Source organism: Kitasatospora sp. NPDC101157, assembly GCF_044768255.1.
Classification (GTDB): Bacteria; Actinomycetota; Actinomycetes; order Streptomycetales; family Streptomycetaceae; genus Kitasatospora.
Window position 1 is genome coordinate 57,672 of record NZ_JBIWPL010000024.1, and the last position, 55,240, is coordinate 112,911.

The following is a 55,240-nucleotide window of genomic DNA, read 5'->3' on the forward strand; positions in this document are numbered from 1 at the left end:
CGCGAGAGGCATCCCCGGACTGGCTTCCCGCATCACCCGACCCGTCACCACCCGTTCCCCACGGGCAGTGACGGGTCAGCCGTCGCACGAGCGCCGCGCCGCCGGCCCAGACGACGGGCCACGGCACGACACCGGCGCCTGCCGGGCCGGAGGCCCCGCCCCGGGATTCAGGTTGTGGCGGGAATGGTCCAGCGCGGGCAGGCGGGCTGATGGCGGTAGATCACGAAGACCGTGCCGCCGAGGGTGACGAACCGTTCGGTGCGCACCCGGCAGCACGGCTCCTCCCGCACTCGGGCCGGGGCGGGGATGCCGGGCACGGGCGCCTGCGGTGCGGGCCGCTGCGCCGCCGGTGCGGGCAGTCGGGGAGGTGCGGGGACAGCAGGTGGGCGCTGCGTGTCCAGCGTGCCCAGTGGCGCTCCCAGGGCCTTGGCGCGGGAGAGGCGCCGGCTGCGACGGGGTCGAGGTCGTCATCGACGCCCCCGTCGCTCGCACAGCAGCTGTCGTGGGCACGGCCGCTGTCGTCGCCCACGGGGTCGGTCGCCGCAGCGACCGGCGCAAGGACCGCCGGGACGACCGGGAAGACCGGGAAGACCGGGAAGACCGCCGGGACCGGCGCTGATCCCTCGCCTCACCGCTGGCCCAGATCGCCAAGGATAGGGTGCTGAGATCACGTACAGCTGCCGGCAACGGGCCGAGCCGGTGCCGCCGTATTCGGTCCAGGACTTGAGTACAGTCGTCGGCCCGGTCCACGGATGGTCAAGCCGGAAGCCCGGAAAGGACTCGGCCGAAGTGACACCTCCTGGCGGTCAGCTTTCGGCGTCTGGCCGGTCTGGCTGTCCCGTGCGCCATGACAGCTCAATTTCCAGCTCGATCTCGCCGTCCTCCAGCTCGACCTCGATCTCGGTCCGGAGTTCCTCCGGAATCCGCAACGTCAGCTTTCCGGGCCCAAGATCCAGCTCGGCCTGGCCACCGCGCCTGAGGGCCGCCGCCAGCGCGTCGAGCTGATCGGCGGCCTCGGCCCGCGACAACATGCGCTTCTGCTCGAACTCAAGATCCTTCACAAGTGCCTCCCGCACCGGTGAGAACAGCGGAGACGACTTCCATTCTGATGCAGCTCCCTCCCATCGGCCCGGCGACAGCACAGGCCCCATGGCCGCCGCCGCCCCTCCCCATGGAGGCGATGCTTCCGCTGCGCGCATGCGGCTGGGCACCGGGAGGTACATGCCGAGGCCCCGCGCTGCACCTGCGCGGAGACGGCACTCGCCCGTCCCGCGTGCTTGTGAGCGCGGCGGGCCCGGTCGCGCTCCGGTGTGGTGACCCCGGCCGGATGCGACGAATACACCGCCTGCGGCACCGAGGCTGTGCTCGCCCTCGCGGCCCGGCTCCGGTCGCGGCTGCCAGCGCTGCGGCGGTCGCCGGGGAAGGTGCCGAAGTCGGCTGCGGGGCATAGCCTGTACACGGATTGATCAACGCGTCGAACGATTCGTGACCGCTCCCTTCGGGAGGTTCACATGCTCGCGCTCATGCTGTTCATGCCACCCGCCCTCTTGGGCGCAGTTCTCCTCCTCGGCCGATTCGAGGAACGTCTCACCGACCAACTCACCACGCCGCGGGCGAAACCCGAGTCGTCCTTGGCGGGTGAGGAGGCTTCGCCGTGAAATTCGGCGGCGAGCCGCCGGTCTTGCTCCTTTCGACCCGACCGTGACCACCGCTGCCCGGCAGGTAGAAGATGGTCAGGGCGACCAGCACTCCGGACACCACGAACACGAGCCCTGCCCACCAAGCCAGTTCATGAAGCCGACCCCTTGGGCACATCGTTGGAGGTCAGGGCCCGGAGCTCGCGAAAAAGGAAGCCGTACGCCACGGCCGGGACCGGCACGCCCAGCACCGCCGCTGACAGCACCGGTAAGGCGCGGCTCCAGTGGCGGACGAGCGCCAGCGGGTCCTGCGGGCCTCGGCGGGCCTGGCGGCCCGGGGGTGCGGGGGTACGGAGCCCGCCGGGCCTGATCGTTCCCGGCGATCCTGCTTCGCCTTGCACCTCCGCCGGACTCAGACGCTGGCGGGGTTCGGAGCTAGCCCCCGACCGGCGAGTGGTGGTGCCGAGTGCCCGAACAGCAAAAGGGGGTGGCCGCGGCTACGAGAAGTCCTGGCCGCCCCGGGGAACCGCGATACTGCCTTCGGGTACGCTCATCTGCTCTCGCAACTCGGCCCCAGCGTCCCGCCTTGTGGCGTACCAGGCGCCGTAGCGGGATCCCAGGAAGGCGGCCGAGGCACCGTGCACCAGGACGCTCATGCCCACGGTCAGGGCCACCACATGGGTCAGCAGGTCCACCTTCGGAAAGTGTTCTGCGTACACGATCAGTCCGAACACCAGGGATGCCAGCCCGCGGGGGCCGAACCAGCCGACGTACGTGACCGTGACCGGGCTCAGGCCGGTTCCGACCAGTGCGACGGCGACCGGCAGCATCCGGGCGGCGGTCAGGCTGAGCACGGCGTAGACGAGTATCTGCCAGGTCAGATCCTGCAGCGCGGGCCCCAGGATCACCGCTCCGAACACGAAGAAGCTCAGCAGGGACAGCAGGAGCCCCAGGCGTTCGGCGAACTCGGTGACAGGACTGACCTCGGTTCCGGAGGAGACCGGGGCTTCCTGGCCGGGGGGCTCGATCGGCAGGAACGCGCCGAACGTCAGGCCGGCCACCCACACGGCGATGAAGCCACTTCCCTGCGCCTCGGCGGACAGCGGGTAGGCGATGGCAGGGACCGCGATGGTCAGCAACTGCCGCCAGCCGCGGGTGTTCCATCCGCGAGCAGTCGACGAGCGCAGCACGCGGGCGCTCAGGTAGCCCGCCGTGCAGCCGATCGCGCCGCTGAGCAGGAGCGCCCGCAGGAACGTCTCCAGCGGTCCGTGCTGCTCTCCGTGGCTGCCACCCGCAGCTGCCAGGGCGAGGAGGAAGAACGGTAGGACGAGCCCGTCGTTCAGACCCGACTCCACGCTCAGGCCGTGGCGGACGAGGGCGGGGACCCGTCTGTCGGCAACCGCCTGTTGGCCCAGAGCGGCATCGGTGGGGGCCAGGATGATGCCGACCAGGGCGCATTCCCATACGGTCAGACCGGGCAGCATCGGCCAGGCCAACAGCCATCCCGCCGCTATGGTCAGCGGCAGCCCGATCGTCAGAAGCCGCAGCGTCAGGAAGCATTCGACGCGCAGTTGGCGGCTGCGGATGGCTGCGGCGTCGGTGAAGAGCACCAGCGACAGTGCGATCTCCAGCAGACCTCGCACGGTTTCCGGGTCCGCGGCCAGATCGGTGAGGTGCAGGCCGAGCGGTCCGACCGCCAAACCCCCCGCGACGAACACCAGTGGCCCGGAGAACGGCGTCGTGGACAGACGACGGGAGACCGCCGCATAGACCGCCACCACCAAGCCCGCCGTGGCCAGTGCCCACGGGTTCATCAGGGTCTCCTCGCAGCAGGAGCAGACCGATGGCTCGTCCGCCGGCGACGATGCCCCTTCGCGACCACCGAACGGGAGACCCCCATGAGGAGCTCGCGATGACGGCGATGGGGCGGTCGGCCTCTGCTCGGCCGCACCACTGCGTACTGTACGTGCGGCATCGTCAGCGACCGGCGTTTCCATCCCTCGACTCGCGCCGGTGTCTGCAACCGGGCGCACGATGGAGGCATATCGGCGCCAGTGCCACCCCGGACAGGACGGCCCGTTCCCGGCGCAAGGATCGCGGGGATGTCGAGGCCGGATGTGGTGTGCGGGAGGCGATGGGACTCCCGAGGCGGACGACTTGCCCTCGCGGGGCGGTGCAGGTGCATGGCAGCCTGGAAGCGGAGTCTCCGAGCAGGTCACCCACCGGGTGACACGGTTGTTTCGGAAGGAGTCCAGGTCATGGCTGGCAGCGCCACGGGGACTGACCGCAGGCCCCAGACCGTCGAGCGGGCCTTCGCGGGCGGGTGGACCACCTTCGCCGCGATCATGCTGCTCTTCGGCGGCATCATGGCGGTCCTGGAGGGAATCGCCGCCATCGCGAACGACGATCTGGTGGTGGTCACCCGCCACTACACGTACTCGTGGAGCACCACGGGCTGGGGCTGGATCCACCTGATCCTCGGAATAATCCTGGTTCTGGCCGGGACGGCCCTGTTCAGCGGCGCGGCGTGGGCGCGCGCCGTCGGCGTCGTCGTCGCCGGACTCGGGATGATCGCCAACTTCCTGTGGCTGCCCCACTACCCGTTCCGGGCGATCGTTCTCATCACGATCAACGCCTTCGTCATCTGGGCCTTGTGCGCGGGCACGACCAAACAGGTGGACTGAAGCGGCCCGCGTGCGGCCCGGCCTGCGTCAGGTCGCGGGCCGGGCCGTGACGTCGAGGACCTCATTCACCATCGCTCTGCCGTCGGCCACGGCGCGGTGAATGGCCCCGCTCGCCAGGACGAGGGCACTGACGAGGATCCAGCCTCCCGGCACGCTGTCCACCTGGAGGCCGACGCCGCCCGACCGATCGCCCCCCGTCTCCGCCTGCGACTTCAAGCCGCCCGAGCTATGTGTGCCGCCCCTTTCACGGTGTGGGCGGCTCCAGCCAACGCCAAGCCGGTGACGCCCATGGCAAACCACTCTGCGCGACCGGTCTCGTCCACTGTTGCGTGAGGACGATCAGCACTTGAAGAGCCCGGTGACCGCGCCGCCCAGCCCGCCTGCGAACCCGCCGACGGCTGCCCCGGGAGCACATCAGAATGACCCGCTTTTGATCCGCTGTCCGTGGTCCTCGTTTCAGGTTCTGGATCACTTTCCGTGCTGACATGACTAACCGTCGCCGACACGATGCGGCGCTTGGCTGCGAGCACTGTGGCCGACCAGGTTGCAGGTATCCACGACCGATCTGGAGCTGGGCACGTTCACCGGCGTCTGGTGTTCTCGGCGAGGGCCCCGCAGCTTCAGACACCTGGTTTCACGCACGTCCCACACGTCCCGCTACCATCGGCCGACCGCAGGTGGCGACGGGGGAGGACGACATGGGGTTCGTGCAGAAGTGGCGGGCGCGCAAGACATGGGAGCTGCACCAGGAGGCACTTCGCCTACTGAATCAGGGACGTGCGCGGGATGCCGAGCCCGTGATCGGCAAGGCGGTCGACATCCGGTCGGCCACGCTCGGCTCCGACGCCGCAGACACTCTGGAGAGCCGAGTGGTTCGGGCGAACGTGCTGCGTCGTCTCCAACGTCACGACGAGGCGGAGGCCGAGGGACGTGAGGTACTGAGGCTGGTCGGCGACGGAGCAGGCCCGCTGATGACCGCGTGCCAGGCCCGGCTGCTGATCGGCCAGGTCTGCCTGAACACCGGCCGGGCCGAGGAAGCCCAGACGGAGGCGGCCGCGGCTCTGGAACTCGCGGGCCGCCACGACGATGAGCGCCTTCGCCACGCAGCCAGGGACTTCCACGCGCGGGTGCTCAACGTCCTGGGCCGCCACTCCGAGGCGGTGGCGGAGTGGGGCGCGATCGCCGCAGACGTGGCCGCCAGTTCGGGTGGCCGCAGCATCGGCGCGCTCAAGGCTCGGTCCGATCGAGCCCAGACCCTCGTCTATCTCGGCCGGTACGAGGAAGCCGAGGAGGAATGCCGGATACTGATCGACGTCGCGTCCGCCACGCAGCACCGCGTGCCGCTGGGGCTCGCGGTGCTCAACGCCCTCGTGCTGGCACTCGTCATGAACGGCCGGGCCGTCGAGGCGGAAACTGAAGCACGTACCGCCGTCGAGTTCGCGGAGTCGGCCAAGGGCATGGACGCCCGGTTCCTCCTGACGGCCCGGCTGGGCCTGGCCCGGGCCCTGAACGCGCAGGACCGGTACGACGAAGCCCTGTCGGTGCTCCGGTCGAGCACCGACCTCCTCCCAGGAAATCTCGGCACCGAAGAGGAACTCGCGGCGGCACTTCACCTCGTCACGGCGACCGCGTTGCTCGGCCTGGGCCGGGACGCTACGGCCCCCGTCCACGAGGCCCTCGCTACCTGCGGTCGCATCCTCGGCCCTTATCACCACCGCGCGTTGGAGGTCGGCACCCTCCACGGCCGGGTCCTCGCCGCGGAGGGCCGGACCGCCGACGCACTGAAGCGGCTCACCGCCAACACCGCCGACTGGCGCGAACACTTCGGAGACGGCCACCCCGGCACCTGGGCGGCGCAGGAGGCCCTGGCCCACGTCTCGTCGGCGTCGTGAACCGACCCGGAGATCCGCGCCGGTGATGGTGTTCTTGGCGCAGTCGAGGGACCAGGAGCGCCCCGGCCCCACCCACCAACGCGGCCGACACCAGCCGGACGCCAGGAAGAAAAAGCCCAGCGCAGCGACCGGACACACCGACCAACGCCCCCACCACCCACCACAACGATTAGGCAGGGGCCCAGGACGGTAAGTCGAGGTGGGGAATTCGGCCGGGCACCCCCGGTGAGCAGCACAAACAGGCAGCAAGCGGGACGGGCGGCGGGTCGCCGAACCGAACCACGAACCGAACCCCCAGCCGAACAGCGGCGCCTGCCACGTCCGACGGCGGCGACACGCCCCAGACCGGCCGGCGCCCGGGACATCGGCAACGTCCGCGCGCACCGGCCGAACTCGAACCCGTCCACGCGTGCCCGCCCAGCCCCGAGCTACCCTGCCTGACTCCCCCGGCTCCGCTGGCAGCCCGGCTGCTGGTGCAGCCACGCCCGGGCGGCCGCCAGCACCCGGTCCCGACCGCCGCCCACGGCCGCGGTGGGCTCGTTGACCACCTCTTCGTCAGGAGGGATCGGAGCGTCGTACGTGCGGCCGGCGCGGTCGACGTCATCGGCGCTGGTAAGGACCATGACCGCTCCGTCGGACAGGTGGTAAACCATGTTCCCGGTGGGAACGCCGTAGGTCGGCTCACCGAAGAAGCGGGTGTCGGCACGGCCGCGGAAGGCGACCGCGACCGCCTCGCCGGAACTGCCGGTCCGGTGGCCGGTCAACACGGCCACAGGCGCGGCGCTGCGGGTGATCGGTTCGCTGTCCGTCCAGCCCACGGGCTCGCCGTCCGCGTAGGCGTTGCCGTGCTGGATGGACCACGTCGAGCGGTTGCCGTCGGCGTCCACCAAGCCCCCCGCCGGTCCGTCGCCCAGTACCGGCCCCACGACTGCCAGCATCGGCCGCAAGCTCCCTCCGCGGTCGTCGCGCAGGTCCACGATCCAGCCGCAGGCGCCGGCGCCGTCGGCCGTCGCAACTGCCGCCCGGCCCTGTCGCACATATGCGTCGTAGGTCTGCTGAGTGCCCTGGACCTGCGGCAGCGAGACGTAGCCGAGGCCGTCGTCCAGAGCGCGGCCCATCAGGCCCTCGAAAGATAACGTGGTGGTTCCGTACCTCGCCCCGGACTGTTGCGGATTGAGGAAGAAGCTGTGTCCGTCGCCCAGGGAGTTCAGCGCCCAGGCGATGACCCCGTACGTGTCGGACGCCGTCCGCGCTCCGTGCGCCTGGTCCAGCGCCCGCCGTCGCAGTAGGGCCCAGTCCACGTGGTGGCGCAGGACGGAGTGCTGCTCCATCAGGTCCAGCGTCATCGTCAGGTAGGTCCGGGCCGCAGGCGACATGGCGTCGTCCTGGGCCTGCGACAGTCCGCTCGCGGACCCGGCCACCGGCAACAGGACCCCCACAGCCGCCCCCAGGGCAGCCAGGCGCAGCGAACGTTTCCATGTCATGCGATTCCCCCCGGCGTCGCCCCACGGCGTCGCGGGGCATGCACCACTGTAGGACCGGGCGGGCAGCCGGGCCCAGCGCTGGACAACCGCACCGTCCCGACAGACCGAACCCCACCCGGCCTCTGCAGCGAACCACGAACCGAACCCCCGGCCGAACAGCCGGACGGCATCGGCAGCGGGTCCGTCTCCGACACCTCGGGAAACCGGTGTTCCCGGCGCAGCTCACCAAGCAACTTGCGCTCCTCGTCCGTGGGGCCCGGGTTCTCTTCCCGGGCCCATGCGGCAGACAAGACCCGCCGGTAGCGGTGGATGTCGGCCGGCCGGTGCCCCCGCCCGCGGTCGTGGGCCTCACTGCACACCGGCCACGGTTCGTTCGCCGGCCACAGCATCGGACCGCCCACCGAACTGCCCGACACCGTCGGGCTGCCCGGCCGCGGGTGCAGGCGCGTCGTCGTACCACGGTAGGCGGCCAGTTCCGGGAAGAGCACCTCGACATCGAGCGGGCGCGGGGGCGTGGTCCTCGTCATGGAACGCGACCCTAGACAACTGACGGCCTCGTCCAGCGAGCACCCCCGGCAGCAAACTCTCCATGGCGGCGCTGCTCTCGAAACCCGTGAACATTTCGAATCCCTCGCGGACGTCGGCTGCCTCCCAAACCGGTGTACATCCGCTCTCGTTCTCGCAGACAGAGCCAGCCGGGATTTCGACGCGCGAGGTAACAAGAGCGTCGGCGACGGCGTCCTGGTGGTGCTCGGCCCGCCGGCGCCGGTAGGCCTTCGAGGAACAGGCCCGGCCGCAGTCGGGGCGGTGAGGTCGCGCAGGCAGACCACTCCGGAGGCGGCAGCTCCATGCCCACCGGCCAAGACGAGCCAGGAGAGGCCGGGGAAGGGGCCTGCCAGCCTCTCGGTCGAAGTTGTCCGGCAGCGCCTGCCACCCGAGCAGGTGCTGGCCGAACCTGCGGCGCCGGAACGATGGGCGGCGCGGGGTGCGCCGAGACGGCACGGTGCAGGCGGAGCGCAGCGGGGCCGAGAGGGCGGGGCGCAGCCCCACCCCCCGAGGCCTCTCCCGAGGCGGTGTACCACCTCCTGGACGGCGGCCTGACGGCCAGCCACACCCGCACTCCGGCCCCTATGCCAGGACGGCGCCGAGGGCGGCATTGGGACGGCTTGGCGGGCGGCCGCGGCGAGGCGGCCGCCTCGGCTCCATGCCACGCGCGAGGCATCCCCCACCACAGGCCGACGGCCGGCTGGAACAACAGATGGCCTGTGTCCGTTGCCGGGCGATCCTGACTGGTGGACTCAGGGGTGGCTCGCTACAGGAGGGAGTAGGTCTGGTACTTGCCCTGTAGGGATGAGGCGGCCGCGTTGGCCACGTCGGCCCGGGGGCTGGCTGCGCACTCCTGGAGGAACTCTCGGACGCGAGGGCCCGTCCATCCCGCTGCGGCTGCCGCAGCCCAGAATCGGAGGCCGTCGTGAGGATCCAGGGGGCCAAGGAAGTCGAGGACATGGCCGATCGTGGCCGCATCCAAAGGGAGTCGCTGCATGGCGACGGCGCGCAGGGCGCCGTCGGCGAGCATCGGAGTGCCGGCGCCCAGACACCAGAGCAGTGAATCGGCTGTGCCTTCAGGCGGGCTCAGCCGGACAATGGCCTCGCCGAGCGCGACGTACACCATGGTGGCCTCGAAGGGGTGCTGGGCGAGTTCACGGAGTAGACCGAGGGCGGGCCGGTGGCCGCACATGCCGAGGGCCATGACGATCTGGTACTGGGTCTCCCATGTGCGGGCGTCACGAACCTCCCGCCGGAGGGCTTCCAGCAGCGCTGGGCCCGCAGCCGGGTCGGCAAGCCGGCGCAAGCGCGACGCGGCGGAACGCCGCTTGGGAGAGAGCCGGTGACCAAGCTGCGCCACGGCTTCATCCAACGTCAGCGCCATCCTGGCCCCCTTTCTCGGCGACTCCGTCCTTCAGCGCCAACGTATGCCCTTGCTCTGACAAGGCAGCTCGGCTCCGCACGGTGGGGCGGGGCGGGACGCAGCACGACGTCGACCAGGACGATCACCAAGGCCGGCGGGCAGGACGGCGGCGAGGCGGACACGGGACAGCCGGCTCATGGCCGGCCACCAACGACCAGGAGCAGCGACCCAAGCGACCCGCACAGCCGCCAGGACGGACGGCGGCCCGGACGTCAGCACGATGGGACGCGCGAGCCGCCCCCAGGCCAACGTCGGCACAGCCGCGAGCAGCGGGCAGTGAAAGGCCGGCGGACCGGGCCCAGGACAACGACCAGCGCGGCCAGGACCACTGGGGTGGGCGGTCCTGGCAGACCGGCTGGCAGGCCGACAGCCAGGCGGCCGGGGGATCCCCCGCGTTCCAGATTTCTGGAACACACCGCCCCACGCGGCCAGACCGGACGGCAGCGAGCAGCACGACACCGAGCAGGACGGAACCGGACCAGCGGGTGGCCCGTGACCAGGACGGCGGCGAGCAGGACGCCGACCGTCGCCCCCCGAACAAGCCGCCCACGTCGGCCGTGACAGGATCACCACCCGGTGCGCGTCACACCCCATTGCCCGTGACGCGCACCACCCCGGGGCATGGAAAACGCAGGCAGAAAAATCAGCCAAATACCCCCGGCCGAAACCCCGACGGAAACTCACCGAAATGCACGGCTAAAACGCCCCGGGGAACCCCCGGAAAAGCCCGCTCATTCCCCATCCACGACACCCACCCCCTCCAGTCGTATGGCATGCCCAGGGCGAACACCGACAGCAACCAAGACGAGCCCCGCCCCACACCCACAGAACCGCCAAGGCCCAGACCCCCCACCACGCCGCACTGGTCCAACCAGAACCCGGCAAAGCCCCCAAACCTCCCAAACAACCATCCCAAACTGCCAGCAGGTCACACCCGCCATGAGACACACCAGTACGTGCAGGCACAGGCACCGCATCAGCCCGATGCCCGCCGGGATGGTCCGCCGCGTCACTGCGAACGGTGCCTGGGCCTGGAAGCCCTCCACAGCTCGGGTGCCAGGAGCTCGCGGGGCCGGCCCCCCTTCCCTGTCACTGGAAGCCGATACCCTCCGGCGGGAACGGGCGGCTGGCGGGAGTGGACGTGGACATCGAGGAGATGCTGGACCGGCTCGGTGAGGTGATCGGGCCGCCGCCCGCGGGCGGGGTGGTCCCGGTCCCGTAGGAGCAGGGGCCCAAGGCGCTCGGTTTCCAACTGCCCGCGGACTACCGGGCGTTCATCGACCGGTACGGGATGGTCAGTATCCGAGACGAGCTGCACATCTACGCACCGTCGGCGGCGCCCAGTCCTGACACCGGGCAGCCGCTCGGCTTCGAGGGATTCCTGTACTGCACGACGGAGCCCTACGGATACTGTGCCTGGCTGGCCGAGTGCTATCGGGACGGGGACTACGACGAGTGCCCCCATCCGCTGTTCCCGGCCGAGGGCGGGCTTTTGAAGTGGGGCAACAACTCCAACTCCGACCACTTCTTCTGGCTGACGCGGGGCCCGGCCCCGGACCGGTGGCCCGTCGCCGCCAAGTTCCACTCGATGCGGGAGTGGGACCTGTTCGAGGGCGGCTTCCTGGAGTTCCTGCTGGCGGCGGTGACGGAACAGTACCCCTACCACGAGGACGTCGTGCCCGGCGGGACGAAGCAGGCCGGTGACGGCCGCTCCTATCGCTTTCGGGGAGACTGGTCGAAGCAGCCTTGGTAGTGAATCCGCGGACGCGGCCAACGGCCGGCTCCAGGCAGCTCCGGGCGGCTCCGGCTCGGTAACCCGGCCAGCCGTTGCCGTACCGACCACGATGACCGACCCGGCCAGGCGCCACCTCGGGATTGACGGCTCCCTGGCGCGCCGCGGCGCAGCGCGGTGAGCAGGGTAGATATCGAGAAGGGCAATCGCGCGGTGAGCCCCCGGGCGGCGGGGCGGGTAAGGCCGGGGGCGCAGCGGGTCGGGGACGACGGCAGAGACCGGGCCGAGGATTGGCGACAAGGCGCAGGACGTGGAGGTCAGCGATGGCAGGGCGGGCCGGGCCCGGGCCGTCCCACCCACCGTAGTCTGGTGCCGTGGTCGACGAGCCCGGGGCCGCCAGCGCTTTCAAGAACCGATGTACGAATGCGGCGCTGACGCTGGATTCCTGCGCCGGCTACTTCATCGAGCGCATCTCCTTGGACATGTCCGGCGAGGACCGCAGGGGCCACACGCTCGACGTGTGGCTGCGCGAGGGGCCTCAAAAGCCCGATGTGGTCGTCTCGCTGTCCGATCTCCACTCGGTCCGCCCGTGGGAACCCGGTCTGGACCCCGTCTTCATCGACGGGATTTCCCTGATCCACCTGCCGAGGCTTCCGCTGGCCTGGGCCGCCGAGGCCGTCGGTCGACTCGATCGCTCCGCGGACCTGCCCGAACTGGTCTGGCTGAGGATCACCGGACCGGTCGAAGTAGACGCGGTCGCCTCAATCGTGACCGTCTACCAGGCCAAGAGCGATGATGCGGCCTCCGTACTCCAGTGACAGCCTAAACCGGGTGCAGCACGCCACGGTGCCGCGGCTGCTGGTGGTCCTGGGCGGCACCGGCGCGGCCGGGGTGCGCTCGGCAGTGGCGGAGCTGCGTCTAACCACCCAGGGGGGCCGTCTCCGCGATGCTGGCCCCCGTCCCGGCCGGCGCCGCCCGGGTCGAGGACCTGGTCCAGCGCGGACGGCCGCGCCGGTCTGGCACCCGCTCGGCGCCTTGTCCTGCTTGCGCAGCCATGTGCCGGGCCTAAACGCCGGATCCGCCTCGCCGCCGGTGCGGTTCGCGGGGCCGTCCAAGGTGCCGCCGGCGGCGAGGTAGGCGAGCAGGCGGCGGTAAGAGCGGTTCCAGTCCGGCTCCAGCCGCCACAACTCGTCCAGCGCGTCCAGCTTCGCCGCCTGGTCGGCGCCGAGGTTCTCGGCCTTGCGCTGGCGGCGCATCCAGGCGCCGACCGCGTAGCCGTCCAGCTTCTCCGTCGCCGGGATCGCGAGGTGACCGTGGTGGGCGGCCCACGCGCGGGCGCAGGCGTAGCCGCGGTCCCAGGCGCCTGCGTGCTTGGACCAGACCATGCCGAGCGCGTCCAGCTCCGAGACGCGCGCAGCGTCGAGTAGTCCTTGGCCGTTCAGGTAGCGCTGCCGGTCGAGCCAGGAGATCAGCTCACCGTGCTTCTCGCGGTCGGTGGGGTCGAGGTGTCCAGCCCCAGGGTGGAGCTTCAGATGCGGTCCGGATGAGGGTGCGGTGTCGTTGCATCATTGCCTCCTGAGGCGTTGGGGCGGGATGTTCAGCTGAAGACGGGCGGGATGAACAGGCAGTCAGGCTGCTGAGCGGTGGTGGGGTCGAGGGCGTTGCGGACCAGGCGCAGGGCGATGGGGTCGTAGGAGCTGCCGATGTGGTTGCTGTGGTCGAGGGCGCAGACGTCCTGGAGGGTGATGTTGTCCACGGGGGCGTCGGGTCCGGGCTTGAGGTACTGGTGGTCGTAGGGGGTGACGACCTCGTCGTATCTGGTGACGATGGTGGTGCAGGAGACGCCCGGCATAGTGTCGCCGCCTTCGTCCAGGGCTCTGTTGACCTCGGAGTCTTCGACCTGGTCGGCGAGGGCCTGGCCGCCGAACTGCCCGATGGGGTAGAGCAAGCCGAGCGCCTTGGCGAGGTAGACCAGGCCGTCGAGGTTGGTGCCGTGGTTGCTGGGCGAGATGCCGATCAGCTGGTGGACGCGGCTGTTGGCGGGGTTGTCGCGGTCGGCGCCGCCGTCGTTCTTCAGGTACCAGCGGGGCAGCACGCCGCCGCCCTGGGAGTGGCCGACCAGGTCAACCTGGTTGGCGCCGGTGGCCGCCAGAACGCGGTCGGCGTAGGCGGCGAGTTGCGCGGAGGAGTCGGGGATGTGGGCTTTGCCCTTGAGGACTTCGCCGGGCCGGCCGCCGAGGTTGGGGGCGAAGACGCAGTAGCCGTCCGCCTGAAGCTCGGGGGCGAGCTCGTTCCAGTTGTCGAAGGCGTTCTCCCACGTGCCGTGGACGAGCACTACCGGACGGGGGTGTGCGGCGGGGGGCCTGCAGCTCCAGTCGTTCGCACCAGGCGGGTCGGCGTCCGGGTTGGCGAGGGAAGCCACGAAGGCGGTGGGGAAGGTGGAGAAGTGCGGCAGTGTGCCGGCCTGGCGCGCGGTCTGCCGGTGAACTGGGCCGGCGGCGACGGCAGGGGCCGCAAACGCGGAGGTCGCCAGGAGTGAAGCGAGCATGACGGTTGCCGGCAGCGCGCGGGGGACTCGCCTGGTGGGCGGAAGGCTGGCGCGTTGACGGTCCGTAGCGGCCGAGCGGTCCACAGGCGCGGCGGATTGGGAGTCCGGACAGGCGGAAGACGGGCGCGAAGAAGTCATGGCGGTGCCTTTTGCGACAAAGTTCCGGGACGCCAACGGCACAGCCACCAGTGATGATCACAATTCGTAGCCATCCGTAACGATTGGTGATGCTGTCGCCCCAATGGCGCATCGGCATACCGACGTCTGCCCATTAACACCCACGCGAGTGACGTAACGTCATCTTGTTCGCGGTGCTCCCGGCGGGCCTTCTTCTCCCGGGCCTTCTGGCGCTGGTTGTAGGCGGCGCGGTTGTTCGGGTTCTCCAGGGCGTCGAGCAGGGCGTGCCGTCCGGGGCGGCCGTAGCCCCACCAGACGGGGCCGAGCGGGCCGTGCTCGGCCAGCAGTCCCAGGCGGAGTACGAACGCTCAGACGTACAGGTAGCGGTCCACCAGGCGCAGCAGCGCCTGGGTGTTCAGGAGCGCGGCGAAGGCGAACGCGCTGCGGTAGGTGTCGGGGGACGCCTTGTGAGCGCTCAGATGCCGGTTGAAGGTGTCCTGGCGGTGGACACCGCCCAGAAAGCCCTTGGGGTGCGGCCAGCCGGGGAGTGCACGGCGGACAGTGCCGTCTGCTCCGCTCACATCGCCTGGACGACGGCGTCCCCGCGGTCCGGGGAGCAGCCGAGGCGGGCGACCAGGGCGTCCTTCGCCTCGACCTGGATACGCGACGGGACGCCCGTGGTCACGGCCCACGTCGGGGTGGTGAGGTCCGCGAGCAACAGATCGTCCGGGGAAGGCCCGGCGCAGCAGGGCGCCTGCCGGAACGGTCCCTGCACGGCTGTTGCGGCAGGGGAGTTCAGAAGCTCACCGAAGCCCGGTCACTTCAGGGTGACGATCTCGCGCATGCCCAGCTCGGCGTGCGGGACCCCGGTCCGCTCGTCGGGCAGCATGCACAGCAGTACGTAGCGCCCGGGCGTGAGGCCGTGCGCCTGGACCGAGGCCTGGTGGTCGCCGGACATGGCACCGAGGCCGGTGGCCGGGCCGGTGAACGGCGACTGGGCGGGGCGTCCCAGCTGGACCTTGCGCAGGTACTGGTCGATCTGGTCCTCGGTGGTGTCCGCACCGATCGGCCGCAGCTCCATCTCGTGGATCTGCGAGGACTGGTTGTGCACCAGGTAGGCCAGGTGCGCGTGGTCGACGTCCAGGGTCTGGAAGCGCTGGTCGTGCTCGATCACGATGCCGTCGTCGAAGCGGGCCTGGTTGGCGTTCTGTCCGTTGGTGCCGACCAGGTCCAGGCGCTTGGACACCGGGTGGGTCGGGTCTTCGCGCAACGCGGTGAGGTCCAGCAGGTAGACGGGGCCGGGGCCGATCTCCTCGGTGAACTGCTCGTGCACCTGCGGGGTGACCAGCGCCCCGCCCAGTAGGTCCGCCTCGTTGTTCACGGCCCGGATGCCCTCGCGTGCGGTGTGCGGGGCGGGGTTCACGGCCTTGGCGAGGTCCTGGTAGACCTGCTCGGCCGTCACGCCGTCGTGCGGGCGCAGCAGCTGGAGCTGTCGGCCGTTCGGGTCGTCGGTCTTGACCCGGAAGCTGACCAGGCCGCCCTTGGCGGTGTCCGGCGCCTGTAGGCCCGAGGCGCCGAGGCGCACCTCAATGGGGTTGTCCTCCGGCGAGGCGGCGCCGGCCACCCCGGCCGCGCCGACGCTGGTCGCCAGTGTGAGAGCCGAGACGGTCGCCATCCGTGCCAGGTTCGCGAACAGGTGCTGCAGCATGAAGATCCTTCCGACAGTTGTCACCGGCGCGAAGCATCCCCAGCCGCGCCCGGCGCAGCACCCGTGGCGCCAAGAGGCAACCGTTCGGATCATCGGTCGGGGGGACCGTCGTGCCGGCGGACCGCCGGCTCAGCAGCGCGCAGCGCCTGCTCGGTGTCGTCGTGGAAGAGGAAGCGACGGGCCAGGTGGCCAGGGTGGCGGCCCTCGGCTACCTCCTCCTCGACACCCCCGACCACCACCGCATCGACACCGTCGGCCTCTACCTCACCCGCAACCGCCTCGGCAGAGACGATCACGTCGCTCATCAGGTGTTCTTCCTTGATCGGGAGTTACACCGAAGACCGTATCCGGTGGTAATTGCGGTGACCGCCCCACGGCGGGGGGCTGTGATTGGCCTGCCACTCGAAACTACGGCTGGAGTCCTGGATCGCGGCAAAGGGAAGCAGGACCATTCCCACCAGGACAGGGTCGGTCTTGCTCTTCCTGGGGTCGGCGAAACCGGTCAGCCGTTCGACATCGCCGATGTTGTCGTGCACCGTGCTCTTCAGAGCCTCGGAGACCGCCGTGAGGGTCTCGACCGGCTCCAGCACCCACTCCTGGCTGTCGCGGTACTCCCCGGTCTCCTCACGTCAGGTGTTAACCTGATCCGGCTCCCGGCTGAAGTTGTTGGGCGTCAGGTAAAGGCCGCCGTTCTCGTTCTGCAACGCGATCGATCCGTCCCGCTCCTGGGCGATCCAGATCTGACTGGCCATCTGGCTGCTGTCAGCGCGGTAGGTGTTGACCTGGTCCGGGTTCGACGAGCCATTGTTGGGCGTGGCAAGCAGGCCGCTCGACTTCTGGGCGAGAAGGTACTTCTTGTTTCCCATCGGCATGAGCAGCCAGGTCTCCGCCGCCCTCGCGGACCCGCTCTCCTCGCGTTTCCACTGGGTCATCATCTGCGAGTTCTTATCGAGGTTCGAAGTGCACAGGTACAGGCCGCTGCTCTTGTTACGCAGCATGTAGGCCTGCGTCCGATCGATCGCCATGCCACCCTCCTCGGTTGTCCCACCTTGGTTTCCCGACGGCTCACCTCGTCTCGCGCTGTGCGTGCGTGGGTCTCAGGCAACTGGCGGAGGTGGAGTCGTGCGGCGGTTCCAGTCGGGCAAGCTGTGACCGGCGACCGCAGCAAACCCAGAACCGTCGCACACAAAGCTTTCCAACTGGGGTTGCCTGTCCGAGGCCTGACACGCCCAGGCCGAGGGGCGCACGCGGCGCAGGTCCAGATCGGCAACCGCCCGCAGCACCGCGACCTGCAACGCGAGGCGCAGCAGGTCTTCGTTGGTGCGTTGGGTGCGCAGGTCGGCGACGGCGGGGAGGTTGAGGAGGTCGCGTAGGTCTTCGTCGGTGACGACGGGGACGAGGACGCGGTAGTCGGCGAGGTAGCCGTGTTCAATGCCCTGGCCGAGCGTCCAGGTGTAGACGGTGGGGCCGTAGATGGCCTCGTCGTCCATCGAGCACAACGCGGGCAGCCGCTCCGCGCCCTCGCGGTCGGCACCGTCGGTGTCGGCGCCGAGGTCGGCCAAGCCGTCCTTGGCGCTTCGCGGAGGCGCCCAGGTCGGCGATCCGCGCGGCCTGCGTCGACACCTGGGCGCGGATCCGGCCGCCGGCTTCCGCGCTCTCCAGTGCTTCCTCCCGTGAGCAGGCTGCCACCGCCAGGCCCCGGCGCCCGCCCTTCAGCGACCAGGCTTCGGCGGTCTGCTCCAGGAGTTCGATCGTCGGGGCCAGGGGTGATGGCGCTACTTGAAGTTCGCCAGGTGGTACTGGGGGTGGGGCCAAACATGCTGGGCTGAGTTCCCCACCCTTTGGGTGATCTTGTCCGGCGTGTCTGGATAGCTGGGGTGGGCTGCGGCAAGCCTGCGTGGCCAACGGTTGGGCCTCGTCGGAGGGGCTGGTGCTCACGGTGGAAGAAGACCTCGACGCGCACGCTCTGAGCCGTCAGGGATGGACGATTTCGGCGATCGCCCGCCATCTGGGCCGGGACCGCAAGACGATCCGGGCCTACCTGAACGGCGAGCGGATCCCGCAGCAACGTCGCCAGCCCCCTGACGCCTTCGTGCCGTTCCTGGACTACTGCCGCCAACGCCTCTGTGACGCCCCGCACTTGTGGGCGTCCGCGCTGTTCGATGAAGTGGTCCAGCTCGGCTACCGGGGCGCCTACTCAACGTTCACGGAGGCGCTTCGCCGCGAGGGAGCGGTGGGCGGCGTCGGTGCTCCGGCGGGCGCGGAGGGCGGCTTCGCGGGCGCACGCGGCGACGTCCTGGCGGTGGTGCGCGCGGCGCAGCGCGTGCTGGAGGGCGGTGTCGTGGTCGGGGTCGTAGCGTTCGGCGCGGGTGGTGGCGGTGTGGTCGTGGATGCGCTGCCACTCGGCGAGGGTGGTGGCGGCGGTGGTGTAGGCGCTCTCGTGTCCGGCGTCGGCGTACCGGTCGGCGCAGCGTTCCTCGAACCGGGCTGGTTCCAGGGCGTGCTGGATGTTCTCCAGGGTCATCCCGGCGGCCCGGCGGCGGACCCGGCTGAGGAGGTCGCCGAGCAGAGCGTGCTCCTGGCTGTCGGGCTCGTCCTCGTCCTGGGTCAAGTGAGTGGGGGCTGGATGTTGGGCGAGGGCGGCGTGCAGCGTCGCGCCGGCCTCCCACGCCTCGGCGTGCACGACCGGCTCCGGCGGGCCGTCCGGGCGGACGCTGTGGACGACCCGGCCCTCCACCAGGGCCACCCAGCCGTCCAGGCCGTCGACGTCTCGCTCCGTCCAGCCGCGGGCCAGTCCGGCGCCGTGGTGGAGGGTGCGGATGCCGTCATGGCCGCTCCAGCGCAGCCACACCGAACCGCGCACCAGTGGGGAGTCGAGGATCGGGCGGCCCAGGTCCCGGTCGGCGGGAGCGGGCCGGATGCTGTTCGGGGCCAGCTCCAGCCAGTCGGTCGCGGTGGGGTTCGGGTCGGGGCGGGTGATGCCGGTCATCGCGCGGGGCCTCCGGGAGTCGGGGACGGGAAGGGGGGTCATCGGCCGGCGGAGGGCTCGTCGGGCCGCTTGGTAGGCGCCGGCATCGGGATACTCCACCGGCTCGGCACCGAAGAACTCCACAGGCCATCTACGGCAACCTCCGCACCTCGGGGGAACCTCACTCCAGGAGCCGGGCCGCCTCCACCACGGTCGGCAGGGCCTGCCGACCGAATCCCCCGTGCGGCGCCGATCCTCGCGCGTTCAGACCACTGCGCGTGCCGGCGCGCACCAGCCGCGTCAGGCTGACGCCAGATCTTGTTCAGCGGCCGGAAGGGAACGGCGATGACAGCAGCGCCGATGACGGGCGCCTTCGCGGCGCCCGTCGACCTCAACCACCCGGGTCACTACCTGCACTGGGGAGTGGTCCAGATCTCCGCGGCGAACCTGGTGGTCATGTGCCTGATGGTGACGCTCTTCGTCGCCGCACTGCTGCTGCCCTTCCCGCGGGGGCGGCGTGATGAGGAGTAGCTGGACCGGGGCGGTGCGGCGGTATGCCCTGCGGAGGCTGCCGCCCGAGAAGCTCATCCCTGAGACCCAGCCGGCCTACATGGCGTCGTGGATCTACGTCTTCGGTGTGCTCACCGTGTCGGCGCTGGTGGTGGTCCTGGTCTCCGGCGGTGTGCTCGCGCTGATGGGCCCCGGCTGGTGGCACGTCTCGGGTGTCGGTAGGTACGTCAACAGCGTCCACCTGTGGAGCGTGGAGCTGTTTATGGCCGTCATGGTGATCCACCTGTGGGGCAAGTTCTTCATGGCCGCCTGGCGCGGCCGTCGGGCCCTGACCTGGATGACCGGCGCTGTGACCTTCCTGGTCTCGCTCGCCACGGCTTTCACCGGCTACCTGGTCCAGCAGAACTTCGACTCCCAGTGGATCTCCGGGCAGGCCAAAGACGCGCTCAACGCGACCGGCATCGGCGCCTGGTTCAACGTCTTCGACTTCGGCCAGATGCTGATGTGGCACATCCTCCTGCTCCCGCTCGCGATCGGGCTGCTGTCCGTCTGGCACATCCTGCTCGTCCGCATGCGCGGCATCGTGCCGCCGATCGGTGCCACCGCACTCGGGGACGGGCGGTGAAGTCCGCCCAGGTGCCCGAGTCGGACGCCTTCCCCACCCGCCGCTACGACCTTGTCAAGGAGTTCACGATCGCGTTGGCTGTCACCGCCTTGCTCAGTGCGGGACTGGCGGGTTTGTTCTCCTCCCCGAACGTGCCACCGACCACCCTGGCGTCCTGGTCCACCGCTGCCCCGAACGACTTCACCGCGACGGCTGTGGCCGAACTCGCCGGCACCAGCACCTCCGCGCAGTACGGCCCGCCCTACAACCACACTCCGGGGGCCGGCCAGAAGATCGGTCCGCTCAGCCTGCAGCGGGCCGCCGGGGTCCGCATCCCCGTCGACCCGGCCGAGGACTTCGTGCTGCGACCCCTGCGACAGGCCCCGGAGCAGCCGGAGGTCACGGCCGCGCTCGCCCGGTGGAACGCCGCGTCCGCCGACCAGCAGCAGTCCTGGGGCTCGGCCTACGCGGACGCCCTGAACAAGGCACCCGACGGTGATCCGGCCAAGGCAGCCCCTGGCGACTACGGCCCGGTGCCGGTACTGACCGCCCGCCTGCTGACGCTCGCCCGGGCGGGCTCACTCGACGGGCAGTTGCTGTCACCGGGCCGTTTCTACCAGACTGCCTACACCAAGCCGATGCTCTTCCTCGCCGACGGCTCGTACCTGTCGGACCGGGCCACCGAACACCACCTGACCGGCGCCCAGTGGGGGATGATGAACGAGACCGGGAGCTACCCCGGGCAGGCGTGGCTGTGGCTCTACACCTTCTGGTACCAGATCGACCCGTTCAAGAGCTCGAAGAGCGCCGATGCCGAGATCGGGGCCATCATGGCCGTGCTCAGCCTCGCCCTGATCCTGGTGCCGTTCATCCCCGGCATCCGGTCCGTCCCCCGTTGGACCCGGGTCTACCGGCTCGTCTGGCGCGACTACTACCGCACGCGGCGCTGACTGAACGGGCCGGCGCCCCGCCGTGGTCCCTCCCGACCACGACCGACGCGCGCCGGGCGGCGGCCGAGGAATGGGTCCGCGCAGTGCCGCTGCCCGGGCAATCGTCCGAGCATCGGCACTCGGCCTGAGCGAGGTCAGCAGTGCTTCTGCCGCAGGACGTCGTTGATTGGTGGGCCTGGCCGAGTGTCAGCTGGTGACCGGGGGTGGAGAAGCGCTGCTGGGCCACGCCGTCCGGGTCGTTGACGCCGTTGTTGAGGGGGCGGCTGCCAATGTGGGCGGTCCACGTGCCGGGCTCGTCCTGGATGTCGGTCCTGCCGTCCAGGCGGCCGCGCTGTTCGAGGGCTTGGACGCCGGTGCGCCCATCCAGGTGAGGTGGACCAGGCCGTCGCCGAGGCCGCAGTCGCGGTCGAGCTTGCCAGGCCGCGGTCGGTGGGCGGCGTCCAGTTCCGGCGCCGGCGGACCCCACACAGCGAAGCCGCCCCATTTCGATGTTTGCGGGGCCTGCGGGCCGGGGCCGCCGGTGGCGGTCTCGGCGCCTGGGTGGAGGGCGTCCGGAAGCGCGGCCTGCCGCTCGGGGAGTGTCCCGTCGGTGAGGGCCTTGCCATGTTTGCACAGCCACGCGCCGGGCCCGAACGCCGGATCATCGCCGAAACCGGTGCGAGGTTGGCGGGGCCGCCCAGGGTTCCGCCGGCGGGGAGGTAGGCGAGCAGGCGTCGGTACGCGACCTGTTCCGATCCGTCGACGCACGGAGGAACCGAGCGACCGCCATCTGGGTGGGTATCGACGCAGGCAAGACCCGTCACCACGCCCGGCCGTTCGGGTCCCATGGCCTGCCACTCCCCGGCCACGCGCCGGGCCAGCCGTCACGACTGCGGCGGGGGGGGGGGGCCCCCCCCGGGGGGGGGGGGCCCCCCCCCCGCCGCAGACCGTGAAGGGTCAGTCCTTGAAGGCGTCCTTGACGTGTTCGCCCGCCTGCTTGATGTCGCCCTTGGCCTTGTCGGCCTTGCCCTCGGCTTGCAGGCGCTCGTTGCCGGTCACCTTGCCGACGCCTTCCTTGACCGCGCCCTTGGCCTTGTCGGCGGTGTTCTCGATCTTGTCACTGGCACTCATCGCGGCCTCCGCTTCGTCGGAACGTCATCGGTCCGCCGACTGCCCCCGTCCGGCGGGAACATTCCTGCGAATATGTGCCGTGGAGCGGGGCAACCGGTTCGCTGACGCTGACTACGGAGGTCGACATGGTTCCCCTTTTGCTGGTACTGCTGCTGGCTCTGCTCCTGTTCGGTGCCGGCTTCGCGCTGAAGGCCCTGTGGTGGGTGGCGATCGTGGTCCTGGTGGTCTGGCTGCTGGGCTTCGTGGCCCGTGGCACCGGCGCATCGGGCAACCGGAGCCGCTGGTACCGCTGGTAGGTCCCGCACGAACCCCGGGGAAACACGACGTGGCATGCACACCGCTGTGCGTGCCACGTCGGCACGCCCACCGCGTGCCGGGGGCGTGTCGCGCGGTGGATCCGCCCGACCCGCGTCGCCGCAGGAGCGGGTTCACTGTGCGCATCCCGGGTGGGACGGCCGAAGCCGTCCAGAGGTGTTGAGGCGCAGGCGGCCCGGGCCAGGGAACGAGGGGGTGCGTTCCACGCGGGCCCGGCCGGTGGGAGGCCAGCAGCGCCGACGGGAGGCGCGGCTGCTCTGCTCGGCGGCCCGGTGGTGCTGTGGTGGGGCCGCCGTGCCGGGAATGCCAAACCCGTCGATCAGCCCATGGCCAGGGCTTTGACCTGCGAGTTTTTCGGCCGCGAGCATGCCGTCCGGCAGCGCTCCAACAGCGGGCGAGCATCGCTGTCGGCGGTGTGGGAAGCGGTGCGTGGATGAGGGGCGCCGGTCCGCTGCCGCTCAGCGCACCCGCGCGGTCCACGCCGCAGACCACCTCCTCCAGGCCACTGCCGGAACACCACGCGGTCCGCCTCGACCCGCACCCGCACCGCGCCGGCGGACTTTGCGTCTGGCCCGGCACCCCCGACGAGCAGCACCAACAGCCGGGCAAGCGGGACCAGAGCCGGGCGCCGAACCGAACCCCGGACCGAATCCTGCGCCGGCCCCCGTACCGAACTATGTCCGGTGGGCCGAGCCGGGCCGCCGAGCGGGGGCAGGTCAACCACCCCGGGAACGTCGACCACGGCGGCGGCATCGCTCGTGAACGTGCCGCAGGCCGGACGCGCTCTCGGCGCCGCCGACACTCCTGGCCCGGCCAGCACGCGGAACACCAGCAACGTCCGCGCGCACTCCGCGCAGCCAAGCAAACCGGCACCCAGCTCCGGCACACCTCCACCCGGAGGAACCCGAACTCATCCATGCCCGGGTTCAACGACGCATCACCCAGCCAAACCCGGGGCCGGATGGTCACGGCGTCCAGGATGCCCGTCGCGCCGGTGCCCGCGCGGGACTTGGGAGATGTCCTTACCTGGACGGGTCGGCCCGCCCGTCCAGGCAGCCGGCCGACCCGGGCAGCGGTGCCATACCGTCCCGCTGCCGTGGGGGTACGTACCGGACGAGGCACCAGCGGAAGCACCCTGGCCAGGACGCCCACCCGGTGCTCAACGAGCGCAGCGCCCCGGCGACACAAGACGCCCCAGCCAAGGCCGGGGGTATCGAACTCACCGTTACGTGGGCCGTCCATTGCGGGCAGTCGCTCCGGCAGCGGTGGATCACCTCGGACGGAGCCGTTGACGTCGGTGCGCACTCCTCAGTCTGCGGGCGCCGCTGCGGCAAGCCGGGAGATCTCTGCGGCGACGGCTTCCGGATCGGGGGCGGCGGTGACGTGGGCGACGTCGTCCAGGCCGGGGTGGGTGCCGACGCGGACGGAGTGCTGTGCGTTGCGCAGCAGGTCAAGGTCGTTGATGTCGTTGCCGAAGGCGTTGTACTGGTCGATGCCGAGAGAGGTGAGGGCTTCCCACTTGTTGGTGATCCCCGGGGCGAGGCCGATGATCGCCTCGTCGAGGTGGTGGTTGACGGTCATCCCAAGGACGCGGGCGGATTCGGCGAGGGCTGTCATGTCGGTCACGTCGACCACGAGGAACTTCACTACGGCGGGGCTGAAGCGGTGCACCGCTCTCGCCTCACTGACCGCCATGATCGTGGCGACCAAGCAGCCCTACAGCGACGTCCTGGCCCAGACGACGCGCAGCCAGCCGATGACACTGCAGGCGGAACTGCAAGCGCCGGTGCGCTCGCTCGGGTGACGGAATCGGCAGGGCTGCGGAAGGCGCGCCGAACCAAGGACACGCCCTCGGACAGGTGACATATCCCCACGACCGGCGCGCGGGCCGGGCAGTGTCGGACCATGCCTCGTTGGCCCGTCCTCGTCGCGCTGCTGGCCCTGCTCCCGGGCTGCGCGTCCGGCGGACACCCCGGGCCGGTGGTCCCCACCGTGCTGGTCCCGTCCGGTACCGCCGGTACGCCCACCCAACTGCGCGACGGCGACTGGCCGATGTACCACCGCGACCCGCTGCACACCGGCGTCGCCCCCGGCGTACCGCCGGCCGGGCCGCTGAGCCGGGCCTGGTCGGCCCGGCTGGACGGCGCGGTCTACGGCCAGCCGCTGGTGGTCGGTGACCGGGTGCTGGCGGCCACCCAGAACAACACCGTGTACGCCCTCGCCCTGGCAACCGGCGCGGTGCTGTGGAGCCGCCACCTGGGTGAGCCCGCCCGGTCCGCCGAGCTGCCGTGCGGCAACATCGACCCGCTCGGCATCACCGGCACGCCCGTGTACGACCCGGCCACCGGCCTGCTACTCGCCGTCGCCGAGCTCACCGGCGGCCGGCACCTGCTCGCGGGGCTGGACGCGGTGACCGGCGAGCTGCGGCTCCAGCGGGAGGTCGAGCCGCCGCGCGGCGACCCGATCGCCCACCAGCAGCGCTCGGCCCTCGCGCTGTGGCAGGGCCGGGTGGTGATCGCGTACGGCGGTCTGTTCGGCGACTGCGGCAACTACGTCGGCAGCGTGCTGTCGGTCCCCGTCACGGGTGGCGGCCCGATCCTGTCCTACGCAGTGCCGACCACCCGCCAGGGCGGCAGCTGGGCCTCCGGCGGACCGGTGGTGGACCGGGAGCAGCTGTACGTCTCGGTGGGCAACGGCGCGGCCACCGGCGGCCCGTACGACGGTTCCGACTCGGTGCTCGCGCTCTCCCCGCGGCTGGAGCGCACCGACTTCTTCGCCCCCGTCGACTGGGCCGCCGACAACGCCGACGACCTCGACCTCGGCGCGCTCGCCCCGGTGCGGGTGGGCCGCTTCGTGCTCGCCGTCGGCAAGCGCGGCACGGCCTACGCCTTGGACGCCGAGCACCTCGGCGGCATCGGCGGCCGGCTCGCCGAGGCCCCGCTCTGCCCGGCGTACGGCGGCGCGGCCGTGGCCGGCAGCACGGTGTACGTCCCGTGCGACACCGCGCTCGCCCAGCTCACCGTCGCCGACGACGGCTCGCTGAACTCCGGCTGGCGGGTACCCCTGGGCGCCGCCGGCTCGCCGGTCATCGGCGGCGGCGCGGTCTGGGTCGCCGACTACGGGCGCGGGCGGCTCTACGCCCTCGATCCGGCCACCGGCCGGATCCTCCAGCAGACCGCCACCGACCCGCTCCCGCACTTCGCCTCCCCGGTGCTGACCGGCAGCCGGATCCTGCTCGGCACCACCACCGGCGTCACGGCCTTCGACGGAGCCTGACGCGCCACCGCCGGCCAGCGCGGTGGCCCCCGACCTCACCGGCGTATTCGACGAGTTCTGCCAGTAGACCCCAGCCGGCCACCGCCCAAGGGGCGGCCCGAGCGCGGCCGTATCCCCGGCACCGGCGGCCACCGGCCGACCATGCGTTCCAGCAGGGCCGGCCGGTCAGTCCGTGTCGCGGATTCTGTCGCGACCACTCACGCAGCGCGGTCCTTCACCAGGTAGAGCTTCGCCTGGAGCACGCGGTCCTCCCACCGAGATCGCCCGGGTGGAGACCAGCGCGGCCACCTGCTCGCGCCGGGTCGGGGCGGTCATCGCGCGGGGTCTGCGGGAGTCGGGTACGGGAAGCGGGTCATCAGCCGGCGGAGGGCTCGTCGGCCGCGAGGTAGGCGCCGGTCACCTCGGCCAGGTACCGGGCGAGTTCGTCCGCCTGTGCCCGGTCCGTCGCCGGATCTGCGGCCGGGCTGTGCGCGTCGACGATGCCTGCGTCGAGGTCGGCGGCGTAGCGCACCAGCGCGTCGTACAGCCGGGCGGTGGTCTCCAGGTCCATCCGTACCTGGCCGCGTACCCTCCACAGCCGAAAGGTCTCGGCGATGTGGCGCAGCAGGGCGGTCACGTGGCCGGCGGGCATCATCAGCTCGCCGCCGTCGTGCCGGTAGAGGACGAGGGGGAAGCGTTCGTCGTGCTGGTCTTCGTCCACGGGTGTCCCTTTCCGTCGTGTGTTTCGGTCAGTCGGTGGGCAGGTGCCGCACTCGGCGCGTCCGTGCCAGCCGATCTTGGGGCCGTCGCCCCTGTTCGTAGTGGTGGGTTGGCATCGACCGCGGTGTCGTCCTCGAAGAGCTCGTGGCCACCGTCGCGTCATGAACAGGTCCACTGCGCGTGCCGGGACGCCTTCGGCTCATGTGTTGGGTGGGGGTGAATCGTCTCCTCCGGGGAACGGGCGGCCTTGACCGGAGCTGGCCTGGACGGTGAGTGCGACGAGTCAGCCCGTCACGGTCGTGGCGTGCCGGGTGAGCGCGTCCAGGAGGGCGGTCTGCTGCTCGGTCAGCTTGCCGTCGGTGCGGGCCTTGTCCTGCTTGCGCAGCCACGCGCCGGGGCGGAACGCGGGGTCGTCGCCGAGGCCGGTGCGGTTGGCGGGGCCGTCCAAGGTGCCGCCGACGGCGAGGTAGGCGAGCAGGCCGCGGTAGGAGCGGTTCCAGTCCGGCTACAGCCGCCACAACTCGTCCAGCACGTCCAGCTTCGGCGCTTGGTCGGCGCCGAGGGCCTCGGCCTTGCGCTGACGGCGCATCCATGTCTTGTCGGTGGGGTCCAGGTGGCCGTGTTCCAGGTGGAACCTGGCGGCGACGGCGTGCATGCGCTGCCACTCACTCGCCCGCGGGTTGAACGCGCGCAGCTTCACCGTCTGCAGGATCCACGCCGCGTGCCGGCGGGCGTCGATCCGCAGCCAGTCGATCGGCGACTCCACCGGGGCCGGCGGCTGCTCGCCCGCCGTCTCGTCGGCGACCAGAGGCGTCGGGAGGTAGACCGGGATGATCACCCAGGACAGCTTGCCCTGCCGATAGGACTGGCGCAGCGCCCGCCCGACGGCCTGGACAATGTCGATCACCGAGCTCCTGGGATCGGCGAGGTAGCCGTGCTCGATGCCCTGGCCCAGGGTCCCAGTCAGCTCCAGCAGCGAGCCCTCCTCCCCGCCGATGGAGCCCCGGCACGTCCAGCACTGGCGCAGCGTGGCGTTCGCCGCGGTCGGCTGACCCCCCTGCTGATCGGCGGGCGCGGCGGCGGAGTACGGTCTCGGTTCATCACCCAACGACTCGAAGGACACCCATGCGCCGCGCCGCCGCAACCTGCCTGCTCGTGACCGCCGCCGCCCTGGCGGGCTGTGCGAGCAGCACCCCCGCAGGCAGCAAGGCGGTGGCCGCCCCGGCCACCGCCTCCACCTCCGCCTCCGCTCCGGCTGCTCCGGCTGCTTCGACCACGGCGAGCACCGTCGCGAGCCCCAGCGCCAGTGACAGCCCCGCGCGGGTCTGGGCGCTGAACTCCCCGCAGTACAGCGCCGTGACCAGTGCCTTCATCCCCATGGCCGCAACCATCATGAGCGCACACGGGGACACCGCGACGGTGGGCAAGGCCTGCACGACCATGGCCAAGACGGTCAACGGCCAGCAGCCGGAAGCGGGCTCTCCCGCAGAGTGGGGTCAGGCCCTCGGCGACCTGCAGAAGGCCGCCAAGCTCTGCGACGCGGTGACCGCCGGTGACGCCGATGCCTACGACCAGCTGCAGGACGACTTCTCCAGCGCCGTGAACCACCTCAAGCCGCTGACCGACCACATCTGACAGCCGACGGTCGTCGGCACGCCGAGGCGCGGCCGAACCCGGAGGCCAGGCGTCGGTGTCGGTGCCGACGGTGAGATCGGTCAGGCCGTCCTTGGCCTCAACCGCGGCGTGCAGCGTCACGCCGGCCGCCCACACCTCGGCGTGCACGACGGGCTTCGGCGCGGCGAGGCCCCGGCGAGCGCTGCGCACGATCCGGCCCTCGACCAGGGCCCCCAGCCGCCCAGTCCTTCCACCCAGCCGCGGGCAAGTCCGGCGCCGTGGTGAAGGGTGCGGATGCCGTCGTGGCCGCTCCAGCGCAGCCACACCAACCGCGCACCAGACCCCCAGCTGCTGATCGCCTCCTGCCGCCTGGCGGGCGGGCCCCGCTGCCGAGCGGCCGGGTCCGCGGCTGCCATGGCGACGCTGCGGCTCGCCACGACCACTCTCAGGGGCCCGCCCCGGCGGCGTGATCGCCGGGGCCCTGGCATTCCGGCACCACTGCATCCAGGTCTTCAAAGGCTACGCGGGCACCAGCGAGTCCGGCTTCCGCGCGGAAGTGTAGAGCGAACAGGCCCTCGCCCGCGGCGAACGCCTCATGGCCGCGATCGACGCGCACGAGCACACCGACCTCACCGGCCCCGCCGCCGAGGAAGCCGTCCGTCGGCTGGAGGCGTTCGGCGCCCACGCCCGCTTCCAGGGCAAGACCGTCCTGGACCAGAACCGCCTGCGGCGGCTGATGTCACGTCACGACCCGACGGTCTATCCCGGCGAGTACGTCACCTGCGTCCACGACCACAACAAGGCCCTCTGCGAGAGAGCCCGCCATCGCCGCAGCGAGGACCTCCCCGACCACAGCGGCTGCAAGCCCCTGGCCTGCCGAAACGTCGCTCTCACCCCAGAGAACACGGCCACCTGGCAGCGCGAGATCGACCGCATCGACCGCCGGCTCACCTCCCGCCCGCCCCTGCCGCCACTGCTGCGACACCGGCTGGACGCCCGCCGCGCGGAGACCACCGCGTTCCTCCGACGGAACAGCACCACCCGGGAGACCGCGTGACACACCCCGCCGACATCCCCGTCGAGGCCCGCGTCCGCCGGGTCATGGACCAGTACCTGAGCGAGTGCCGGGACAACGGCAACCGCCCCAGCGTCCTCGCCCTCGCTACCAAGCTCGGCCTGAGCATCACCACCTTCCGCCGGCACTTCCCCGAGCTCGCCAAGGAGATCTCCACTCTCCGCACCAGCCCGCCCGTCCCCACGAGGACCGACGCCCGGTCGAATCCCTACGACGTCCTCGTCGCAAGGAACGCCAAGCTCCGCCGGGCCAACCGGTCACTGACCGAGAACCTCCGATTCGCCGCGGCCCAGATCCAGCGCCTGGCCCTCGACAACACCCGCCTCGGCAGCGCTCTCGAAGAAGCGACCAAGGTCGCCCGCCTGCCTGAACGACGACGGTGACATCAGGCACTGGTGTTCTATCCAGACCTCACGCCCTACAGCTACTCGGCCAGCGACCGGGACACCTTCACCGACAGGACGACCGGTTACCGATTCGTCAGCTTCAAGGCCCCTTACGAGCGGATCAACATCGGCTGGCTCGACGCGAAAGAGCCCTGGACCGCCGGCCCCGTCCCGGCGGCCTTCGCCGAGAAGCTGCAGGCCATCCTTGCGGTCCAGGCCGTCAACGAGTGCCTCGGCTATCACGACTGCGACCTCTGCCCGGACAACCCCCCGGCGGACGAGCAGACCTGGCGGCGGCCCGGCCACGTCCGCGCTTGCATCGGGAACGGCGAAATCCGCGTGCCAGCACAGCAAGGGGCCGCCTTCGCCGCCCCACTCCTTGTCGGACACTACGTGCTGGACCACGGCTACCAGCCCCCGCAGGACTTCATCGACGCGGTCCTGGCCTTCGACCTGAACCGCCCCTCGGAACCCCGCTGGGCCAGCTTCCCCTAGATCCCCTCGGACGCGGAAGTTCTCGACGAGTGAGGTCGAAGCGACCTACCGGTCGCTTCCTTCCGCAGCGGCACACAGCCTCACCCGATGACGCTGGAGGTCGACCTCAGCAACCTTCACCGTGATCACCTCGCCTTCGCCGACGATCTCATCAGGGGTCTCAACTGGCTCATCGGTCAGCTCCGAGAGGTGGAGGAATCCCTCGACGCCTGCGGCAAGTTGGACGAACACGCCGAAAGGGATGACCTTGGTGATCGGCCCTTGAAGGACTTGGCCCACTTGATCAGCGAACTGGACGAGAGGGTCTTCCTGCAGGGCCTTCAGAGAGATGGCGACCTGTCCGGAGCGCGTCTCAGCGTTGATCACTTCGGCTCTGACGCGCTGGCCGGCTTGGACGACCTCAGCGGCATGGCTGATTCGGGACCACGTCAGATCCGGCACGCGAATGAACCCGGTGCACGATCCTTCGGGCTCGCCATCGAGGTGAACGAAGACCCCGAAGTTGTGAACTTCGGAGACGGTTCCGGTGACTACCTGTCCTCGTTCAATTCCGAGGACAAAGGACCGCAAGGCTGGGTCCTCGCACGCCCTGGCGGAGACATGGAGCTGGCCCTCGCCCCAACGTCCGATCTCTTCGGCATCGATCTCCTGGCCGACCTCGAAGATCTCTGACGGGTGATCCACCCGGCGCATCGACGCCTCATGCCAGGGGATCCGCCCGATCTCGCTGCCCTCCCCTTCGGCATTCCCGAGACTCACGAGGACATCCGAACCGTCGAACCCGATGACCTTCACCCTTCTCACCAGTCCTGGCTGGAGCTGGTTGATCAAGGACCGCAGGCGAGGATCAGGGGCTGACTCGGACATGAGCGGAGCCTACCGGAGAGGTCGCCGAACAGGTGGTCCTGCCCGGCGACGGTGAGCTTGTAGCGGTAGACGGGCGTGGACATGGAGGGCTCCTGATGTCGGCCGCACAGCACGGGGACGCGGTCGGCCGCCGACCGCCGCAGCCGACTGTATGTGACAGCCCGTCAAGCGCCCGTCATACGGTGCCCGCGCATGCGAGAGGACCCGGGAGCGTAGCCAGCTCCCGGGCCCCTGTTTGCCGCCCAATTGCGCACACCGACACGTTTAAGGGCCGTGGATCAGATTGAAATCGACGCGTTCTACCTTTGAACTACCGTGCCACGGAGCGGCACAGACGGGACTTGAACCCGCATTCGTCGATATTCGTCCACACCCGGTCGATCCGGTGTTCGGCGGCGAATGCTGAGACTGGAGCGAGAGTCTGAGATTAAGGGGGCTGCCTCTGCCGCTTGGGCTACCCCGGCCGGTGGTGCCGGGGGAGGGATTCGAACCCCCACTGTGACCCCTCGGTCAGCTTCACTGATCAGTGTCAGCTTTGCGCGCCGTGCAGCGCACCCGTCCGGCTCCGCGGAGGGTGACGCCCGGCGCACCCGCCCGGCTCCCCGGGCGGGCGATCGTGAGGCTACCGGAACAGGTAGCCGAAGACGGCGTCACCCACCCGCTGGTCGGTGACCTCGACCGCGTTGGCCTCCTCGCGGGCGAACTTGACGGCCTGCTGGAGCTTCTCCACGCGCTCGGCGAGTTCGTTCACCCGGCGGGCCGGCAGTGCGCCGGAGAACTTGACCGTGGTCCAGTAGCCGACCGCGATGTCCTCGTAGTAGACCTCGACCTGGGCCGGGTGCTTCTCGGTGGCCTCGGCCTTGACGTGGTTGCGCGGCACCTTCTTGGTCCGGATGGTGCGCACCGGCTCGGTCTTCCAGGAGTCCGTCGACGGGTCGAGGCTCCACGACTCGGAGGCGTCCAGCACCGGGAGCTTCTTCACGAAGGTGAAGAGGTCGGTGAGCTGCTTCTCCAGGAACAGCAGGTACGGCACCGGCACCTTGGCGAGGAGCACCTGACCGTCCACCACCACGTCGGCGCTGGCGCCGACGTTGGCCCAGTCCTTGGTGGCCGTCACGTCGAAGAGCCGGGTGAGGGTGGTCGCGGTGGACCGCAGGATGTCCTCGGCCTTCAGCTGCACCCGGGTCGACTCCGGCGGCAGCTGCTCGCCCTCCTCGTCCTTGGGCTGGTAGGTGCGGGAGATCCCGGCCAGCAACGCGGGCTTCTGCAGGTCCTGGTGGGCCTGCGTCAGGTCCTGGAAGGACTTGGACTTGACGCCCTTTTCGACGGCGATGATCTGGTTCAGCTTTGCCACGGCGAGGACGCTACCAGCCCCGAACGGACGAGCGACACCCAATTGCCGAGCGGGGCGGCCGGGCCCGAACGTCGGGCGAACGTCCGGCCGACGTCGTGGATAGAGCGTTCGTTCTAGTGCGTGCTACGGTGACCCCACTAGAGCGTTCGTTCCAGCCGAGAGCCGGGGCGGGCGACGCCCCGGCCTACCCGCCCCCGGAGCGGGCCAGGGCCCCACAGGGGAAGGGAACCCAGGAACGCATGGACGTCCAGCGCATCACCGCGAACGGCATCGACTTCGCCTACGTGGAGCAGGGGGAGGGGCCGCTGGCCCTGCTGCTGCACGGCTTTCCGGAAACCCCGGACATGTTCCGCCACCTGATGCCGGCCCTCGCCGCCGCCGGCTACCGGGCCGTCGCCCCGTACATGCGCGGCTTCGCGCCGAGCGCCGTCCCGGCGGACGGCAGCATGCGGATGGCCGACCTGATCGCCGACGCCAACGCCCTGCACGAGGCGCTGGGCGGCGACGGGAACGCCGTCCTGATCGGGCACGACTGGGGTGGGTTCACCACCTGGGGCGCCTCGGTGCACGCGCCGCAGCGCTGGTCGAAGATCGTGGTGGCCGACGTCCCGCCGCTGCGCTTCTACGAGCGCAAGGCCGCCGACCCCGTGCAGATCCACAAGAACAGCCACTTCTACTTCTTCCAGATGGGCGTCGCCGACCAGCTCGTCCCGGTCGACGACTTCGCCTACCTGGACTGGCTCTGGCAGCACTGGAGCGGCTCCGCAGACCCGGGGCTGGACACCACCGAGTTCCGCGGGGCCGGCAAGAACGCCCTGCGCGCACCGGAGAACCTGCGCTCGGGACTCGGCCTCTACCGCCAGAACTTCCCGGCCGCGACCTTCGGCACCGACCGGTGGGAGATGGGCCCGCTCCTCGCCGAACTACCGACCCAGCCCACCCTCTACCTCCACGGGAGCGAGGATCCGGTGATGGACGAGGAGTCCTTGGCGGACCTGCTCCGGACCCTGCCGGCGGGCTCGGACGGCGTCCTGCTCCCGGGCGTGGGCCACTTCCCCTTCGTCGAGGCGCCCGACGAAGTGAGCAAGCGCGTCCTCGCCTTCCTCGGCTGAGGGCGTCCCCGGGCGGCTCGCCAACCTGCGCGTTCTCTTCGGGACATGGCAGGGGCACCTGAGCACGGAACCGGTCGTCCAGTTCGACCGGTCCACGCTCGACGCCATGGGCTGAGAACCGGCTCCAGGACGCACACCCGGCGATGGCCCGGCCGGCCACATGCGGCCGGACCATCGAGTATGTCCGAGTCGGCCTACGTCGGGAACCCTCCCATCGTCGGCACGGCAGACTGCCAGCACCGCCTACTGCCCAGGAAGCGGGCCTGTGGACCCTCACCCAGCGCGATAGAGTGATCACTGCCCTCCGGCGCCACGTCTGCGGGGTGGATGAGGGGGGTTCACACATGACGACGCGGAGAATACCCACGTACCTCGCGGTGACTGCCGCCGCTGTCGTGCTGGTGACGGGCTGCACGGGCGGGGCCACAGGAGACGCTGGGGGTACGCCAGTTGGCGGGGTGTCTGCCGCATCGCCCGCCACACCGTCGATGTTGTCGCCGACGTTCAAGGGCTACGACCCGCCGACCAAGTTCTCCCAGGGCAAGGAATCAGCACCTTGCCGGACGAAGTGCACGCCACCGACGTCCTCCTCGATGGCACGGTCTACTACATCGCCGGCAACTACGGCCTTGAGGCTGACGCCCTGTATGGACACAAGATGGTTGGCATTGCGAACTCCACGCACGGCGGCAACCTGCACTCGCCGCCGGTCCTCGCGCAGGCCGGCGGCCAGCGGATGGTCCTGACCGCGGTCCGGATGGTCATCCAGGGCCAGGGCACATCCGTGGACCGCACCGCTGTCGAACTGGTCGCCCTGTCCGCCTCAAAGGGCTCGGACTCCTGGACCATCCCGATCGACCTCCCGCAGGACCACACCGGCATCAGGTCCCTCACGGTGCTCGGGGTCCGCGGCACGACCGCGGTCATCGCCGGGGCCGACGCGGACCAAGGCCTCGTCTGGGCCGTGGATCTCGCCACGAAGAAGGTCCTCTGGACCCAGAAGAACTTCACCGGCGCCCAGCTCACCGACGACCAGGTCGTCGGTCTCGTCTCGCCGGAGTACACCAAGCACCAGGTGTCGGCTTTGAAGATCGCGGACGGAAGCGCCGCCTGGACCGCTGAGCAGACCTACGACCTGCTCGACACGACCCTCACCCCGGCCGGACCCAACCGGGTAGCAATCCAGGGGCGCAGCTTCGTCGGTTTCAAGAGTTCCGCCTGGATCCTCGACAGCACGACCGGCAAGCAGATCTTTGAGTTCAGCGGCGGCTCGACGCCTTTCGGCTGCGCCTACGACGAGCGATCGGTGACCGTCTGCGCGGACAAGGACATGGCCTTCGCCTTCGACACGGCCAGCGGGAAGACCCTGTGGCGCCTGCCCGATGACGCCAAGACCCGGGTCGCTCCCCGCGTGACCACCGCATGGCACGGCGTCGTCTACGGCACGACCCAAAGGGGCCCAGTGGCCCTCAACGCCGCCACCGGCCAGGATCTGCCCAGCCCCCCGACACTCGCCCCGCTCATCGTCAACACCTACATGGGCATCGGAAGCCCCGACGCCGACGGCACCGCGCTCTCGGTCTACCCAGCAATCGGCTTCTGACCACCAAGCCCGCCGGCGCCGGAACGGCGTGGTCTCGCCCGGCCGCTCGGTCTTGGACGAAGCGCAGCTGTGGCGGCGCGGGCAGCACCGCCAGGTCGGGACCGAGCTCCTCAAGGAGCTCCCGTCGCAGCGCGCCCATCGGGTCCCGCCGTCTTCCACCTGCCGCCCGAGCTGTGTGGCTCGGGCCTGGGCAGCGAGATCCCGCGCCGGGCCGAGAGGGAGGGGCGGGCGCGAGGGTGCCGGGCCGCCGTCCTGTACACCATCAGCTTCCAGGTACCCGGGTTCTACAAGCGCAACGGCTGGCGCTGCCTGGGCAAAGTGCCGTGCGCGCCGGCCGGCATCAGCCGCGTCTTCATGACCAAGGAATTCTGAGCCCCCAAGGTGCGGTCCGGCCAGACCCGGGCGCAGGGTGGGGCGGTCGACATCGCCGTTGTGGTCGAGCAGCCGGATCAGCGGATCTCATGGTCGTGCACGCGGCCAACTCCGACCCCACGCGACCTGCGTCCGGTGACGGTCCGCAGCCTCGACACCGCAGCCACGAGTCGACCCTGAAGGACCCCGCAACAAGGTCAAACACCTCGGGTTCATCACGAACGCCGACACGGTGTACAGCGCCCTCCGGCGCACTGCGACGACTGTCGCAGTCAGGGCGGCACGATTGCCCTGCAGGTCGCAGTCGCAACCGGCGGCGCGGTGCCAGCCCGCGAGTCATGTAACAAGGTCACCCTTGCTGCACGCCGGTCGCTGCTCTGGTGGTGCAGCAAGGGTGACCTTGCTACACGGGGGAGCGGCAGCACGCCCGGGTACAGCATGGGTGGCCTTGCTGCACCCGTGACCGTCCGGTCCGGCGGGCGGTTGCACCGGTATGACGACCCCTCCGCTGTCCTGGCTGCCGCTGCCCTCCCTGACCGACCGTGCCGAGGACCAGCCCGCCTCCGGGTCCGACGGCCAGGCGCTCGACCCCGTCCAGCTGGCCGCGCTCCACCGGGGGGGCCGCGACGCCGGGGAGGCCGCGGCCGCGTGGGTGCGCTCGCTCAGCAGCCGCCAGGAGGACGAGCGCCACGCCCTGGCCCCGGAACGCGCGGCCGCAGGGATCGAGCGGGCCAGCCACCAGGAGGTGGTCCCCGGCGGTGACGGCCAGCTGGCCGAGGAGCTGCGCTACGCGCTTGGCGCGGACGTGCTGCTCGGCGCCACCTGTACCGGCACCTTGCCCGACCTCGCGCCGGGCGAGCGGATGCCGCTGGTTGCGGTGTGCGCGCTCGCAGCCGCCATGCCGTCCTGCATGCCCCACGAGGGCCTGGGCCCGCGTACCCGCGCAGGCCCAGGCCCTCACCCCACTCCCACCCCGCCGGCACCGCCCGGGCGAACGACCGTTCCGAGCCGCCCACCACCGGGCCCCGTCATCCGCTCCCTGTTCCCCGCGGAGCCCGCCCTCCTTCGCGCGGCGCACGCCCTCGCCGAACGCCCGCCTGCGGGTTTCACCCGATCGAGTGCACCGCCTTCGGCCATCCGCTTCGTTCCCGGTGACAGCATTACGCCTCATGGACTACCAGCAGTGCGCGGACATCCTCGCCGGGCTGCACCGGATGCCGTCGGCGGAGCGCGACGCGAGGCGCGGCAACCTGTCCGCGCTGCTGACGGCACTCGGCCACCCGCAGGACGGGCTACGCGGAGCCATGGTGGTCGGGACCAACGGCAAGGGCTCCACCGCCGCCTTCGCGGTCGCGGCGCTGTCCGCGACCGGCCAGCGAGTGGGCAGCCTGCCGAGCCCGCACCTGCAGGAGCCGCGGGAGCGGGTCCGGGTCGACGGCCGGCCGGTCAGCCGGGCCGAGTACGCGGCGGCCTGCACCGAGGTGGTGGCGGCGATCGAGGAGCACGACCTGCCGCTGTCCGCCGCCGGCATGTGCACCGCGGTCGCCGCCGTCCACTTCCGACGGGCCTGCGTCACCCGGGTCGTCGCCGAGGCGTCCATCGGCGGACGCGGGGCCGCGGTCCGGGCCCTGGACCTCGACGTCAAGGTGATCACCGGCGTCGGGCTGGACCACACCGACCTGCTCGGCGACACCCTGGCCCGGATCGCCACGGCCAAGGCCGGCGCGGTGCGCGACGGCGAACACGTCGTCCTCGGGCGCCTGCACCCCGAGGCCCAGGCGGCCGTCGAAGAAGTCCTGGCCAGCCGCACCGGACTGACACTCTGGCAACTCGGCCGGCAGATCCACTGCACCGCCCGTCCCGGCGCCACGGCCGGCGCGGTCGTGCTCGACGTCGCAACGCCGCGCGGCGAGCACCGCGCCCTGCCCTGCCCGCTGCCGGGCACCCACCAGCACCACAACCTCGCCCTCGGCCTCGCCACGGCGGCCGCGCTCGCCGAGCGCGGCCACGCCCACACCCCGACGGACGAACTCCTGCGCCCGGCACTGGCCGCCACCCGCTGGCCCGGCCGACTCGAACTGCTCACTGATGCGCGGCTGGACGGCTGGCACGGCCGGGTCCTGCTGGACGGAGCCCACAACCCGCAGAGCGTGGCCACCGTGACACCCGAGATCGAACGCATCGCCGCAGCGGCCGGCAGCACCCGCACCCCGCCGGCCGCCGTCGTCTTCGCCGCCATGCACGGCAAGGACGCGCCCGGAATGCTCGCCCTGCTCCCCCGGCCATGGCCGCTGGTCCTCACCCGCACCGGCTCACCCGACGCCGCCGATCCCGCCGCACTGCACGGCCGACTGCACCCCGCCCGGCGCGCGGGCGCCGTCACCGCCCCCGACACCGGCACCGCGCTGCGCCGGGCGGCCGGCCTGGTGGGCCACGGCGGCCTGATCGTGGTGCTGGGATCGCTCCGGCTGGTGGGCGAGAGCCGCACCGTGCTCGGCCTGCCCCCGGCCTGAGCCCCCGGACGTCGAGGGCGCCCCCACGAGGGGACGGGCCCTGCCCGACTCCCGTACTGGTGGGGGCGCGTGCTCATTCGTCGCGAGCGCGGCATCGACCGCCAGGGCCGGTATGCCGGGGCAGGCGTCGGTCGACGTGACGTGAGAGGCTCGCGCCATGGAACAGCGTGTACTCGGCCGTACCGGCCGTCTCGTCTCGATCATCGGACTCGGCACCTGGCAGCTCGGTGCTGACTGGGGAGACGTGCGGGAGGAGGACGCCCTGGCCGTGCTGGATGCCTCCGTCGAGGAGGGTGTGACGCTCTTCGACACCGCCGACGTCTACGGCGACGGCCGCAGCGAGCGGCTGATCGGCCGTTTCCTGAAGGAGCGCCCGGACGCGGAGGTGTTCGTCGCCACCAAGTTCGGCCGCCGGGCCGAGCAGCTCCCCGAGAACTACCGCCTCGCCAACTTCCGTGCCTGGGCCGACCGTTCCCGGGACAACCTGGGCGTGGAGCAGCTGGACCTGGTGCAACTGCACTGCCCGCCGACGCCCGTCTACTCCTCGGACGAGGTGTTCGACGCCCTGGACACCCTGGTGGCGGAGGAGCGGATCGCCGCCTACGGGGTGAGCGTGGAGTCGTGCGCGGAGGCGCTGACCGCGATCGCGCGCCCGGGCGTCGCGAGCGTGCAGATCATCCTGAACGCGTTCCGGCTCAAGCCGCTGGAGCGTGTGCTGCCCGCCGCCGAGGCGGCCGGGGTGGCGATCCTGGCTCGGGTACCGCTCGCCTCGGGGCTGCTCTCGGGCCGCTACAGCGAACGGACCGTCTTCGCCCCGGACGACCACCGCACCTACAACCGTCACGGCGAGGCCTTCGACCAGGGCGAGACCTTCTCCGGCGTGGACTTCGCGACGGGTGTCGAGGCGGCAAGGGAGTTCGCCGCCCTCGCGCCCGAGGGCGCGACCCCTGCGCAGACGGCGCTGCAGTGGGTCGTTCAGCAGCCCGGGGTGACGACGGTGATCCCCGGTGCCCGCAATGTGGCGCAGGCACGGGCCAACGCCGCGGCCGCCGCACTGCCGCTGCTGCCGCCGGCCACGCTCGACGCCGTCCGGGAGCTGTACGACCGCCGCATCCGGCAGCAGGTGCACGGCCGCTGGTAGCCGCGGGCCCGGCCGGGTGCGGCGGAATCCACCGGGCGGTGGTCCCCGCGGCGCCGGCCAACCGCCGCCCCACCGGTTCCCGCGCCGCCGGGTCGGCGCGAGCGGGACGCCGGCCACGCGATGCGTCCCGGAGCGGCGACGCCGGACTGCCGCCTCCACCGCCCGGGAGGACCGGGCGCCGGGGGGCGGCGTCGGGGGGGTCAGGCGCGGAGCAGGTCGGTCGAGACCGCCCGGAGGCGCTCGGCGATGGCGGGATCGAGCGCCCATTCCTTGACACTGTGCGGGTGTTGGGCGAGATCGGCGTCGTTCGGCACGGTGTAGGCCTCTTGCGCGTCATCGAGGCAGTGGCCTCCGGAGTGGGCGAACTCCGGGCCACGGCCGCGACGACGGTGGTGGCGGCTCCCTGCTGGACCGTCTTGTACGTGAAGACGCCGGCCGCCTCGGCCGCATCGAGCGACTGCCTCTGTTGCGCGGTGAAGTTCCGCTGCAGGCCCGTCGCGGACGCCGCCGGGGTTCACCGCGTTGGCGACGATGCCGTGGGGCGCCCACAGGCGGGTCGCCTCGACGGCGAACAGGGAGTTCGCCGCCTTCGACTGGGCATAGGCAGTCTGCGGATCGTAGCCGCGCCGCTCGAAGTGGAGGTCGTCGAAGTCGATGCCGGAACGCATGTGTGCCGACGAACTGACCGAGACGATCCGTGCCCCGTCGCGCTCGGACGCTACGAGGGCTAGGTATAGGAGTCCGCCCTGCCGCCGCGTCTTCCGACCAGCAGCGAGCCGAATCCGCACGACGGGCGTTGCGGGATGCGTTCTCCCGGGCCCGGCCGGTCAAGGGACCCTGCCCTACCCGGTTTGTCCGGAAGCGGGCTCATTCCTCTTGCGCGTCACCGATGGCCACCCTCAGGTCGTGCATGATCTGCTGGATCTCGATGACGAACGCCTCCGCCCGACCCAGTGCCTGCACCGCATCATCGGCGCCCTGACCTGCCTCTATGCCCTGCCCGCCACCCGCATCGTCCAGCTCACGACCGACCGCTTCAGCCGGGACGGCGAGGATGCCTGCCTGACGACAAATCAGCACCCTGTCCTCATCCCGCCCAAGCTCGCCGCCCTCATCGAACGACAGATCACCGCCCCAGCCCTTCGCACCTCAGTGCTACGGAAGTCCCGCACCGGGACATCCGGCTACCTCTTCCCGCCGGCGAGGCGGGCGGTCATGAGGTTGATCATCGCGAACTTGATCACGGCTTCGGCGTGCGCGGCCTTGCGTTCGCAGTCCCGCGCCAACCGCCTGCACCGCCCCAGCCAGGAGGCTGGGCCAGAATCACCGCCGCCTCGCCCGCGACCTACGAAGCCCTCCCCGCCGACTCCGAGGTCGCGACCCACGTCGCGATGATCAACCCCATGCCTCGCCGGCCCACCAGGGAATCCGCCCCCGATCCGGCGCGGAACACGAACCTCGGAATCAGAGTGAGGGGCGAGTTTTCCGGCGATCGACGGTGCAAACACCTTCCGTGGGGAAGGTAGCCACCATCGGGTGAACTCCATTGCACCGGCAGCGGCAACGGCGTCAAGGCCGGGGTGACCGCGGTGAGGGGCGACGGCACGACACTGCAGGCACCTGGCTCAAGACCCAGTCTCAGGGCGAGCAGATCGTCGCCCACCTGCAGAAGAAGGGCGGCACCCCGGTCTCCGTCAGCACCAAGGGGCAGCCCGAAATCGACGGGGCCCCCGGCGGCCTGTTCACCATGCCGACCGAGAACGGCGACCCCGGCAGCGTCGGCCTGGCCGAACTCCTCATGAAGGCGAGGTGCTTGCCGGCCGTCGCACCCCGGAGCGCGACTATCCGAGAGTCCACCGCTGGTTGCCGCCGCCGTGGCACGACCAGAGTTCAGCCAAGGCGCCGTTGGCGGTGGAAGCTCCGGTCACATCCAGGCACAGGCCGGACTGGACGCCCGTGATCGTGCCGTTGGAGTTGATGTTCCACTGCTGGTTGGCCTGGCCGTTGCAGGACCAGACGATCGCCTTGGTGCCGTTGACGGTGCCCATGGCGTTGGCGTCCAGGCACAGCACGCTGCCGCCCACGGTCACCGTCAGCTGCTTCGACGCCGTTCGGGTCCAGGTCTGGTTCGCGGCGCCGGTGCAGCTGTAGATCTGCTGCTGGGTGCCCAGCGTGGTGGTCGAGTTCGGGTCGTCCAGGCACTTGCCCGCACCCACCGCGTGCAGCGCGCCGGTGTTGCCGCCGGCGGAGGGGGTGCCGTCCAGGCCCATGAAGTGGATGGCGTCGGCGGCCATCGCGGTGCCCTTGACGGGCAGTTCGTGGCCGGCGCCAGAGATGCTGTACGCCTCGACCTGGGTGGTGCCGGCGCCGTTGTTGTACCGGGTGCGGGTCCAGTTGGCCGCGGGGGTGTCGGTGGACGACGGGTTCTGGCTCACCCCGAGGACGTCGGTCCACTGCTTGATCTCTTCGGCGAGGTTGTTGTAGTTCACGGTGGTGTCGTTGGTCCCGTGCCACAGCTGCATGCGCGGCCGCGGGCCGGTGTAGCCGGGGTACGCGGTGCCCCGCACCAGGTCGCCCCACTGCTGCGGGGTCTTGTTGACCTGCCCGCTGCCGCAGGGCCCGTTCCAGCCGCGCACCGTGCCGGTGGCGAAGCAGTGGTAGGGCACTCCCATGAACGCGGCGCCCGCCTTGAACACGTCGGGGTAGTCGGCGAGCATCACGTTGGTCATCATGCCGCCGGACGACTGCCCGGTCACGAACACGGCGTTGGGGTTGCCGCCGTAGTGCTGCTCGGTGTAGGTGATCATCGACATCAGCCCGACCGGGTCACTGCCGCCGTTGCGGGTCAGCGCCTGGTCGGAGGAGACGTCCCAGCAGGCTGCGCCGGGGGTCGACGGGTAGATGACGAGGAACCCGTACTGGTCGGCCAGCGATGCGAAGTCCTGGCTCTGGTACAGGTAGGGCCCGGAGCCCTGACACCCGTGCAGGGCGAGCAGGATCGGCGGGTTGGCCTTGACGTTGTTCGGCACGTACAGGTTCATCTGCAGGCCGGTCGGGTTGGTGCCGAAGTTGCTGATCTGGGTCAGCGAGGCGACGGCGGCCTGGGGGGCGGCCGGCAGGCTCACGCTGACCGCGATGCCGAGCGCGGCGGCGACGCCGAGCAGGCGGGTCTTCAGGTACCGGGAACGCAGCGTGGAACCTCTCTTTCTCCGTCGGCTCTTGGTAGATGGGCGAGGGAACATGTCGATGCTCTCTTTCAGCCGTTGCCTCTGACCGGACCACCTGTCCGGACACCACCCAGTTGTCACCGCCCCTGGAAAGGTTGCACCGGACCGCGAAGATCTTTTTGAGCACTGCGAGCCGGCTGACGAACACGCCATCGGGCGGCGGCGGCCGCGGCCGAAACGCAGCCAACGCAGAATGATCAAGTGGCTGAACGCGTGCAGGTCCGTGAGATCGAGCCGGAGAGCGGCACGTGCATCACCATCCCGCAGGTGGCCGGCCCCGGCACCTCCCAGCCCGCGTACGACCCGCTCAACGCGACCGCCTCCACGGCGACCGTGTTCCCCACCGAGAACTGCAGCGGTGACACCCGGTACACCCTGCGCCCGCTCCTCGGCCGCGGCGGAACGGCCATGAAGTTCCGCGCGGTCATCTTCAGCTGACCAGGCCTGTCCCGGACGGACCGTCCGGGACAGACACGGAGGCCGCCGGGCCGCCCAGAGACCAAGAGATGGCCACGACGGCTGCCAGGGCCTCCAACAGGCGCCGCCTGGACGGCGGCCCACCGGGCGCAGCGGGACGGAGCGCGGCGCCGGGCGGCCAGGGCGGGCACGGACGGCCGAGACGGGCGCAGCGGGACGGCCTGGCGGTCGCAGGACGTCGACGACCAGGGGCGCAGCAGCAGGGCACGGCGCCGGGCGGGGCGGCGCGGGCGAGCAGCGGGAACCCGCCGAGGCCGGCGGACTGGGCAGCGGGTGCAGCACGGCACTGCAACACGCCCGCCCCTGCTCCCGCCACATAATGCCTGGTCAGACCCGCAATACGGCCCCGCGTTGCACACCGGCGCAGCACCGCGTCGCACCCCGCACCCACCACCAGGCCACCGAGCACCTACCAGGACCAGGCCGTCGAGAAGGCCGGCCTTCTCGATGGCAAAGTGCGGGCACTCCAGCCGGTCGGGGCCGGCCTTCTCCTTCAACTCCAGGAACGAGCCCGCCTTCCCGCCGATCGAGCCCCGGCACGTCCAGCACGGGCGCAGCTTCGCGTTGGCCGCGCGGGCCGCCTCCAGCCGTGCCTGGGCCTCAGCCTGCCGCTCCCGCTCGCGCCGTGTTGCTCCTTCTCGTGGCAGGACCAGCAGAGGCCGCCCGGGTTGGCGGGGCACCTGGAGGTGGACGGACGGCTGGCGGAACGGCGACCTATCAGGGCCCGGCCGAGCGCAGCGACACGGCACCGGGCAGCGGGGCGCGACGACGGCCGAGCAGTGCCCGGGCCGGCGGACGGAACGGCAGCGACCCGTCAGCCCCGTTCGCTGCCTTGCGCGAACCTGCACCTGCCCCCGCCGACGACCGGAGCATGGGAAGCGCGCTGGACGGCTGGCGGTGCCGCCGCCGAGGTCGTCACCAACGACATGCCGTTCCTGGTGGACGCCGGAGCCCCGAACACGGCTTCTCCGAGCGAATCCGCATCGGCCGGGCCACCTCCTTCCGGCATGGAAACCGTGCCCTGACCTGGCGCGACGAGCCCGAAGAGGACGGCGGCCATCCCGGCTGTCGAATCAACAGGAGCACCAGGAAGCGGGTTTTTCGCCCCCCACCCCTGCCCCGACACGTCCGATGAACGTGCCTACCGTTCTCGGCATGACTCAGAAACCGAACCGGCCACAGTTCGAACTGCGCATCGGCGGACTCCACTTGACCATCCAACGCCTCCCGGTATGGCTGATCACCGCCATCGCGGCCGGCACCAGCGGCGTCACCGCCTGGTGGGCGAAACGCTGAAAGCCAGCGACGCCACCTGGACCACCACCGGCCACGCCTCCTGTGACCACCACCCCCAGAACCCGCCTGACCGCCACGGGACCGGCGCCCGCCTCACCCCACCCACATGAGCGGCCGGCACCAGCCGGACGCCAGGAAGAAACAGCCCAGCGCAGCGACCGGACACACCGACCAACGCCCCCACCACCCACCACAACCACCACCAGACCGGGGCCCCCGAAGGTAAGTCGAGGTGGGGAGTCCGACCCGGCACCCCCGGGTGTGCTTCGGAGCGAGGGCGCCCGCACGGCCATGGTCCGCGGCTGACGCCGCGCGCCGTTGAGACGCCGTCAGCTGCCCCCGGCGCCTGACGCGCCGACAAGACGTCAACCGGTGGCCGAGGAGTCCGTCCCGGTGCGAGGCGGTACAGCGCCGGCGGCACCGGGAGCGGTCCGATCGAGCCCGGCCGCGCTGACGCCGGTGATCCACACCGCGGCGAGCAACCGCCACAGCGGCTCCGCGCGGGTCACCGCCGGCACCGGTATCGAGACCAGGGAGAGCAGCAGCAGGGGGCCGACGGCGACGCCGAAGAGGGCCGGCCACCGTGGCCCGCGCCCTTGGGCGAGCGCGCGCCGCGAGACGTGCCACAGCAGCCCGGCGAGCCCGGTCAGGTGGACCGGGCCGCCCACCGCGAGCGTGAGCCGCGCCAGGACGAGAAGGGTGCCGTCGCCCGCACGGGCCGCGACCGCCGTCAGGGCCAGCGCCAGCGCGCTCGACACCGCGAAGGCGCCGGCTGCGAGCCACGTCGTACACCGCGCCCGACGGTCGGCGCCCACGGCGGCGGATGCCCCGAGGCCGAACCTGAGCAGTCCTGCGGCGGCGACCAGTTGGAGCAGCGAGGACACCTCGACCGCCGTGGCGCTGTGGTCGTAGTAGCCCCTCAACTGGCCCGCTGTGGCGGTGGGCAGGAAAACGGAGCCCCTGGCCAGCACCGCCCCCAGGACCAGGCTGGCGATGAAGCCGACCACGAAGACCGGCCCGCCCGGTCGCCACCCCCGGCGTGGATCTCTGCTGTCCATGTCCCCCTCATTCCGAGTCCGACCACACAGGAACGCCCACGCCGACGAAAGTCGCCCTACCCGCCGCCGCGGCTCCGCCCAGCAAACCCGGAACTGCCGTGCGACGGCGTCGTACCGGTGGAGGCGGTTGGGCTACTCCCCAGGGAGTAGCGCCGGGAAGCGCCGGGAAGCGCCGGGGCTCTGGTCGACGGCTGCGACACTGCGACACCCCGCTCGACCCGGCCCACCGCGTCGTCGTGGACCCGCACGCACTCCAGCAGCCCTACCCGCGTGCCATCCGCCTCCTGGCGGGCGAACCGTTCGCAGACGGGAGCACGCTTGTCGGTAGCCACGCCTACGGTTCTCCCATGAGGGTCCAACAGCCGTCGCACACGAAAGGCACTCCGACGAGCCAGGCAGGAGACGTTCGGGAGGCATGGGCCCGGGTGACCACATGGCTGGAACGGAACGACCCCGGGGTCTTCGCCACCCTCGGCGGTCCGGGGAGTCAGGAGGCCATCGACCGGGCCGAACTGCGCATGGGCCTGGAGCTGCCGGCGCAGGTACGGCAATGGCTCCTGGCGAATGACGTGGATGCCGACGAACGCACCGATCGCCAGGATTCCCTGGTGCGGCGGGGGTGCGACGTGCCCGTGCCCGGTGGGCACATCCTGCTCGGCCTGGAGGACATCCAGCGGGTCTACCTCTGGCAGTCGGCCATGGAGCGGGCGGAACCGTCCGAAGATCCCGACTGCCCACTCTGGCGCCCGGAGTGGCTGCCGATCGCCGCTGAGCGCGACGGCCTCTACGGAACGTTCCTGGACACGGCCAACGGGACGATCGGAACGTGGGCCGAGGTGTACATGCCCGAGGAAGGGGTGTTCGCCTCGCTGCCCGCCTTCTTCCACCGGGCTGCGGATCTGCTGGAAGGAGTCAGCACCGGAGACTGGAGTGGCCCCGGCGCGCCCGCCCGGTCCCTCAAGCGTGACGAACCCCGCCCGGAGGACGAGGCGATACGCCGATGGGCCGACGCCCACGGCATGGTCGTGAACGACCGCGGACGGATCCCCTCGTACGTCCGCGACGCCTACCTGGAGGTGACCACCTGATGCGGCCGCCGTCAACGGCCGCCGCCGGAACGGCCCGTGTGACGGCGACGGTGGCGCCCAGCCCGAGACGCTGGCGCGTACCCGGGCGGGCTTCCCGTCGATGCGGACGACATCCGCGCCCGGCCGTGAGCGTTTCTCGCCCGCACCGTCCGGCCGCGGGCGTGCCGGGCGTTGTCCAGATCGACTCGTGAGGTTGGGGACGCGGCCGGCGGGTGGTTTGCCTGCGAGTGTGGTGTGTCCGCAGTGGTGATTGCAGGTGTGGAGCCGGAAGGGGACGTCTCGTGGCGGCCGCCGCCGTCGGGGATGTTGCCGAGCTTCCTGACGTCGACGTGGACCAACTCGCCTGGCTCGCTGTGCCCGTAGCCTCGGATCACGCGGAACTGGCTGACGGTGTTCGTCCTGCCCGCGTACTCGCCCGGGCTGAACGCCGCCGGGTACCTGTGGGCCCACGTCAAACGCAGTCTCGCGAACCTCGCCGACGTCGCGCTCGGCCGACTCGAAGCCCTCGTCCGCAACCGTCTCACGCGGCTGCGGTACCGAGCTGACGTCCTCGACGGCTTCCTCGCCGGGGCCGGACTCTCCCTCGGCCTCCCACCGCCATCACCTCGAAGCGCCGAGGCCAGTATCTGCGGCTTCGGGACCTTCAGTAGGAGATCGAGGAGGGCCTGAACGTCATGGAGTCCTCCAACGGCGCCACTCCGTGACCCCGTACGGCAAAGGGGGGCTCGCCTCGAACCGGCGCGACGAGCAGGAGATGTTCGTGCTGTGCCTGCGGATTCTGCAATCGGCCCTGGTCTACGTGAACACCCTGATGCTTCCGGGACATCCTCGGCGAACCGGAGTGGGCGAGCCTCCTCATGCCTGCCGACCGGCGCGGCCTGACCCCGCTGTTCTGGGCCCATGTCCGGCCCTACGGTGAGGTGAACCTCGACATGGGCGCCCGCCTCAACCTCGCCGTGGCCTCCGTACCAGGGCCCGGGCCCCGGCCGACCAGACCGCGGGATCCACTGTGGAGAACGTATGAACCTGCGCCTGTACAGCACCGCGAGAGGGCTGCGCTGGCGTTTCGCGTGGCGGCACCCCGACCCATGGATGCCCCAGGCGCCCCACGGAGGAGAGAGCGCGGAGGCTACGGTGTCAGCACGATCCTGCCGAAGACTTCACCTGCGTCCATCTTCTGGTGTGCCAGCACAGCTTCGTCCAACGGCAGCAGTTCGTGCACCACTGCTTCGATCTCACCACGGCTGGCTGCGCCGAAGTGCTCGCTGCGTACGGCACTCAGGTCGGCTGGGGTGACGGTAGCTGCACTGAAAGCGGCGAAGGACATCGACTTCTGGAACGCCGTCATGATCTTCGTACCGAAGTCCGCGGGCGGCTGACCTGCGACAGCGCCCACGGCCACCATGCGGCCGTTCGGGTTGAGCCGGTCGAAGAACGACGGCATGTCCTCACCGGCCACAACGTCGATGATGACGTCATAGCCCGCGGGAGCCGCTTCCCTTCCGCCGCCGGAGCGGTCCAGCACGTGGGTCGCGCCGAGACGGCGCAGCCGCTCGCCGCGCTCGGATGACGATGTCGTGACCGCCACCGCGGCGGCACCACCGCGAGCCGCGAGCTGCACTGCCATGATCCCGATACTGCCGGCCGCGCCACGCACCAAGACCGTCTCGCCGGGAGCGAAATGGGCGTGACCGAGCCCGAAGTGGGCCACCGCACCGGCGCTGCCGAGCGTCACCGCGGCGGCGGCCGACAGGCAGTCGGGCAGGGGAAGAATCTGCTCGACCGGCGCGACGGCCTGTTCGACGTAGCCTCCGCCGGTGCCGGTGAAGCCCCACACGCGCCGACCGATCCACGACACGTCGACGCCGTCACCGACCGCGGTCACGGTGCCCGCCACCTCGCTACCCGGGATGTGGCCCTCCTTGAAGCCGTAGGCGGCCAGAGCCCCGCTTCGGATCACGGTGTCGACACCACCGACGCCCACCGCCTCGGTGGCGATCAGCACCTGCCCGGCAGCAGGTGCGGGTACCGGCAGGTCGACAACAGCCAGACCGTCAGGACTTCCGAACGTCTGGATCGAGATTGCCTTCAATGTGGTCTCCAGGTCTTCGGACTGCTCCAGCGCGAGAGCTTCTACGTCTCGGACGGTAACGGACGCCCCCGTCCGCTTGGGTAAAGTGAGAGTGGTGACCGACCGTTTGCCTCATACGTTGCGTTCCGACGCGCTGGACAATCGCGAACGCATCCTCGACGCAGCCCGAGCTCTGTTCTCCGCCGATGGCCTGGACGTGCCGATGCGTGAGGTCGCGCGGCGTGCCGGGGTGGGACCTGCCACCTTGTACCGTCACTTCCCGACCAAGCAGATGCTGGTCGCCGATGCCTTCGCGGACCAACTGCAGGCATGCCGCGCCATCGTCGACGAGGGGTGCACAGATCCTGATCCGTGGCGCGGCCTGTGCCTGGTGATCGAGAAGATCTGTGAGCTGCACGCCCGCGATCGGGGCTTCACCGAAGCCTTCCTGTCGGCCTACCCGGGGGTGAAGGATGTAGCCGCGGGCCGTGAGTACACGGTGAAAGCAGTCGCCGAACTGGCCCAGCGAGCCAAGGAAGCAGGGCACCTGCGGTCCGACTTCGTCCTGGACGACCTGATTCTCATACTCATGGCCAACAAGGGGATCCGCGCCGCATCGACCGCCACCCAGGTCAAGGCCGCGCGACGCTTTTCAGGGCTGGTGATCCAGGCGTTCGAAGCCTGCCCTCGGCACGCACCACTACCACCAGCGGCACGACTGGCAACCGCGCCACCCCAGGGCCTGTCGCGGTAAATACCGTCGCGTGTGCCGCGCGCCCGGGTGGTGCCCTGTCCGCCCCGCCCTCGTCATACACCGCGGCGGTCGAGCGGTACCTCACCGGCGCGGGCACACGAAGTCCTCCGCACGGATCTACCGGATCTCGCTGACGACCTGGGGATGGATGCTCGGGCGGCAGCAGGGCGACCGCCAGGAGAGCCAGCCCGGCCGTCCAGGAAACGACCCGCCACCGGTCCCAGCCCTGGAGGAACTGGCCGCGCTACGCAACGCCGCATCCGGCTGGACGACGCCGGTCGGGCGGCCTGACCGACGCAGGTCTGGGGGTGTGCCCCTTGCCCGGCAGGGGTGATCAACCGGCCGTTGGCGGCCTGCCCTCAGGTGCGGTCGGACACCAGCGGCTCTCCACCACGACTACGGTGACCACCACGACCACGGCAACCGCCGCGAGCACCCCGAGTTCAGCCCTGGCCTCGTCCCTGGAATACGGGCTCCACAGCGCGTGAATGGTCATAACCAGCGAGACCAGGCCGATCGGGGCACCGGCGAGTGCCGCGGCCGCAGGGGCGTACCGACCGCGCCGCAGGAGGACGGCACGAACCGTGAGGAAGCCGTGGGACTCCGACTCCGCCCTCGCACACATGGGACCAGGGGTTACGCCCGGCGGACCGCGGTGGCGCTTCGGCGGACACGGGTGATGGTGCGCTCATAGAGACGGGTGCCGAGGGTGTGCCACAGGAGGCGGGCGGGGGCGGGCATCTGCGAGAGGAACAGCTGCCGTTCCTGGGCGGTGGTGTCCTCCAGGATCGCGCCGAGGAAGATCAGGAGCTTGGTTTTGGGGACGCTGCGGCGCCCGCGTTCGCCGACCTCACTCCATTCGCGGGGCGTGATGTGGTCGGCCATCAGGGGCAGGAGGAGTTCTTCCTCGTCGTCCATGTGGGCGGCGGCGTGCCGGTCCAGTGCGCGCAGGGCTTCGGCGAGGCACAAGGCTGTATCGCGGTCGGCCCGGGCGCGCCAGCGGTGCGAAAGCTCGGTGACCGCGGCCAGCGCGTCAGCGATGGCCTCGTGCTGGTCGGCCATCCGTGCGACGACGCTGTCGCCAGGGGCGGCACGCTCGCGCAGCTTGGGCCACAGCAGGTCGTCCTCGCCCTCGTGGTGCTCGGCCAGGGCACCGAGGACCAGGTCGAGGTGGTCAGCGAGCACGGCGATGCGCCGCCGGTCGCCCGGAGCGGCGGCTTCGAACAGGTCGGCCAGAAGCGGTATCTCGCGGCGGAAGACGCGGTGCAGTACCACCATCTCCTGGGGGTTCAGACGCTCTTTGGCCGTGAGCGGGCCAGCGGTGGTGGGCATCGGGAGCCACTTCTGTGAGGTAACAGTGATCATTCCGGAAACCCGCAGCCTAGTGGCCCGCTCTGCTATCGGTGATCAGAGATGCTGATCGGCCGTCGCGCCAAGGTGCTGGCCGACCTGGCGGCCGACGAGGAGCACACCGCGCCCACCTCGCGGCGTTCACCGCGCTGGACTCTCCCACCGTAGGAGAGTCCACCATGATGGCGTGCACGACGAACTCCTCACCATCGGGCGCTTCGCCCGCCTGTGCCGCCTCAGCGTGAAGCAGCTACGGCACTACGACGACATGGGGCTGCTGGCTCCCATACACGTGGACGCCAGCTCCGGCTACGGGTCTGTAAAAAGAACGGTGTAACTCCCGATCAAGGAAGTAGCAGCGCTGATCAAGAAGGCTGGTGAATCGGGTAGTGCGCAGTGCCTCGTCCAGGCCGGCTCGGTCCTCGGTGATCTCTCGCGTATAGAGCGGGAGGCCATGCAAACACTGAGCCGCCTGGGGAACGAGACCCAAGCATGAGCCGGCCCTGAGGTTTTTGAGCAACCTTCGTTTACTGAAGACCGTCAGCCGGGTCGCCGGAAGGCCTGTCGAGCCTTCAAAATGCTCCGACGGCCGCGTCACCGTCGGCGCCGTTGCCACCAGCGCCGAGGCGCAGCCGGGGCGAGGCAGCCGACTGCGGCCCCGAACTCACCACCGCTCTGGCAGATGAACACCTGCCGGATCTCGCTGCCGGCGGGCAGAAGCGGTGCCGAGCGCCGCACCAGGTCCGCTCGCGGCTCAGAGTCTCGCTGACCGCTCCTATCAGGTCCGTCGATCAAGGCGCCCCCAGTTCACCACTGCACATCCCCACCACCCCACCGCGAAGCTACCGTATCGCCGTGGCACGGCACTTGTGCGGTGCGGGCCGAGCCGTCAGGGCGCCGACCCGGCGGTGCAGCCCTGAAGTGCGTCTTGCAGTGCGTAGACCCGGGCCGGAAGTGCGGGCGGACCTGCAGGTGACGTCGGCGCTGCTCAACGAGTGGGCGCGGGCTGAGGTACTCCTGGGGTCCGGTTGTAGCCTGCGAAGGCGGTTGAGGAAGCGCCGGGAGGTTGCCCCCGGGGGCAGCCTCCCGACGTTCCTGGCAGACGGCGGCGCCTTCGGTGCGCCCGGCGAGGTCAACGAGATGACCGGGGTGAGGGCACCTCCGGGTCGACGGGGAACACCTGGTCGGCCCCGGTGAGTTCCAGCAGCCGCGCCACCTGGTCCGAGGGCCGGGTGAGGTGCACGGTGGTGCCTTGGCGGTCGGCCTGGATCCGGGTCAGCAGCAGCGCGTTGAGTCCGGACGAGTCGATGAACGTCACCTCGTGCAGGTCCAGTAGCAGCATCGGCGGTACCGGCCGGGCAGCCAGGGCGCGGTGCGCGGCGTGGTTGAAGACCGGGACCTGGTCCATGTCCAGCTCCCCGGCACACGCCAGCACCGGCCCGGCGGGACTGTCGCGGGCCGTGACCGTGAAGACACCGGTGTCGTCGATCGCAGCGCTCCCCTCGCGGTGCCGTTCTTCCGTGGCATGACCACTCTAGGCCGCCGCGGTGGGGGCTTGCACCAGTGCGTTTGCGGGAGCGAAAGAAGCGGGGGGTGTTGCGTGTGGTTGCCTGCCCGGTCCGTCGCTACGGCGACGGTGGGGCCAGTTCCAGCCGGTCTCGCGCCGGGGGACCGGTTCCGGTCCCCCGGCGCAGCCGTTGGTGGCACTGCTGTGCCCGGCCTGGCGTGCCGGGCTCAGCTGCGGGTGCGGGCGTGACGGGCTCGCCGGCTGTTTCTCCCGGCCGTCGTCGTGGCCCCGCGCGGTCGGCTGCGGTGGGCGGTGGAGGGTGCGGTCGCGGCCACGACCATCGCCAGTGCGAGCGGGCCCAGCAGCAACAGCATCGACACGGTCATCCATGCCTCCCATGGATCGACGAGCGAGGTGTTGATCCCTCTGCCCCGCATCGCGGTCACCATGCCGACCACGTCCCTGCCGCCGACGGGCGACAGGCCACCGGGTGCGGCGGTCAGGACGTCGTGGTCAGGCGGGGGTCGTTGGCGTAGACGGGGTTCGGCTCGCGTTCGTACTGCGACAGGGCCAGGCCCACGCAGAAGAACGTCGGCGCCCACTCCCCGACGAAGATGCCCCACCGGTCGGCCCGGTCCAGGCCGGCCTGCTCGGCTTTCACCGACACCATCCACGACGCGAACGACAACCCGATCGACGCCATCCCCGCCAGGTAGGCGTGCTCGGACTTCACACCGGCATCGTGCAGCTTCTTGATGATCATGACGAACCTCCTGGGAAGGCAGCCGTGTTCTCTCGGCAGCCCCGGCGGCTGCCCAGCCACCCGCCTCCCCACACCTCCACCGCCGAGCCCGGTTCCAACTCCGGCACGCCCGTCGACCGGGCCGTCGCGCCCCACCCTCCGCCTGGGCGATCGGACGGGCGGGCGCGCTGACCGCGTCGGCGGCCGTGGTGCGGATCGGCACCGCGCCGGCACCCGCATACGGCCTGGACAGGATGCCTGGATGGCTGGTGGCGGTCCATGGATCGGCCGGTCTCCGGTCGGCCGGCCGGCTCGTACCCGCGGGCGATCCCGCCCCCGGCGGTGGGTCGTGGTGCATCTGCTGCAGCAGGGCCGGCCCGCGCCCGCTCGGGGTTCGGGTGCGGGCCGACGCCTCCAGCGTGCGGGAGCGGGGCGCTCACGCGCACTCCCGGCGCCGCCGACGCGGCCACGGACGCCCCGCTGCGGGGTGATGTCGGCCCGATGGCGGTCTCGGCCTGGCTACGGCGGGAACGTCGGCGGTCGAGAGTCAGCACCACCTCGGGTGGGTGGTCAACAGCTCGGCCCACACCCTCTTGCCGGCGGTGTCGGCGGTGGTGCCCCAGCAGGTGGCCAGGCGTTCGACGACGAGAAGCCCGTAGCCGCCCGGGTACCCGAACGTCGGGGTGCGGCGGTGGGGCGGAGCCGGACTGTGGTCACTGACCTCGACCCGCAGCACTCCCAGGCGGTGCTCAAGGACCAGCTCACGGATGCCGCGGCCGTAGACGCAGGCATTGGCGAGCAGTTCGGTGGTGACCTGGAGAACGTCGTCGAGCAGACCACGCCGGGGCCCGTGACCGAGCAGACCCCACCCGGCCAAGGTGCGCCGGATGAAGTCCAACCCCAAGGTGACGGGCATGTCCGGCCGCGGCGGGAACGGCAGGCACGCACGGTATCCGGTCGCGAAGGCTGGTCCCATGAGGCAGTCCCAGGATGGTGTCGGGCTGGTCTTCTCGCACCGGGCGGCTACCCACCGCCACCGCCACGACACCGCACAACCCGACCTCGATGCCCTCGGACCATTGGAACTGCGCAGGCCCCGGGTCCCCGGCATGGACGGTCCACGTGCCGGTCTGCGGAACCAGGCGGCCCATGCGACCCACGGGTAGCGGCGTCTTCCGGCTCGGGGCGGCAGTCGGGGCGGCCGGTGTGTACAGCCCGGCCGCCCCGATCGGCGGTGCCCTACGGGCTCGGTGCCGTGGGGGTGTACGTGCCGAGCGGTGTGAAGCAGGGCATCGCCGCGCACCCCGGTCGAGGCGCTCACCCGGGTTCAACGACCGGGCACGGCCTCGGTCACCAGGACGGCGGCGACGGCCTGGGCGGGAATCCGGGCGCCGGGACAACGGTGCGGGCCCAGCCGGCTCTTCTCAGGCTGCCGTCGTGATGGCGGCGGGCGATGGCCTCCAGCAACCCCCCTGCCCGGCGGTCCGCCGGGCGACGGTGATCACCTCGGCCTCCGGGGCGGGAGAATGAGCCGGTGACCAGCACTCAGCCGCGCGGCATAGGCTCCCTGATCCCCACCAGCCGCACCCAGGCGACGCCCGCCGAACAGGCCGCCGCCCAGCTCGCGAACCTGCGCAGCGCCACCGTCCCCATCCCGGTCCTCGCCGCGGCCGCCGCGCTCATCGCCGCCCAGTTGCAGGACCCGGACCCGGCCACCCGGGACGCCGCCGGCGCCGTCCACGCCCACCTGACGGCCGCCATCGAGGCCGCAGCACCCGGCCGGTAGCCGCCAGAGTGTCCCAGCCCTGTCCCAGCACCCTGACGAAGCGCTCTCACCAGGCAGAACAGGGGGGGACCGTCCTAGGACAGTCCCAGATCCGTCCCAGCAAAACACCCGAAACGGACACCCTGAGACACGGGATAGGACAGCCCCGCCCCAGCCCGGCGAACCGCTGACCCGTCTCACCAGAGTTCGATCGCCCATCGGACTTCGGTGGCCGGTGGCGTCTGTGCTCGAATGCTGCCACACGGGAATCTCCGGCCATGAGGGCTTGCGAGGGCGTGAGCTGGACAGCGGGAGTCCTTGGTGACCGGCCAGACGGTGAAGATCGCGTCGCTCTGCGAGTGCGGCGACATGGCGGTGCGGCAGGTGAACCAGTTCATCGACTCCGGCGAACTGTGCTGGGATGCCGAGTTCTACTGCGATAGCTGCGGCGCCTACCGGTGCGAGCACTCCGGGCGGGGGCCGGCACCCAACGATGAGTGGCGACAGGCGCTGCTGGCGGCGAACGGACCCACCCGGCTGCGCCTGGCCGGGCCGGTACCCAGCCTCGTCCCGGCACTGAAGGTCTTCCGTGAAGTCTCGGACGTGTCGCTGCTCCAGGCCCGAAGGCTCGTCGAAGAGCTGAGCAGCGACGGTGTGGTGGGCACCCTGGCGGAGATGGAATTCTTGCGGACGCGGCTGCAGCTGCGCGGGGTTCCGGCAGACATCGACAGATAGCGGGGCCGGCAGACTGCCCGGCCAAGAAGTCCCGACCCTCGAGCGGGCCAGCCGCAGGACAGGGATGGACAGACGCGCCGTCCGTCACCAGGGGTCGGAACAGAGCCCCTCGTCGATTCGACCGATACCCCAGGTGATGCAGACCTTCGACTCGGCGCCCGGTCCGTCCCAGTGGTATGCCGTTCGGTTCCAGTTCGGATAGGCGGACGCGGCGATGTCGTAGCTCACCTGTGTCCACGTGCTGCTGCCGTCCTTCTTGCGGTACAGCGCACCGAAGCATTGACCATCGCCGTCGCCGCCTGTCATCGAAAATGCCCCCCGGGCGACCCAGTAGCCGAGAGTGTCGTCGTAGGCGCCGTCCATGAGAGCGGTGCATCTGCCGTAAGACACGCTCCTGACGCCGCCTTGGTACTGGCTGTAGGAGTCGGCCGAAGC

General features: G+C 70.8%; 55 protein-coding genes and 5 pseudogenes (1 of these 60 running past the window's edge). 25 read left to right on the forward strand and 35 right to left on the reverse strand.

What is annotated here, in order from left to right:
• Positions 1 to 806: 806 nt before the first annotated feature.
• Both ACIRVF_RS33575 and ACIRVF_RS33580 read right to left on the reverse strand, forming a co-directional pair.
• On the reverse strand, positions 807 to 1,061 hold the full coding sequence (locus ACIRVF_RS33575; protein WP_402826451.1) for an amphi-Trp domain-containing protein: 255 nt from the start codon (positions 1,059 to 1,061) through the stop codon (positions 807 to 809).
• A 1,073-nt stretch (positions 1,062 to 2,134) separates the two neighbouring features.
• Positions 2,135 to 3,451, reverse strand: a complete 1,317-nt coding sequence (locus tag ACIRVF_RS33580) for a cation:proton antiporter (RefSeq protein WP_402826454.1) — start codon at positions 3,449 to 3,451, stop codon at positions 2,135 to 2,137.
• A gap of 444 nt (positions 3,452 to 3,895) precedes the next feature.
• Between ACIRVF_RS33580 and ACIRVF_RS33585 the strand changes: the two genes are divergently transcribed.
• Both ACIRVF_RS33585 and ACIRVF_RS33590 read left to right on the forward strand, forming a co-directional pair.
• Positions 3,896 to 4,321 (forward strand): hypothetical protein, encoded by a 426-nt coding sequence (locus ACIRVF_RS33585; RefSeq protein ID WP_402826456.1) that lies wholly within the window; start codon positions 3,896 to 3,898, stop codon positions 4,319 to 4,321.
• Between the two features lie 698 nt (positions 4,322 to 5,019).
• Positions 5,020 to 6,213 carry a tetratricopeptide repeat protein gene (locus ACIRVF_RS33590; RefSeq protein WP_402826458.1) on the forward strand — a complete coding sequence of 398 codons (1,194 nt, stop codon included), beginning with the start codon at positions 5,020 to 5,022 and terminating at the stop codon, positions 6,211 to 6,213.
• Between the two features lie 428 nt (positions 6,214 to 6,641).
• Here the strand turns inward: ACIRVF_RS33590 and ACIRVF_RS33595 are convergent, their stop codons facing one another.
• From ACIRVF_RS33595 to ACIRVF_RS33605, 3 genes and pseudogenes are all read right to left on the reverse strand, one after another.
• On the reverse strand, positions 6,642 to 7,697 hold the full coding sequence (locus tag ACIRVF_RS33595; protein WP_402826461.1) for a S41 family peptidase: 1,056 nt from the start codon (positions 7,695 to 7,697) through the stop codon (positions 6,642 to 6,644).
• A 167-nt stretch (positions 7,698 to 7,864) separates the two neighbouring features.
• Positions 7,865 to 8,224: pseudogene (locus ACIRVF_RS33600) on the reverse strand (hypothetical protein); the annotation flags it as partial.
• Positions 8,225 to 9,009: 785 nt separating this feature from the next.
• Positions 9,010 to 9,627: a HEAT repeat domain-containing protein gene (locus ACIRVF_RS33605; protein WP_402826464.1), complete on the reverse strand. Its 618-nt coding sequence runs from the start codon at positions 9,625 to 9,627 to the stop codon at positions 9,010 to 9,012.
• 1,330 nt (positions 9,628 to 10,957) lie between these two features.
• Here ACIRVF_RS33605 and ACIRVF_RS33610 point away from each other — a divergent pair.
• Both ACIRVF_RS33610 and ACIRVF_RS33615 read left to right on the forward strand, forming a co-directional pair.
• Positions 10,958 to 11,419, forward strand: coding sequence for a hypothetical protein (locus ACIRVF_RS33610; protein WP_402826466.1), 462 nt, complete (start codon positions 10,958 to 10,960; stop codon positions 11,417 to 11,419).
• A gap of 353 nt (positions 11,420 to 11,772) precedes the next feature.
• Entirely contained in the window at positions 11,773 to 12,216 is a 444-nt protein-coding gene (locus ACIRVF_RS33615; protein WP_402826469.1) for a hypothetical protein, read from the forward strand.
• Here ACIRVF_RS33615 and ACIRVF_RS33620 read toward each other — a convergent pair.
• The 10 genes from ACIRVF_RS33620 to ACIRVF_RS33665 form a co-directional block, all read right to left on the reverse strand.
• On the reverse strand, positions 12,160 to 12,783 hold the full coding sequence (locus ACIRVF_RS33620) for a helicase associated domain-containing protein (RefSeq protein ID WP_402826472.1): 624 nt from the start codon (positions 12,781 to 12,783) through the stop codon (positions 12,160 to 12,162). The genes ACIRVF_RS33615 and ACIRVF_RS33620 overlap by 57 nt on opposite strands.
• A gap of 212 nt (positions 12,784 to 12,995) precedes the next feature.
• Entirely contained in the window at positions 12,996 to 13,946 is a 951-nt protein-coding gene (locus ACIRVF_RS33625; protein ID WP_402826475.1) for an esterase/lipase family protein, read from the reverse strand.
• 485 nt (positions 13,947 to 14,431) lie between these two features.
• On the reverse strand, positions 14,432 to 14,644 hold the full coding sequence (locus ACIRVF_RS33630; RefSeq protein ID WP_402826477.1) for a hypothetical protein: 213 nt from the start codon (positions 14,642 to 14,644) through the stop codon (positions 14,432 to 14,434).
• Entirely contained in the window at positions 14,641 to 14,781 is a 141-nt protein-coding gene (locus tag ACIRVF_RS33635) for a hypothetical protein (RefSeq protein WP_402826480.1), read from the reverse strand. The genes ACIRVF_RS33630 and ACIRVF_RS33635 overlap by 4 nt, the downstream gene beginning before the upstream one ends.
• A gap of 99 nt (positions 14,782 to 14,880) precedes the next feature.
• Positions 14,881 to 15,771 (reverse strand): hypothetical protein, encoded by an 891-nt coding sequence (locus ACIRVF_RS33640; RefSeq protein WP_402826483.1) that lies wholly within the window; start codon positions 15,769 to 15,771, stop codon positions 14,881 to 14,883.
• An 89-nt stretch (positions 15,772 to 15,860) separates the two neighbouring features.
• Positions 15,861 to 16,076, reverse strand: a complete 216-nt coding sequence (locus tag ACIRVF_RS33645; RefSeq protein ID WP_402826486.1) for a hypothetical protein — start codon at positions 16,074 to 16,076, stop codon at positions 15,861 to 15,863.
• 24 nt (positions 16,077 to 16,100) lie between these two features.
• Entirely contained in the window at positions 16,101 to 16,361 is a 261-nt protein-coding gene (locus ACIRVF_RS33650; RefSeq protein WP_402826488.1) for a hypothetical protein, read from the reverse strand.
• 39 nt (positions 16,362 to 16,400) lie between these two features.
• Complete coding sequence (locus ACIRVF_RS33655; RefSeq protein WP_402826490.1) at positions 16,401 to 16,796, reverse strand: RICIN domain-containing protein; 396 nt, start codon at positions 16,794 to 16,796, stop codon at positions 16,401 to 16,403.
• A gap of 72 nt (positions 16,797 to 16,868) precedes the next feature.
• Complete coding sequence (locus tag ACIRVF_RS33660; RefSeq protein WP_402826493.1) at positions 16,869 to 17,333, reverse strand: hypothetical protein; 465 nt, start codon at positions 17,331 to 17,333, stop codon at positions 16,869 to 16,871.
• 635 nt (positions 17,334 to 17,968) lie between these two features.
• A complete protein-coding gene (locus ACIRVF_RS33665; protein WP_402826495.1) occupies positions 17,969 to 18,760 on the reverse strand; it encodes a hypothetical protein in 792 nt (263 codons plus the stop codon).
• 324 nt (positions 18,761 to 19,084) lie between these two features.
• On the opposite strand from ACIRVF_RS33665, the gene ACIRVF_RS33670 reads away from it, so the two are divergent.
• Genes ACIRVF_RS33670 through ACIRVF_RS33680 form a run of 3 tightly spaced genes read left to right on the forward strand, consistent with a single transcriptional unit; the run spans position 19,085 to position 20,803 of the window.
• Entirely contained in the window at positions 19,085 to 19,270 is a 186-nt protein-coding gene (locus ACIRVF_RS33670; protein ID WP_402826497.1) for a hypothetical protein, read from the forward strand.
• Positions 19,260 to 19,874, forward strand: a complete 615-nt coding sequence (locus tag ACIRVF_RS33675) for a cytochrome b N-terminal domain-containing protein (RefSeq protein ID WP_402826500.1) — start codon at positions 19,260 to 19,262, stop codon at positions 19,872 to 19,874. The genes ACIRVF_RS33670 and ACIRVF_RS33675 overlap by 11 nt, the downstream gene beginning before the upstream one ends.
• Positions 19,871 to 20,803, forward strand: coding sequence for a hypothetical protein (locus ACIRVF_RS33680; RefSeq protein WP_402826503.1), 933 nt, complete (start codon positions 19,871 to 19,873; stop codon positions 20,801 to 20,803). The genes ACIRVF_RS33675 and ACIRVF_RS33680 overlap by 4 nt, the downstream gene beginning before the upstream one ends.
• A 936-nt stretch (positions 20,804 to 21,739) precedes the next feature.
• Here ACIRVF_RS33680 and ACIRVF_RS33685 read toward each other — a convergent pair.
• A complete protein-coding gene (locus ACIRVF_RS33685) occupies positions 21,740 to 21,913 on the reverse strand; it encodes a CsbD family protein (protein ID WP_402826505.1) in 174 nt (57 codons plus the stop codon).
• A gap of 125 nt (positions 21,914 to 22,038) precedes the next feature.
• Here ACIRVF_RS33685 and ACIRVF_RS33690 point away from each other — a divergent pair, with 125 nt between their 5' ends.
• Positions 22,039 to 22,209, forward strand: a complete 171-nt coding sequence (locus ACIRVF_RS33690) for a hydrophobic protein (protein ID WP_402826508.1) — start codon at positions 22,039 to 22,041, stop codon at positions 22,207 to 22,209.
• A 1,327-nt stretch (positions 22,210 to 23,536) separates the two neighbouring features.
• Here the strand turns inward: ACIRVF_RS33690 and ACIRVF_RS33695 are convergent.
• Positions 23,537 to 23,899, reverse strand: a complete 363-nt coding sequence (locus ACIRVF_RS33695; protein WP_402826510.1) for a hypothetical protein — start codon at positions 23,897 to 23,899, stop codon at positions 23,537 to 23,539.
• Positions 23,900 to 24,133: 234 nt separating this feature from the next.
• Between ACIRVF_RS33695 and ACIRVF_RS33700 the strand changes: the two genes are divergently transcribed.
• On the forward strand, positions 24,134 to 25,504 hold the full coding sequence (locus tag ACIRVF_RS33700; RefSeq protein WP_402826513.1) for a PQQ-binding-like beta-propeller repeat protein: 1,371 nt from the start codon (positions 24,134 to 24,136) through the stop codon (positions 25,502 to 25,504).
• 355 nt (positions 25,505 to 25,859) lie between these two features.
• Here the strand turns inward: ACIRVF_RS33700 and ACIRVF_RS33705 are convergent, their stop codons facing one another.
• The 3 genes and pseudogenes from ACIRVF_RS33705 to ACIRVF_RS33715 form a co-directional block, all read right to left on the reverse strand.
• A complete protein-coding gene (locus ACIRVF_RS33705) occupies positions 25,860 to 26,204 on the reverse strand; it encodes a hypothetical protein (protein ID WP_402826516.1) in 345 nt (114 codons plus the stop codon).
• A 282-nt stretch (positions 26,205 to 26,486) separates the two neighbouring features.
• Positions 26,487 to 26,693 (reverse strand): annotated as a pseudogene (locus ACIRVF_RS33710) (helicase associated domain-containing protein); the annotation flags it as partial.
• 15 nt (positions 26,694 to 26,708) lie between these two features.
• Positions 26,709 to 27,311 (reverse strand): hypothetical protein, encoded by a 603-nt coding sequence (locus ACIRVF_RS33715; protein ID WP_402826519.1) that lies wholly within the window; start codon positions 27,309 to 27,311, stop codon positions 26,709 to 26,711.
• A 17-nt stretch (positions 27,312 to 27,328) separates the two neighbouring features.
• Here ACIRVF_RS33715 and ACIRVF_RS33720 point away from each other — a divergent pair, with 17 nt between their 5' ends.
• The 4 genes from ACIRVF_RS33720 to ACIRVF_RS33735 all read left to right on the forward strand — a co-directional run bounded on the left by ACIRVF_RS33720 (position 27,329) and on the right by ACIRVF_RS33735 (position 29,773).
• Complete coding sequence (locus ACIRVF_RS33720) at positions 27,329 to 27,838, forward strand: hypothetical protein (RefSeq protein WP_402826522.1); 510 nt, start codon at positions 27,329 to 27,331, stop codon at positions 27,836 to 27,838.
• 574 nt (positions 27,839 to 28,412) lie between these two features.
• The gene (locus tag ACIRVF_RS33725) at positions 28,413 to 28,874 is read left to right on the forward strand and encodes a hypothetical protein (protein ID WP_402826525.1); all 462 of its coding nucleotides are present in this window, start codon (positions 28,413 to 28,415) and stop codon (positions 28,872 to 28,874) included.
• The gene (locus ACIRVF_RS33730) at positions 28,871 to 29,275 is read left to right on the forward strand and encodes a hypothetical protein (RefSeq protein WP_402826528.1); all 405 of its coding nucleotides are present in this window, start codon (positions 28,871 to 28,873) and stop codon (positions 29,273 to 29,275) included. Before ACIRVF_RS33725 ends, ACIRVF_RS33730 begins: the two co-directional genes overlap by 4 nt.
• Before the next feature lie 12 nt (positions 29,276 to 29,287).
• The gene (locus tag ACIRVF_RS33735) at positions 29,288 to 29,773 is read left to right on the forward strand and encodes a hypothetical protein (RefSeq protein WP_402826531.1); all 486 of its coding nucleotides are present in this window, start codon (positions 29,288 to 29,290) and stop codon (positions 29,771 to 29,773) included.
• A gap of 45 nt (positions 29,774 to 29,818) precedes the next feature.
• Here ACIRVF_RS33735 and ACIRVF_RS33740 read toward each other — a convergent pair whose 3' ends face one another.
• The 3 genes from ACIRVF_RS33740 to ACIRVF_RS33750 form a co-directional block, all read right to left on the reverse strand.
• Complete coding sequence (locus ACIRVF_RS33740; RefSeq protein ID WP_402826534.1) at positions 29,819 to 30,604, reverse strand: S1 RNA-binding domain-containing protein; 786 nt, start codon at positions 30,602 to 30,604, stop codon at positions 29,819 to 29,821.
• Positions 30,601 to 30,723 (reverse strand): hypothetical protein, encoded by a 123-nt coding sequence (locus ACIRVF_RS33745; protein WP_402826537.1) that lies wholly within the window; start codon positions 30,721 to 30,723, stop codon positions 30,601 to 30,603. Before ACIRVF_RS33745 ends, ACIRVF_RS33740 begins: the two co-directional genes overlap by 4 nt.
• Before the next feature lie 539 nt (positions 30,724 to 31,262).
• Positions 31,263 to 31,994 carry a hypothetical protein gene (locus tag ACIRVF_RS33750; RefSeq protein ID WP_402826540.1) on the reverse strand — a complete coding sequence of 244 codons (732 nt, stop codon included), beginning with the start codon at positions 31,992 to 31,994 and terminating at the stop codon, positions 31,263 to 31,265.
• 239 nt (positions 31,995 to 32,233) lie between these two features.
• Between ACIRVF_RS33750 and ACIRVF_RS33755 the strand changes: the two genes are divergently transcribed.
• The 4 genes from ACIRVF_RS33755 to ACIRVF_RS33770 all read left to right on the forward strand — a co-directional run bounded on the left by ACIRVF_RS33755 (position 32,234) and on the right by ACIRVF_RS33770 (position 38,735).
• A complete protein-coding gene (locus ACIRVF_RS33755) occupies positions 32,234 to 33,106 on the forward strand; it encodes an alpha/beta fold hydrolase (RefSeq protein ID WP_402826543.1) in 873 nt (290 codons plus the stop codon).
• A gap of 556 nt (positions 33,107 to 33,662) precedes the next feature.
• Entirely contained in the window at positions 33,663 to 34,709 is a 1,047-nt protein-coding gene (locus ACIRVF_RS33760) for a PQQ-binding-like beta-propeller repeat protein (protein WP_402826546.1), read from the forward strand.
• 1,541 nt (positions 34,710 to 36,250) lie between these two features.
• Complete coding sequence (locus tag ACIRVF_RS33765) at positions 36,251 to 37,594, forward strand: bifunctional folylpolyglutamate synthase/dihydrofolate synthase (protein ID WP_402826548.1); 1,344 nt, start codon at positions 36,251 to 36,253, stop codon at positions 37,592 to 37,594.
• 157 nt (positions 37,595 to 37,751) lie between these two features.
• Positions 37,752 to 38,735, forward strand: a complete 984-nt coding sequence (locus ACIRVF_RS33770; RefSeq protein WP_402826550.1) for an aldo/keto reductase — start codon at positions 37,752 to 37,754, stop codon at positions 38,733 to 38,735.
• Positions 38,736 to 38,935: 200 nt separating this feature from the next.
• Here ACIRVF_RS33770 and ACIRVF_RS33775 read toward each other — a convergent pair.
• From ACIRVF_RS33775 to ACIRVF_RS33790, 4 genes and pseudogenes are all read right to left on the reverse strand, one after another.
• A pseudogene (locus tag ACIRVF_RS33775) lies at positions 38,936 to 39,466 on the reverse strand (SDR family NAD(P)-dependent oxidoreductase); the annotation flags it as partial.
• 136 nt (positions 39,467 to 39,602) lie between these two features.
• Entirely contained in the window at positions 39,603 to 39,815 is a 213-nt protein-coding gene (locus ACIRVF_RS33780) for a hypothetical protein (protein ID WP_402826553.1), read from the reverse strand.
• 104 nt (positions 39,816 to 39,919) lie between these two features.
• Positions 39,920 to 40,045 (reverse strand): annotated as a pseudogene (locus ACIRVF_RS33785) (IS5/IS1182 family transposase); the annotation flags it as partial.
• A 531-nt stretch (positions 40,046 to 40,576) separates the two neighbouring features.
• The gene (locus tag ACIRVF_RS33790) at positions 40,577 to 41,977 is read right to left on the reverse strand and encodes a PHB depolymerase family esterase (protein ID WP_402826556.1); all 1,401 of its coding nucleotides are present in this window, start codon (positions 41,975 to 41,977) and stop codon (positions 40,577 to 40,579) included.
• Between the two features lie 186 nt (positions 41,978 to 42,163).
• Between ACIRVF_RS33790 and ACIRVF_RS33795 the strand changes: the two genes are divergently transcribed.
• Together ACIRVF_RS33795 and ACIRVF_RS33800 are read left to right on the forward strand one after the other, a co-directional pair.
• Positions 42,164 to 42,400, forward strand: a complete 237-nt coding sequence (locus ACIRVF_RS33795) for a hypothetical protein (RefSeq protein ID WP_402826559.1) — start codon at positions 42,164 to 42,166, stop codon at positions 42,398 to 42,400.
• 1,194 nt (positions 42,401 to 43,594) lie between these two features.
• Positions 43,595 to 43,735: a hypothetical protein gene (locus ACIRVF_RS33800; RefSeq protein WP_402826562.1), complete on the forward strand. Its 141-nt coding sequence runs from the start codon at positions 43,595 to 43,597 to the stop codon at positions 43,733 to 43,735.
• 365 nt (positions 43,736 to 44,100) lie between these two features.
• Here the strand turns inward: ACIRVF_RS33800 and ACIRVF_RS33805 are convergent, their stop codons facing one another.
• Positions 44,101 to 44,793 (reverse strand): hypothetical protein, encoded by a 693-nt coding sequence (locus tag ACIRVF_RS33805; RefSeq protein ID WP_402826564.1) that lies wholly within the window; start codon positions 44,791 to 44,793, stop codon positions 44,101 to 44,103.
• Between the two features lie 425 nt (positions 44,794 to 45,218).
• On the opposite strand from ACIRVF_RS33805, the gene ACIRVF_RS33810 reads away from it, so the two are divergent.
• The gene (locus ACIRVF_RS33810) at positions 45,219 to 45,881 is read left to right on the forward strand and encodes a histone-like nucleoid-structuring protein Lsr2 (protein ID WP_402826566.1); all 663 of its coding nucleotides are present in this window, start codon (positions 45,219 to 45,221) and stop codon (positions 45,879 to 45,881) included.
• A 1,129-nt stretch (positions 45,882 to 47,010) separates the two neighbouring features.
• Here ACIRVF_RS33810 and ACIRVF_RS33815 read toward each other — a convergent pair.
• Positions 47,011 to 47,973 carry a zinc-binding dehydrogenase gene (locus ACIRVF_RS33815; RefSeq protein WP_402826569.1) on the reverse strand — a complete coding sequence of 321 codons (963 nt, stop codon included), beginning with the start codon at positions 47,971 to 47,973 and terminating at the stop codon, positions 47,011 to 47,013.
• Positions 47,974 to 48,067: 94 nt separating this feature from the next.
• Between ACIRVF_RS33815 and ACIRVF_RS33820 the strand changes: the two genes are divergently transcribed.
• Entirely contained in the window at positions 48,068 to 48,706 is a 639-nt protein-coding gene (locus ACIRVF_RS33820) for a TetR/AcrR family transcriptional regulator (protein ID WP_402826572.1), read from the forward strand.
• Between the two features lie 636 nt (positions 48,707 to 49,342).
• Here the strand turns inward: ACIRVF_RS33820 and ACIRVF_RS33825 are convergent.
• Complete coding sequence (locus tag ACIRVF_RS33825) at positions 49,343 to 50,038, reverse strand: hemerythrin domain-containing protein (protein ID WP_402826575.1); 696 nt, start codon at positions 50,036 to 50,038, stop codon at positions 49,343 to 49,345.
• A gap of 205 nt (positions 50,039 to 50,243) precedes the next feature.
• Here ACIRVF_RS33825 and ACIRVF_RS33830 point away from each other — a divergent pair, with 205 nt between their 5' ends.
• Both ACIRVF_RS33830 and ACIRVF_RS33835 read left to right on the forward strand, forming a co-directional pair.
• Positions 50,244 to 50,393: a MerR family DNA-binding transcriptional regulator gene (locus ACIRVF_RS33830; RefSeq protein ID WP_402826578.1), complete on the forward strand. Its 150-nt coding sequence runs from the start codon at positions 50,244 to 50,246 to the stop codon at positions 50,391 to 50,393.
• 12 nt (positions 50,394 to 50,405) lie between these two features.
• Positions 50,406 to 50,552: pseudogene (locus ACIRVF_RS33835) on the forward strand (lantibiotic ABC transporter); the annotation flags it as partial.
• Positions 50,553 to 51,188: 636 nt separating this feature from the next.
• On the opposite strand, the gene ACIRVF_RS33840 reads toward ACIRVF_RS33835, so the two are convergent.
• The 4 genes from ACIRVF_RS33840 to ACIRVF_RS33855 form a co-directional block, all read right to left on the reverse strand.
• Complete coding sequence (locus ACIRVF_RS33840) at positions 51,189 to 51,545, reverse strand: STAS domain-containing protein (protein WP_402826643.1); 357 nt, start codon at positions 51,543 to 51,545, stop codon at positions 51,189 to 51,191.
• A 245-nt stretch (positions 51,546 to 51,790) separates the two neighbouring features.
• A complete protein-coding gene (locus tag ACIRVF_RS33845; protein ID WP_402826581.1) occupies positions 51,791 to 51,949 on the reverse strand; it encodes a hypothetical protein in 159 nt (52 codons plus the stop codon).
• Between the two features lie 113 nt (positions 51,950 to 52,062).
• Positions 52,063 to 52,326: a hypothetical protein gene (locus ACIRVF_RS33850; protein WP_402826378.1), complete on the reverse strand. Its 264-nt coding sequence runs from the start codon at positions 52,324 to 52,326 to the stop codon at positions 52,063 to 52,065.
• A gap of 526 nt (positions 52,327 to 52,852) precedes the next feature.
• Complete coding sequence (locus tag ACIRVF_RS33855) at positions 52,853 to 53,221, reverse strand: ATP-binding protein (RefSeq protein WP_402826584.1); 369 nt, start codon at positions 53,219 to 53,221, stop codon at positions 52,853 to 52,855.
• 618 nt (positions 53,222 to 53,839) lie between these two features.
• Between ACIRVF_RS33855 and ACIRVF_RS33860 the strand changes: the two genes are divergently transcribed.
• A complete protein-coding gene (locus ACIRVF_RS33860; RefSeq protein ID WP_402826587.1) occupies positions 53,840 to 54,091 on the forward strand; it encodes a hypothetical protein in 252 nt (83 codons plus the stop codon).
• A 300-nt stretch (positions 54,092 to 54,391) separates the two neighbouring features.
• Complete coding sequence (locus ACIRVF_RS33865; RefSeq protein ID WP_402826590.1) at positions 54,392 to 54,805, forward strand: hypothetical protein; 414 nt, start codon at positions 54,392 to 54,394, stop codon at positions 54,803 to 54,805.
• Between the two features lie 84 nt (positions 54,806 to 54,889).
• Here ACIRVF_RS33865 and ACIRVF_RS33870 read toward each other — a convergent pair whose 3' ends face one another.
• Positions 54,890 to 55,240 carry the 3' portion of a hypothetical protein gene (locus ACIRVF_RS33870; RefSeq protein ID WP_402826593.1) on the reverse strand. Its footprint extends 72 nt past the window's final position, so the window shows 351 of its 423 coding nt (coding positions 73–423); its start codon lies beyond the right edge, outside the window — the gene reads right to left on this strand; its stop codon occupies positions 54,890 to 54,892.

Excerpts from the sequence above, each read along its gene's own strand:
- ACIRVF_RS33655 (WP_402826490.1), bottom strand. The coding sequence starts at position 16,796 with ATGGCGATCGATCGGACGCAGGCCTACATGCTGCGTAACAAGAGCAGC.
- ACIRVF_RS33605 (WP_402826464.1), bottom strand. The coding sequence starts at position 9,627 with ATGGCGCTGACGTTGGATGAAGCCGTGGCGCAGCTTGGTCACCGGCTC.
- ACIRVF_RS33800 (WP_402826562.1), top strand. The coding sequence starts at position 43,595 with ATGACTCAGAAACCGAACCGGCCACAGTTCGAACTGCGCATCGGCGGA.
- ACIRVF_RS33725 (WP_402826525.1), top strand. The coding sequence starts at position 28,413 with ATGGCCGCGATCGACGCGCACGAGCACACCGACCTCACCGGCCCCGCC.
- ACIRVF_RS33850 (WP_402826378.1), bottom strand. The coding sequence starts at position 52,326 with ATGATCATCAAGAAGCTGCACGATGCCGGTGTGAAGTCCGAGCACGCC.
- ACIRVF_RS33765 (WP_402826548.1), top strand. The coding sequence starts at position 36,251 with ATGGACTACCAGCAGTGCGCGGACATCCTCGCCGGGCTGCACCGGATG.
- ACIRVF_RS33665 (WP_402826495.1), bottom strand. The coding sequence starts at position 18,760 with ATGACCGGCATCACCCGCCCCGACCCGAACCCCACCGCGACCGACTGG.
- ACIRVF_RS33580 (WP_402826454.1), bottom strand. The coding sequence starts at position 3,451 with ATGAACCCGTGGGCACTGGCCACGGCGGGCTTGGTGGTGGCGGTCTAT.
- ACIRVF_RS33645 (WP_402826486.1), bottom strand. The coding sequence starts at position 16,076 with ATGAGCGACGTGATCGTCTCTGCCGAGGCGGTTGCGGGTGAGGTAGAG.
- ACIRVF_RS33675 (WP_402826500.1), top strand. The coding sequence starts at position 19,260 with ATGAGGAGTAGCTGGACCGGGGCGGTGCGGCGGTATGCCCTGCGGAGG.
- ACIRVF_RS33700 (WP_402826513.1), top strand. The coding sequence starts at position 24,134 with ATGCCTCGTTGGCCCGTCCTCGTCGCGCTGCTGGCCCTGCTCCCGGGC.
- ACIRVF_RS33745 (WP_402826537.1), bottom strand. The coding sequence starts at position 30,723 with ATGTCCACGCCCGTCTACCGCTACAAGCTCACCGTCGCCGGGCAGGAC.
- ACIRVF_RS33770 (WP_402826550.1), top strand. The coding sequence starts at position 37,752 with ATGGAACAGCGTGTACTCGGCCGTACCGGCCGTCTCGTCTCGATCATC.
- ACIRVF_RS33720 (WP_402826522.1), top strand. The coding sequence starts at position 27,329 with ATGCGCCGCGCCGCCGCAACCTGCCTGCTCGTGACCGCCGCCGCCCTG.
- ACIRVF_RS33595 (WP_402826461.1), bottom strand. The coding sequence starts at position 7,697 with ATGACATGGAAACGTTCGCTGCGCCTGGCTGCCCTGGGGGCGGCTGTG.
- ACIRVF_RS33685 (WP_402826505.1), bottom strand. The coding sequence starts at position 21,913 with ATGAGTGCCAGTGACAAGATCGAGAACACCGCCGACAAGGCCAAGGGC.
- ACIRVF_RS33590 (WP_402826458.1), top strand. The coding sequence starts at position 5,020 with ATGGGGTTCGTGCAGAAGTGGCGGGCGCGCAAGACATGGGAGCTGCAC.
- ACIRVF_RS33845 (WP_402826581.1), bottom strand. The coding sequence starts at position 51,949 with ATGACCGTGTCGATGCTGTTGCTGCTGGGCCCGCTCGCACTGGCGATG.
- ACIRVF_RS33755 (WP_402826543.1), top strand. The coding sequence starts at position 32,234 with ATGGACGTCCAGCGCATCACCGCGAACGGCATCGACTTCGCCTACGTG.
- ACIRVF_RS33610 (WP_402826466.1), top strand. The coding sequence starts at position 10,958 with ATGGTCAGTATCCGAGACGAGCTGCACATCTACGCACCGTCGGCGGCG.
- ACIRVF_RS33670 (WP_402826497.1), top strand. The coding sequence starts at position 19,085 with ATGACAGCAGCGCCGATGACGGGCGCCTTCGCGGCGCCCGTCGACCTC.
- ACIRVF_RS33585 (WP_402826456.1), top strand. The coding sequence starts at position 3,896 with ATGGCTGGCAGCGCCACGGGGACTGACCGCAGGCCCCAGACCGTCGAG.
- ACIRVF_RS33805 (WP_402826564.1), bottom strand. The coding sequence starts at position 44,793 with ATGGACAGCAGAGATCCACGCCGGGGGTGGCGACCGGGCGGGCCGGTC.
- ACIRVF_RS33640 (WP_402826483.1), bottom strand. The coding sequence starts at position 15,771 with ATGCTGCAGCACCTGTTCGCGAACCTGGCACGGATGGCGACCGTCTCG.
- ACIRVF_RS33790 (WP_402826556.1), bottom strand. The coding sequence starts at position 41,977 with ATGTTCCCTCGCCCATCTACCAAGAGCCGACGGAGAAAGAGAGGTTCC.
- ACIRVF_RS33855 (WP_402826584.1), bottom strand. The coding sequence starts at position 53,221 with ATGCCCGTCACCTTGGGGTTGGACTTCATCCGGCGCACCTTGGCCGGG.
- ACIRVF_RS33825 (WP_402826575.1), bottom strand. The coding sequence starts at position 50,038 with ATGCCCACCACCGCTGGCCCGCTCACGGCCAAAGAGCGTCTGAACCCC.
- ACIRVF_RS33625 (WP_402826475.1), bottom strand. The coding sequence starts at position 13,946 with ATGCTCGCTTCACTCCTGGCGACCTCCGCGTTTGCGGCCCCTGCCGTC.
- ACIRVF_RS33690 (WP_402826508.1), top strand. The coding sequence starts at position 22,039 with ATGGTTCCCCTTTTGCTGGTACTGCTGCTGGCTCTGCTCCTGTTCGGT.
- ACIRVF_RS33620 (WP_402826472.1), bottom strand. The coding sequence starts at position 12,783 with ATGGTCTGGTCCAAGCACGCAGGCGCCTGGGACCGCGGCTACGCCTGC.